The organism is Listeria immobilis (genome assembly GCF_014322845.1).
Lineage (GTDB): Bacteria > Bacillota > Bacilli > Lactobacillales > Listeriaceae > Listeria > Listeria immobilis.
In genome coordinates, this window is sequence record NZ_JAASUA010000004.1 from 1 (window position 1) to 57671 (window position 57671).

At 35.0% G+C, this 57671-nt stretch carries 48 protein-coding genes, 6 tRNA genes and 2 pseudogenes (1 of these 56 running past the window's edge); 42 read left to right on the forward strand and 14 right to left on the reverse strand.

Annotation, left to right across the window (positions count from 1 at the left end; all coding sequences use genetic code 11):
- Window positions 1-76: 76 nt before the first annotated feature.
- The 6 genes from HCJ45_RS06610 (at window position 77) to HCJ45_RS06635 (ending at window position 638) form a co-directional block, all read left to right on the forward strand.
- A tRNA-Trp gene (locus tag HCJ45_RS06610) sits at window positions 77-150 on the forward strand.
- Between the two features lie 15 nt (window positions 151-165).
- Window positions 166-238: transfer RNA gene (locus tag HCJ45_RS06615), tRNA-His, on the forward strand.
- Between the two features lie 29 nt (window positions 239-267).
- Window positions 268-339, forward strand: a tRNA-Gln gene (locus tag HCJ45_RS06620).
- A gap of 5 nt (window positions 340-344) precedes the next feature.
- Window positions 345-416: transfer RNA gene (locus tag HCJ45_RS06625), tRNA-Gly, on the forward strand.
- A gap of 19 nt (window positions 417-435) precedes the next feature.
- A tRNA-Cys gene (locus tag HCJ45_RS06630) sits at window positions 436-509 on the forward strand.
- Between the two features lie 45 nt (window positions 510-554).
- Window positions 555-638: transfer RNA gene (locus tag HCJ45_RS06635), tRNA-Leu, on the forward strand.
- 232 nt (window positions 639-870) lie between these two features.
- On the opposite strand, the gene HCJ45_RS06640 is transcribed toward HCJ45_RS06635, so the two are convergent.
- A complete protein-coding gene (locus HCJ45_RS06640) occupies window positions 871-2343 on the reverse strand; it encodes an AcpB/EbpR/MafR family transcriptional regulator (protein ID WP_187124281.1) in 1473 nt (490 codons plus the stop codon).
- Between the two features lie 573 nt (window positions 2344-2916).
- Here HCJ45_RS06640 and HCJ45_RS06645 point away from each other — a divergent pair.
- The 15 genes from HCJ45_RS06645 (at window position 2917) to HCJ45_RS06715 (ending at window position 24535) form a co-directional block, all read left to right on the forward strand.
- Entirely contained in the window at window positions 2917-3549 is a 633-nt protein-coding gene (locus HCJ45_RS06645; protein WP_187124282.1) for a cyclic nucleotide-binding domain-containing protein, read from the forward strand.
- 274 nt (window positions 3550-3823) lie between these two features.
- Complete coding sequence (locus HCJ45_RS06650) at window positions 3824-9247, forward strand: InlB B-repeat-containing protein (RefSeq protein WP_187124283.1); 5424 nt, start codon at window positions 3824-3826, stop codon at window positions 9245-9247.
- 343 nt (window positions 9248-9590) lie between these two features.
- Window positions 9591-10061 carry an Rrf2 family transcriptional regulator gene (locus HCJ45_RS06655; protein ID WP_185381105.1) on the forward strand — a complete coding sequence of 157 codons (471 nt, stop codon included), beginning with the start codon at window positions 9591-9593 and terminating at the stop codon, window positions 10059-10061.
- 34 nt (window positions 10062-10095) lie between these two features.
- A complete protein-coding gene (locus tag HCJ45_RS06660; protein WP_187124284.1) occupies window positions 10096-12879 on the forward strand; it encodes a YhgE/Pip domain-containing protein in 2784 nt (927 codons plus the stop codon).
- Window positions 12880-12993: 114 nt separating this feature from the next.
- The gene (locus HCJ45_RS06665; RefSeq protein WP_187124285.1) at window positions 12994-13839 is read left to right on the forward strand and encodes a Cof-type HAD-IIB family hydrolase; all 846 of its coding nucleotides are present in this window, start codon (window positions 12994-12996) and stop codon (window positions 13837-13839) included.
- Between the two features lie 57 nt (window positions 13840-13896).
- Window positions 13897-14628, forward strand: coding sequence for a glucosamine-6-phosphate deaminase (locus HCJ45_RS06670; RefSeq protein ID WP_187124286.1), 732 nt, complete (start codon window positions 13897-13899; stop codon window positions 14626-14628).
- A 14-nt stretch (window positions 14629-14642) separates the two neighbouring features.
- A complete protein-coding gene (locus HCJ45_RS06675; protein ID WP_185346566.1) occupies window positions 14643-15161 on the forward strand; it encodes an HdeD family acid-resistance protein in 519 nt (172 codons plus the stop codon).
- A gap of 126 nt (window positions 15162-15287) precedes the next feature.
- Complete coding sequence (locus HCJ45_RS06680) at window positions 15288-15902, forward strand: hypothetical protein (RefSeq protein ID WP_187124287.1); 615 nt, start codon at window positions 15288-15290, stop codon at window positions 15900-15902.
- 198 nt (window positions 15903-16100) lie between these two features.
- The gene (locus HCJ45_RS06685; protein WP_185346570.1) at window positions 16101-17342 is read left to right on the forward strand and encodes an MDR family MFS transporter; all 1242 of its coding nucleotides are present in this window, start codon (window positions 16101-16103) and stop codon (window positions 17340-17342) included.
- A 2-nt stretch (window positions 17343-17344) separates the two neighbouring features.
- The gene (locus HCJ45_RS06690; RefSeq protein ID WP_187124288.1) at window positions 17345-18949 is read left to right on the forward strand and encodes an amidohydrolase; all 1605 of its coding nucleotides are present in this window, start codon (window positions 17345-17347) and stop codon (window positions 18947-18949) included.
- Window positions 18950-19064: 115 nt separating this feature from the next.
- Window positions 19065-21011, forward strand: a complete 1947-nt coding sequence (locus HCJ45_RS06695) for a Na+/H+ antiporter (RefSeq protein WP_187124289.1) — start codon at window positions 19065-19067, stop codon at window positions 21009-21011.
- Window positions 21012-21153: 142 nt separating this feature from the next.
- Window positions 21154-21855, forward strand: a complete 702-nt coding sequence (locus HCJ45_RS06700) for a pseudouridine synthase (protein WP_187124290.1) — start codon at window positions 21154-21156, stop codon at window positions 21853-21855.
- Between the two features lie 131 nt (window positions 21856-21986).
- On the forward strand, window positions 21987-23105 hold the full coding sequence (locus HCJ45_RS06705; protein WP_187124291.1) for a PfkB family carbohydrate kinase: 1119 nt from the start codon (window positions 21987-21989) through the stop codon (window positions 23103-23105).
- Window positions 23102-24013 carry a pseudouridine-5'-phosphate glycosidase gene (locus HCJ45_RS06710; protein WP_185346579.1) on the forward strand — a complete coding sequence of 304 codons (912 nt, stop codon included), beginning with the start codon at window positions 23102-23104 and terminating at the stop codon, window positions 24011-24013. Before HCJ45_RS06705 ends, HCJ45_RS06710 begins: the two co-directional genes overlap by 4 nt.
- Window positions 24014-24091: 78 nt before the next feature.
- Window positions 24092-24535, forward strand: a complete 444-nt coding sequence (locus tag HCJ45_RS06715; RefSeq protein WP_185346581.1) for a 2-thiouracil desulfurase family protein — start codon at window positions 24092-24094, stop codon at window positions 24533-24535.
- On the opposite strand, the gene pepC is transcribed toward HCJ45_RS06715, so the two are convergent.
- Window positions 24528-25856: an aminopeptidase C gene (gene pepC / locus HCJ45_RS06720; protein WP_187124292.1), complete on the reverse strand. Its 1329-nt coding sequence runs from the start codon at window positions 25854-25856 to the stop codon at window positions 24528-24530. The genes HCJ45_RS06715 and pepC overlap by 8 nt on opposite strands.
- Before the next feature lie 216 nt (window positions 25857-26072).
- Between pepC and HCJ45_RS06725 the strand changes: the two genes are divergently transcribed.
- The 4 genes from HCJ45_RS06725 to HCJ45_RS06740 all read left to right on the forward strand — a co-directional run bounded on the left by HCJ45_RS06725 (window position 26073) and on the right by HCJ45_RS06740 (window position 30096).
- On the forward strand, window positions 26073-26825 hold the full coding sequence (locus tag HCJ45_RS06725) for a DeoR/GlpR family DNA-binding transcription regulator (RefSeq protein ID WP_185346752.1): 753 nt from the start codon (window positions 26073-26075) through the stop codon (window positions 26823-26825).
- On the forward strand, window positions 26822-27745 hold the full coding sequence (gene pfkB / locus HCJ45_RS06730; protein WP_187124293.1) for a 1-phosphofructokinase: 924 nt from the start codon (window positions 26822-26824) through the stop codon (window positions 27743-27745). Before HCJ45_RS06725 ends, pfkB begins: the two co-directional genes overlap by 4 nt.
- Before the next feature lies 1 nt (window position 27746).
- Entirely contained in the window at window positions 27747-29645 is a 1899-nt protein-coding gene (locus HCJ45_RS06735) for a PTS fructose transporter subunit IIABC (RefSeq protein ID WP_187124294.1), read from the forward strand.
- A 103-nt stretch (window positions 29646-29748) separates the two neighbouring features.
- On the forward strand, window positions 29749-30096 hold the full coding sequence (locus tag HCJ45_RS06740) for a helix-turn-helix domain-containing protein (RefSeq protein ID WP_185346596.1): 348 nt from the start codon (window positions 29749-29751) through the stop codon (window positions 30094-30096).
- Window positions 30097-30146: 50 nt separating this feature from the next.
- Here HCJ45_RS06740 and HCJ45_RS06745 read toward each other — a convergent pair whose 3' ends face one another.
- A complete protein-coding gene (locus HCJ45_RS06745; protein WP_185346598.1) occupies window positions 30147-30755 on the reverse strand; it encodes a competence protein ComK in 609 nt (202 codons plus the stop codon).
- A 129-nt stretch (window positions 30756-30884) separates the two neighbouring features.
- On the opposite strand from HCJ45_RS06745, the pseudogene HCJ45_RS06750 reads away from it, so the two are divergent.
- From HCJ45_RS06750 to HCJ45_RS06775, 6 genes and pseudogenes are all read left to right on the forward strand, one after another.
- Window positions 30885-31239, forward strand: a pseudogene (locus HCJ45_RS06750) (IDEAL domain-containing protein).
- 148 nt (window positions 31240-31387) lie between these two features.
- Window positions 31388-34861 carry a helicase-exonuclease AddAB subunit AddB gene (gene addB / locus HCJ45_RS06755; RefSeq protein WP_187124295.1) on the forward strand — a complete coding sequence of 1158 codons (3474 nt, stop codon included), beginning with the start codon at window positions 31388-31390 and terminating at the stop codon, window positions 34859-34861.
- Between the two features lies 1 nt (window position 34862).
- On the forward strand, window positions 34863-38573 hold the full coding sequence (gene addA, locus HCJ45_RS06760; RefSeq protein ID WP_187124296.1) for a helicase-exonuclease AddAB subunit AddA: 3711 nt from the start codon (window positions 34863-34865) through the stop codon (window positions 38571-38573).
- A complete protein-coding gene (locus HCJ45_RS06765) occupies window positions 38574-39422 on the forward strand; it encodes a fumarylacetoacetate hydrolase family protein (protein ID WP_187124297.1) in 849 nt (282 codons plus the stop codon).
- Between the two features lie 21 nt (window positions 39423-39443).
- Window positions 39444-39806, forward strand: a complete 363-nt coding sequence (locus tag HCJ45_RS06770) for a YisL family protein (protein WP_185346609.1) — start codon at window positions 39444-39446, stop codon at window positions 39804-39806.
- 83 nt (window positions 39807-39889) lie between these two features.
- Window positions 39890-40792, forward strand: a complete 903-nt coding sequence (locus tag HCJ45_RS06775) for a YitT family protein (protein WP_185346611.1) — start codon at window positions 39890-39892, stop codon at window positions 40790-40792.
- Between the two features lie 74 nt (window positions 40793-40866).
- Here the strand turns inward: HCJ45_RS06775 and HCJ45_RS06780 are convergent, their stop codons facing one another.
- Complete coding sequence (locus HCJ45_RS06780; RefSeq protein ID WP_187124298.1) at window positions 40867-41679, reverse strand: Cof-type HAD-IIB family hydrolase; 813 nt, start codon at window positions 41677-41679, stop codon at window positions 40867-40869.
- A 150-nt stretch (window positions 41680-41829) separates the two neighbouring features.
- On the opposite strand from HCJ45_RS06780, the gene yjfP reads away from it, so the two are divergent.
- From yjfP to HCJ45_RS06795, 3 genes are all read left to right on the forward strand, one after another.
- Window positions 41830-42582, forward strand: coding sequence for an esterase (gene yjfP, locus HCJ45_RS06785; protein WP_187124299.1), 753 nt, complete (start codon window positions 41830-41832; stop codon window positions 42580-42582).
- 64 nt (window positions 42583-42646) lie between these two features.
- A complete protein-coding gene (locus HCJ45_RS06790) occupies window positions 42647-42955 on the forward strand; it encodes a metal-sulfur cluster assembly factor (RefSeq protein ID WP_003720638.1) in 309 nt (102 codons plus the stop codon).
- Window positions 42956-43032: 77 nt separating this feature from the next.
- The gene (locus HCJ45_RS06795) at window positions 43033-43908 is read left to right on the forward strand and encodes a GNAT family N-acetyltransferase (RefSeq protein ID WP_187124300.1); all 876 of its coding nucleotides are present in this window, start codon (window positions 43033-43035) and stop codon (window positions 43906-43908) included.
- Here HCJ45_RS06795 and HCJ45_RS06800 read toward each other — a convergent pair.
- The gene (locus tag HCJ45_RS06800; RefSeq protein WP_185346619.1) at window positions 43899-44258 is read right to left on the reverse strand and encodes a PTS sugar transporter subunit IIA; all 360 of its coding nucleotides are present in this window, start codon (window positions 44256-44258) and stop codon (window positions 43899-43901) included. The genes HCJ45_RS06795 and HCJ45_RS06800 overlap by 10 nt on opposite strands.
- 151 nt (window positions 44259-44409) lie before the next feature.
- Between HCJ45_RS06800 and HCJ45_RS06805 the strand changes: the two genes are divergently transcribed.
- From HCJ45_RS06805 to HCJ45_RS06815, 3 genes and pseudogenes are all read left to right on the forward strand, one after another.
- Entirely contained in the window at window positions 44410-44601 is a 192-nt protein-coding gene (locus tag HCJ45_RS06805) for a hypothetical protein (protein WP_187124301.1), read from the forward strand.
- A gap of 63 nt (window positions 44602-44664) precedes the next feature.
- Window positions 44665-44928, forward strand: a pseudogene (locus HCJ45_RS06810) (hypothetical protein); the annotation flags it as partial.
- A 162-nt stretch (window positions 44929-45090) separates the two neighbouring features.
- A complete protein-coding gene (locus HCJ45_RS06815; RefSeq protein ID WP_185346623.1) occupies window positions 45091-45612 on the forward strand; it encodes a type 1 glutamine amidotransferase domain-containing protein in 522 nt (173 codons plus the stop codon).
- A gap of 43 nt (window positions 45613-45655) precedes the next feature.
- Here the strand turns inward: HCJ45_RS06815 and HCJ45_RS06820 are convergent, their stop codons facing one another.
- Together HCJ45_RS06820 and HCJ45_RS06825 are read right to left on the reverse strand one after the other, a co-directional pair.
- Window positions 45656-45922, reverse strand: a complete 267-nt coding sequence (locus tag HCJ45_RS06820) for a hypothetical protein (RefSeq protein WP_185346625.1) — start codon at window positions 45920-45922, stop codon at window positions 45656-45658.
- A 105-nt stretch (window positions 45923-46027) separates the two neighbouring features.
- Entirely contained in the window at window positions 46028-47320 is a 1293-nt protein-coding gene (locus HCJ45_RS06825) for an NCS2 family permease (protein ID WP_187124302.1), read from the reverse strand.
- Window positions 47321-47492: 172 nt separating this feature from the next.
- On the opposite strand from HCJ45_RS06825, the gene HCJ45_RS06830 reads away from it, so the two are divergent.
- Window positions 47493-48122, forward strand: coding sequence for an HAD family hydrolase (locus HCJ45_RS06830; protein ID WP_185346629.1), 630 nt, complete (start codon window positions 47493-47495; stop codon window positions 48120-48122).
- 50 nt (window positions 48123-48172) lie between these two features.
- Here the strand turns inward: HCJ45_RS06830 and HCJ45_RS06835 are convergent, their stop codons facing one another.
- The 5 genes from HCJ45_RS06835 to HCJ45_RS06855 all read right to left on the reverse strand — a co-directional run bounded on the left by HCJ45_RS06835 (window position 48173) and on the right by HCJ45_RS06855 (window position 53397).
- Complete coding sequence (locus HCJ45_RS06835; RefSeq protein WP_187124422.1) at window positions 48173-49321, reverse strand: pyridoxal phosphate-dependent aminotransferase; 1149 nt, start codon at window positions 49319-49321, stop codon at window positions 48173-48175.
- Between the two features lie 84 nt (window positions 49322-49405).
- Window positions 49406-50131 carry an ATP-binding cassette domain-containing protein gene (locus HCJ45_RS06840; RefSeq protein ID WP_187124303.1) on the reverse strand — a complete coding sequence of 242 codons (726 nt, stop codon included), beginning with the start codon at window positions 50129-50131 and terminating at the stop codon, window positions 49406-49408.
- Window positions 50124-51584, reverse strand: a complete 1461-nt coding sequence (locus HCJ45_RS06845) for an ABC transporter substrate-binding protein/permease (RefSeq protein ID WP_187124304.1) — start codon at window positions 51582-51584, stop codon at window positions 50124-50126. Before HCJ45_RS06845 ends, HCJ45_RS06840 begins: the two co-directional genes overlap by 8 nt.
- Window positions 51585-51764: 180 nt before the next feature.
- Complete coding sequence (locus HCJ45_RS06850; protein WP_187124305.1) at window positions 51765-52763, reverse strand: inorganic phosphate transporter; 999 nt, start codon at window positions 52761-52763, stop codon at window positions 51765-51767.
- A 13-nt stretch (window positions 52764-52776) separates the two neighbouring features.
- Complete coding sequence (locus HCJ45_RS06855) at window positions 52777-53397, reverse strand: DUF47 domain-containing protein (protein WP_185346637.1); 621 nt, start codon at window positions 53395-53397, stop codon at window positions 52777-52779.
- Between the two features lie 384 nt (window positions 53398-53781).
- Here HCJ45_RS06855 and HCJ45_RS06860 point away from each other — a divergent pair, with 384 nt between their 5' ends.
- The 3 genes from HCJ45_RS06860 to HCJ45_RS06870 are packed head-to-tail and all read left to right on the forward strand — an operon-like array spanning window position 53782 to window position 55713.
- Window positions 53782-54666: an aldo/keto reductase gene (locus HCJ45_RS06860; RefSeq protein WP_187124306.1), complete on the forward strand. Its 885-nt coding sequence runs from the start codon at window positions 53782-53784 to the stop codon at window positions 54664-54666.
- Entirely contained in the window at window positions 54663-55319 is a 657-nt protein-coding gene (locus tag HCJ45_RS06865; protein ID WP_185381090.1) for a DNA alkylation repair protein, read from the forward strand. Before HCJ45_RS06860 ends, HCJ45_RS06865 begins: the two co-directional genes overlap by 4 nt.
- Before the next feature lies 1 nt (window position 55320).
- Window positions 55321-55713, forward strand: a complete 393-nt coding sequence (locus tag HCJ45_RS06870; protein WP_187124307.1) for a VOC family protein — start codon at window positions 55321-55323, stop codon at window positions 55711-55713.
- A gap of 12 nt (window positions 55714-55725) precedes the next feature.
- On the opposite strand, the gene HCJ45_RS06875 is transcribed toward HCJ45_RS06870, so the two are convergent.
- Window positions 55726-56595 carry an RluA family pseudouridine synthase gene (locus HCJ45_RS06875; protein WP_187124308.1) on the reverse strand — a complete coding sequence of 290 codons (870 nt, stop codon included), beginning with the start codon at window positions 56593-56595 and terminating at the stop codon, window positions 55726-55728.
- Window positions 56596-56618: 23 nt separating this feature from the next.
- Window positions 56619-57173: an Ada metal-binding domain-containing protein gene (locus HCJ45_RS06880; RefSeq protein ID WP_187124309.1), complete on the reverse strand. Its 555-nt coding sequence runs from the start codon at window positions 57171-57173 to the stop codon at window positions 56619-56621.
- Between the two features lie 145 nt (window positions 57174-57318).
- On the opposite strand from HCJ45_RS06880, the gene HCJ45_RS06885 reads away from it, so the two are divergent.
- Window positions 57319-57671, forward strand: the 5' portion of a protein-coding gene (locus tag HCJ45_RS06885) for a methylated-DNA--[protein]-cysteine S-methyltransferase (protein WP_185346649.1). Its footprint extends 106 nt past the window's final position; the window shows 353 of its 459 coding nt (coding positions 1-353); it begins with the start codon at window positions 57319-57321; its stop codon lies off the right edge, out of view.

The window sequence follows — 57671 nt, forward strand, 5'->3', positions numbered from 1 at the left end:
AAGTGGCTAAACGCGGCGGACTGTAAATCCGCTCCTTCGGGTTCGGTGGTTCGAATCCACTCCCCTCCACCATTTTAGGGGCATAGTTTAAAGGTAGAACTGAGGTCTCCAAAACCTCCAGTGTGGGTTCGATTCCTACTGCCCCTGCCATATAATAAAATAACGGCGGATGTGGCGAAGTGGTTAACGCACCTGATTGTGGTTCAGGCATTCGTGGGTTCGATTCCCATCATCCGCCCTTTAAAGTTTTTTGTCCATTATAATTGTTGGGCCATAGCCAAGCGGTAAGGCAACGGACTTTGACTCCGTCATGCGTTGGTTCGAATCCAGCTGGCCCAGTTGATGCGGAAGTAGTTCAGTGGTAGAACATCACCTTGCCAAGGTGGGGGTCGCGGGTTCGAACCCCGTCTTCCGCTTTTTAATTTAACATTGTATGGCGCCATAGCCAAGTGGTAAGGCAGAGGTCTGCAAAACCTTTATCACCGGTTCAAATCCGGTTGGCGCCTCCATTTGTATATTTCTTGTTTTAAAGTTATAATTTTATATATTGTTACGCCGGCGTGGCGGAATTGGCAGACGCGCTGGACTCAAAATCCTGTGCCCGCAAGGGCGTGCCGGTTCGACCCCGGCCGCCGGTATACTAAAAACCCCAACATTTGTTAAAGTGTTGGGGTTTTTGATTTGCAGAAAAACAATAATACATAAATACAAATAGTAAGAAATTGGCTTTTTGCATTTATAAAATGAACATAGCAATGATTGTTGAAATTTAGTAACGAAAACTACAACAACATGTATTTATCAGAAAGTAAGAACAAACAGAAGAAGGCAGTGCGCAATTATAAGATACAAAGAATCTTTAATAAAGTATTAAAAAGTAAATGTGTGAGCAATTTTTTTAATAGTTAAGTCGTGAAGTTTCTTTTCTAATAAAGTGCAATCAAAGGGTGTTAGTTGCTGATGAAAAAAGATAAAGACTTCATTCATATTATATGCAGAAATAGCATTTGAAAGAAGTAAATCATATTCATCTAGCTGTGAAGGGTTAGAAAAATTAGAGAAGCTGCAATTATACCCAAATTCCTTAATTTGACCAATAAGCCTATTATCTAGAGCATCTATATCTGTATCTATCAAAATAGAAATTTCAGGTAGATATTTTTTGAAAGATAATGTTGTTGCTAAAATTTTAGATAGTCGCTCCGTCCAAAATGCTTCTTTCTTATACAGTAGGGGGTGTTTATTCCTTGCCTTTTCAGTAATATGAAAAATTAATTGTTTTAAATATAAATTGGTTTTATGCTGTTTTTTTGAGAAAGGAAAGAAATTATTTTTGTCTCCTTCAAAGTAAAATAAAATAAAAAAGGTACGAATAACATCCATTTTAAATGATGGATTGTTTATTTTTAAGTAATCGGATGGAGTTAAATATTGTTTTAGTATTTGTATTATGAATACTAATATTTCATAGGATATATGATTTTGATGTTGATAAAAATGATACATTTCATTTGTTACGGAAGGGTCATTACTCACAAAAGATGGTATTTCAAGGAGAGCTAAAATATAGGAGTTTTCAAATTTAGAAATAGAGGGGAGTCTTTGTGACTTGTTGAGCGATTCGAAAGAGCTCAAAATCTTAGTAAGTGGACTATTCATATTTTGAGTAATTATGTGAGAGACGAAATAGTTCATTTTACGTCTTGTCATAATAATTGCAATATCATATAAGATGCTCTCTTTCATTACCGAAGCCTGATAAGAAAGTAAGAAGGGTGTTTTTTTTTGTACTAAATCTAATAGTTCCTGGCGAGGTAGATTTACAAAGGGCCATTCTATTCCGCGATAAATGGACCAAAAAAAACACTTATATATATAGCGAATTTGTTCCTCAGCTCCACATAATCGAACTGGAGAAAGCAAAATCTGGATATTATATGATTCTAAAAAAAGATTGAGTTTTTTTATCTTTCTATAAAGTAAAACTGTGCTACAATGGCATGCCTCCGCTAGTTCAGAAATGGATAATGTCCCCTTTAAAAAGAGTTGTGACAAGATAGTAGCTGGAATAGATGTTTTGGCTAGATCTTTGTAAAAAAAAAGTAAATCGATATTTAAATTGTTTTTTATAAAAATTTGATTGGAATTACTAAAAAGTATATTGCTGTTATATTTTGGATAATGATAGTCATTGATCTCTTGGATATATGAAAATAAAGTAGGCTTACTTACATGAATGTTACTTAATAATTCATCAATAGTTATGCTCCCTTGTGTCACACAATGATAGAATATCGTTAATAGCCGTTGTTCTTTATCATCTAATAAATCAATAAAATTCAAAAATAGTACCGCCTTTTCATCGGGAATTTGCTTATTTAATTAGTATACGTACAAGTAGGAAATTTGTCTAAAATTTGACTTCATAAATATTATTTTAAAAAATAAAAGAAATAATTAATAATGAAGAGAAAAAAGATGAAATTAATCCGTTTTCAAGCGGAATATTGTTATTTTATTTGTTAAAAATCAAAAAATTCGTTTCTTCTTTTAAAGATTAAAATATATTATTCTAGGTTAGTAGTCAAGCAAGTGAGAGATTTTACGTAAAAAAGGAGAATATTTGATGATGTAATTGATGAAAAAATGGTCTATTATAATACTGTTTTGGAAAAAAGTAATTGTAAGAGGAAAACATTATTTTAAAAATTTTAAGAAGTGAAAAGGTGCATCAAATAACGGACAGAGAGTATTTTCAGTAGGGAAAACTTGATTAATTTAAAGTTTTTGTTTGTTACGGAAAAGTGACGGAAAATCTTAGCTGGACGTAAAATACGTTTATTTCCCACTATAATTGACACTTGAATTTACAGATAATACTAGTAGAAGTTAAATAAAAAAAAAGAAGGTATAGCAATGAGGTATTTGGAATTCCATGAGTGTCTAAAAAAAGATTCGATTATGTACTCTTATCTTGCAAGCAAATTCCGCAGACGAAATAAAAAAATTCCTGCTGGAGAAGTTGTTCTTGTTAGTAAAAAACATGTAGCCATTGTTGAAAAAGGGGTTTTCGTTAAAGAAAGTGTAGAGCAACGAAAGTTTTTCACGAGAAGTTACTTTCAAGAAACTATCGTTGTTCCTACTACGCAGACTATTCGGCTTAAAGCGCTTGAGGAGTCAGTGATATCATTTATTGAGGCAGATATAGTGTTTGAAAAATTAGAAGAAGAAAAACTGCTGTCTAATTTATTCTTACAAGTTGCTGAAAAATTAGAAGCCGATCTTGAACGTCAAGAAATGCTGGCAGTCGAGTTTCCTGAAAATAGGATTATTGAAACGCTATATTTTATTTCTATTTCTTACTCATCTAAAAATCTAAATCTAGAGTTGCCACACTGGCTGCGAATAAAGATTTTAGCAAAATTTGCGAATTGTTCTGTTTCTACTACTTCTTCTATTGTTCATGATCTGCATAAAGAAGGGATAATCGATATTAAAGCGTCCCCTTGGCAATTAAATGAAAAAGCATTGAAATTCAAGCCAGCTTAATTCTAAATATAAATAAATGATAATTGTTTTTATTTAGAATTTTAAATAAATTAAACCAAACATCTTTAGAAACAAAGAAGTTAAATTATCTGGATGTTTATGTTCCTTACCAAAAGGCCAGTTCCGTCATTTAGTAATTAATGCAACTAGATATACATAGAATAAAGCTTGATTATAGGAAGTAAAAAAGGAATTTTGCCAGTAGTGTTATTTTAAATGAAATATTTTTAGCAGTATGACGTAAATTCAATTAAAAAAGTATGGGGAGATAATAATGAAGATAAAAAAACAAATGATAATTGCAACAGTAATAGCGCTAATACTACAGTTTATTGTCCCACTAACAGGAACCGCAGAACAAGGATTAATGCCTTCAAGTGCAGATAAAGCTACTGTAGGGGAGCAAAAAAGTAATTCTGCTGAGGAAACTACAAAAGATAGTTCAAATGAAGCAGTGGAAGCGTCAATATCGCCTAAGAAAGAAATAGTAACCGAAGAAAAACAGTTATTGAATAGAGAAAATACAAGAGCCAATTTAAAGGGGATGGAAGAAACATCATCTCAGGCTAGTTTTAATAATCAATCACTCGTTGGCGATAATTCCGAGGCTTATAAATGGGAAAACTTTATTGGTGCAGAGAGATTTAGTAATAATTTATCCTTAGAAGCACATTTCAATCCACGTCCTATAGAAGGTAAGAAAATTACGATTGCACTTTCCAAGGAGTTTGAATATAGTTCTTTGCCAGGGTTTAAAAAGAGTGGGGGAAAACTGGTTTTTGATCGCACATCGCTTTCAAGTCAATTTGCTTCTGTAATAACTAATGCAACGATTGAATACCCACAAATATATGGAAAAAATATGACAACCTCTGGAATTGTCACATATGAATTAGCTAATACTGTTTCTACAGTGAATATGACAATTAACCTTGGTGTCAACAATCGTTTTGTTATTAATGAAAGTGGAAGAGACTACATGACTCCTATTGAAGTGAGTTATTCAGAAGCGGGAAATGAAAATTTCTATCAAGAATCATTTGAAAAAATCACTTTATCACCAGGAGCAACGATTATTCCGCGATTCTTTGCAAAGTTTTCACAAAAATATAAGCAAGTATCTCGTGATGAAACGGGAATATTTTCGACAGGTACTTTTTATTTTATGACAACGGGCGGGCAAGGTATTGAGAACGTTGGTGCTTACCTTGACTCCTATTCTTATGAAGTGAAGTACGATAAGCGTTTAGATCTAAAGGCGGCCGTTTTCCAGCATGCTGATTCTGTTTTAATTCAAGAATTACCAGAAAAAGAAGATAGCGATTATAAGTATGCGCGTATATCTGCCAAACAAATATTAGCTGCAGGTGAAGTTTACTATAAAGTAGCGTTTGCAGACGGTGTTAATCCAAGTGAAATGGAAGCCGGAACAAAGCTACATGTTGCAACAACAGGAAAGCAAACCTATAAAGCGAATAATCGAGAAGAAGTAGTTAATGGCTCACTTATTTCGCAAGTAGAGGTTGGTGCTGAGATTACTAAAGAATTTGAAAATAAATTAGTAGCATCAGATTCTACTCGTCAATTTCCAATAAATGAAGGATCGGATTACGCTTATTTAGGCAGATTTAACATAGAAAATAAACAACTTCAAGCAGTAACTAATCAAAAATTTAAAGCAAGTTTTGACACGGATAACCTGAAAGTTCAAGCAATGCGTATTGCTACTATTGGTAAAAACACGAAAAATATTAAATTAACAACTACGACAGGGCGAGTCGTGAATGTTCCAGATAACAGTTCCGCATTAAGTATAGATCAAATTGTTGACCTAGCTAACTATGAACAAGCGTCAGGTGAATTTCTCGCCACAGTTGAATGGACAGATGATGTTCCTGCAAATTATGCAGGTGTAAGTAGTGAATATTTTGGAGTAGGTGGACTACAGATTTATGGGAATTTAAAGTCTTCTGTTAAGGTTGGCGATATCATTAACAATGAGCTAAGTTATGGAGATGCTGATACATTTGCAACAGCAGCAGAAAAAACAAACCTATCCATAAAAGTCATTGGTAATGCAAGCTTTGCGGGTCTCGTGAGAAGCTCAGAAACGAATTTATTTGGTGGAGAAAGAGCAAGTATATTTAATTCCATTAATGTAAAAGGTGATGGCAGTGATGGGATGGTTTCAGCATTTAAAGGGATTAATATATATGCACGTGAAGATGGTGGGATAACCATTACACCAGATGACTTTTTGGCAGTGGACAGTATAGGTAAAGCATTTTCAGTCAAAGATGGGAATGTGACTGTTACAGAAACAATTGATAATACAGGTGCAAAAGTTTATCAGTTTTCTATCCCTGATTATGAGGTAAACCCAGCAATGACTGCTAAAAAAAGAACGGAAGATATTAAAATAGGGATTTATGCTTCTAAAACAAGTCCGACTAAAACGCATTCTTTAGCGAATTTAGTATATATGGAACCAATGGATAAGAACGTGGCTATTCGATCTACAAGTAAATTAATGGGTGTAGATAAGAACAAATATGGACTGGGAGAAAGAGCGCTAACAGATAACATTTTTACAGCATTACCGTCTGCAAGTTTGATTATTCAAGCAAACATTGATTTTAATGTTACGACAGCAGCGAATTTAGATGGGGGTCCATTTATCAATTATGATGGGACACCAAACACGATTATAGATTTAAATCCTGTTAGTCAATCGCAGTATGGGCTTAAAATTTTAAATTCATCTGGAAAAATAGTGGATGGCTATCAAACAATTATACCTATCCCTAAAAGAAATGAGACCACAGATCCGTCTTATCAATTGCAAAGTGAAAAATTTGGTTGGACAGTGAATTTAACAGAGCCTTTAGATTTATCTTCCAATAAGTATAACTATACGGTACTATATGCAACTAAATATGAATTGCAGTTCAATTCTTCAAATTGGAAAAAGTGGGATGAAATTGACGATAAAACAGAAATTCGAGCTGTTTATATTCAAACAAAAGATAAAATTAATTCGGTTGAAAAAGCAACAGTAGATAATCCCGGTGAGGACTTAATTGCTTTTAATATTGATATGGATAAGAAAACTGCAGATGAGGATGCAGGAAATGTAAATATTTATAAAGCGCTGGTTCGTAGGTCGCTAGATAGTATTGTTACAAATGTTCCGAGTGAAGCAGTTGCCATTCGATTACAAACTGGAGTAATCAAAGGACAAATTTTTCAAGATAAAAATAGAGATGGAATGCTGGATACTGACGAAGCTGGTTTAAATGGAGTAAAGGTTACTGCCTATGAAAGTGGAACAAAAAATATAGTTGCTTCTGCGACAACGAAATCAATTAATGGAAAAGCTGGTAGCTATAATTTTGCCGGCTTGGAGAAAGAAAAACGGATAGATATTGTGATAACAAATCCTATAAATGATGATAGTGAACGTTTTGTTGCGACCGATCAAGTCACAATTTCTGCAGATCAAAAAGAAGCGAAAATTAGTGAAGTTGAGCCAAGTTCGAAAAGCGCCATTAATATCAATGTAGGGATGATGACTCCGACAAAAATAAGTTACGATGCTCAAGGAGGAACGGGGCTTGGCACGGTTGAAGTATTTAAGTACCTTGGAGACGAAATTTCAACAGAACAAATTTTAAGCAAAGCAGGGTATACATTTTCGGGATGGTATACAGCAAAAACAGATGGCGAAAAAGTGGAATTTCCATATATAGTTGGAAAGCTTGATACGGTATTATATGCACATTATATTGGAATTCCTGAAACAATCACTTTTGATGTAATGGGCGGGGATGCAGCGAGTAAACCAGCTGATATAACTCTTCCAACAGGAGATAAAGTAGAATTAGATAAAATTAATGAACCGACTTGGCCAGGTTATGCTTTTACAGGCTGGTATAATGGAACAACTAAAATGCCTGATACCTTCACTATGCCGATTGGTGGTTTAAACTTAAAGGCTCATTGGAAAGCATTAGATCAAACAATCACTTTTGATGTCAATGAAGGCGAAGAAGCAAGTAAACCAAGTAATATTGTCGCGCCAACAGACAGTCAGCTGAATTTAAGTACAGTAGCTGACCCAGTTAGAGCGGGTTATGAGTTTTTAGGTTGGTATCAAGGAGAGAATAAAATCTCTGGAATTATCACTGTTCCAGCCGGTGGACTTTCACTAAAAGCAAAATGGAAAGCGCTGGATCAAACAATTACATTCGATGTTAATGAAGGAGACTTAGCATCCCAGCCAGCTAGCATTACACTACCAACTGATAGCGAGATAGATTTTAGCAAAATTCCAGATCCTATTTATTCAGGATATCAATTTGTTGGCTGGAAGAGTAAAAAAGATGGGAAATTTGTAACTGGAAAAATCAACATGCCAGCAGGAGGTTTAGATTTACAAGCAGTATGGTCGGCCTCTGAACAAATTATTTCCTTTGATACAAAAGGTGGCACAAGTGTTTCACCAATTGTCGCACCAACAGATTCAAAAGTGGATCTCGATAAAGCGATAACATCACGAAAAGGATATGAATTTTTAGGTTGGTTTGATGAAAAAGATAATCAAAAAAGTGGAACGATTGCAATACCAGTTGGTGGTTTGAAATTAGCAGCCAAATGGAAAGCACTGGATCAAACTATCACTTTTGATGTAAATGGCGGAGATGATGCGAGCAAACCAGCAGATATTATAGCTCCAACAGATAGTAGCGTTGACTTAAGTACAACAGCTGAGCCTACTCGTTCAGGCTACAAGTTTTTAGGTTGGTATATTGGAGATGAACCAATTTCTAATAAAATAAATATGCCAGCAGGTGGCGCGAAACTTGTTGCACACTGGAAGGCACTCAAACAAACAATTACTTTCGATGTAAATGGTGGAGACTTATCTACGCAACCAGTTGATTTAGTCGCAGTAACAGATAGCGAAGTAAACTTGGATACTATCGCTAAACCAACTCGTGTAGGATATACATTTGAAGGCTGGTACAATGAAAATGGAAAAGTTAGCAACTCGTTTAACATGCCAGTTGGAGGTATGAAACTTATCGCAAAATGGTCAAGGGATAGTTGGCGAATTAAGGCGACAAATATTCAGTTCAAACTAAGTGAAGTAAAAGAAGCTAAATCAGCGAATATGCTAGAAAATCTTATTCGCCAAAAAGCAAACCCAACTGTTGTTAGTGAAAAAAGCGGACAAATTATTGATGATAACACAAGTATCTTGATGGATAACAGTGCTGTAAAAGCAAAAGCTGGAAAATATCAAGTATTACTAAGTTATGAAAAAGAATTGCTTGCGGAAAACGAAGATTCGTCTAAGTTATTAGTAGCTAAAACTGGATTATCTACAGTTAAAGTGAAATTAAATGGTGTAGTGCAAGTCACTGTTGTAGATGATGAAAAACCAGTGAAAGGCTCAAACAAAGCACCAGTGAATACGAAACCGGAGCATTCTAAAAACAAGCTTACAAATTCAAAAACAAAAGCAACTCACTCAAAACAAAAAGGAGCTGATAGTCAACAGAAAATAACAATTAAAAGTCTTCCTGAAACAGGCGATCAATCAAATGCTAGTACAATTTTAATTGGTATCTTTCTTTTGCTTGTTTTTGTTACGCTAAGATATAAAAAGTATTTATCCACTAAACATAATAAATAAGCAAGCAACTAAACGCATCTCATTATAATAATAGGTTTTGAATGAAACATATCTCTTAAATACTATAGGAACGCTTGCTTTAATGCTACATTTTTTAGCGCAAAGAAAGACTAGTTAAAAATATAGAAAACAGAAATTCTTTTAGTCTCACCTATCCTTAAAGTTAGATATATTAAATGCTAATTTTAAAGGAGAATGACACAATAAGAATTTCTGTTTTTTTGCATTATTATTTATAGGAAAAAACACTTGCGTTATTAAAAAAAAGGGTGTATTGTATATAGATGTTAAATGTCTATTAAGGATATTGAAAAGCAATGATGGGGAGAGGGAGGATTTTATTATGAAGCTAAGTAAAAGTATGGACCAGGTATTTTGTATTATGACGATGTTGTACACCCAGAAGGCAGATGTTCCCATTTCTTCCGTAACAATTCATCACCGCTTACGTGATTCGTCATCTTCTTACATTAGTAAAATCTTAAGAAAACTGGTTGTTAGTGGGTTGATTAATTCGGTATCAGGAAATAACGGTGGTTTTACACTTGCCAAAGATCCAGAAGAAATCAATCTGTTAGACATTGTAGAAGCAGTGGAAGGGAAAATTGATACATATCCAGATTCAGACTTAATCCACACTGTTTTCTCTGACTATCATGAATTTGCAGAGTCCGGCATTCATACCATTACAAGCGCTTTTAGAAATGCGGATAAAGAATACGCTAATTATCTATACTCACAAAAATTATCTGTTTTAGTCGAGCAAGTTATTGGGAAAGAACGGACAACTATCATAGATTGGAACGAAGCGTAATAAATTTTGAAACAGAAAGAAGTGCAGTAATAAAATGGATATGGTAAAAAATGAGTGGAAAAAACTATTTAAAAATAAAATACTATTATTATCATTTGTAGTGATTTTATTTATTCCACTTTTATATGCAAGCTTTTTCTTAAAATCTGTTTGGGATCCATATGGTAAAGCAGGTGAATTGCCAGTAGCTGTTGTTAACAATGATGTAGCTGTGGATTACAATGGTCAAACCATGGATGTAGGCGACCAATTAATAACCAAATTAAAAAGTAACGATGAACTGGATTGGAATTTTCTTTCAGCAAAAGAAGCTGAAAAAGGTTTAAAAGATGGCAAATATTATATGATTGTCACGATTCCAAAAGATTTCTCCAAAAACGCAGCAACAGTTTTAGATAAAACCCCGAAAAAAATGGAATTATCCTATAAAACAAATGGATCGCTTAACTATTTAGGGCAAGTAGTAAGCGAACAAGGGGCAAAACAACTTAAAAGCGAGGTTTCAGCAGAAGTAACTAAATCCTACGCAGAAGCTATTTTTGATAAAATTAAAGAAACTGGTAATGGTTTTGCCCAAGCCGCTGATGGATCTAAGAAATTAAAAGATGGACTGGAAAAATCACAAGAAGGTAATAAAACCATTTCAACAAATTTAAAAACACTTGCAGACAGCTCCTTAACATTTAAAGATGGTGCTAATACTTTGGAAGTGGGACTCAAAACATATACAGACGGTGTAACAACCGCCTCTGCTGGTAGCGAAAAACTAAATGCAGGGGTATCAACACTAGCTGCTGGAGTAGGACCACTAAAAGAAGGCGTACAAGCACTAGATAATGGCGCAACAAAATTAGCAGATGGTGTTTCGACTTATACTAATGGTGTAGATACACTTGCAGGAGGAATTAATCAAGCTTATTCTGGTTCAAGCGCATTAACAAATGGTCTAAATAAAATGAACAGCAGCGTTCCAGCATTAGCAACTGGCGTAACACAACTAAATGATGGGCAAGAAAGTCTTGCGAACGGATTAGATACATTGGTAGCTGGTAGTAATAAGTTATCCGCGGGACTAAATCAACTAGATAATAATTTAACGGACAAACAAAGTAAAATCACACAACTAAAACAAGGTATAAATGACTTACAACAAGGAATTGATCAGCTAAATCAAAGTGTTAATGGAGAAGATGCAACATTAGCTAAGCAGTTAGAAGCTTTACAAAAAAGTTTAACAGATCTTCAATCAGGCCTTACTTTTATGAAAGAAAATGCAAACTTTGATGCTGAATCAATAAAGGCAAAAATTAATGCAACAGATGGTGTTAGTGATACAGATAAACAAAAAATTATCGCTTCGATTCAAGCTGACCTAGATAATGAAAGTCAAAAATCAGCTACTCAAATGGCTACGATTGATAAATTGCAAAATGGCTTATCAGGACTAGATTTAGCGGCGCTTCAAACACAGGTATCAGAACTACAAACAGGTGTTGCAAAAATTTCAGCAGGATACTCCACTGTAAATCAAGGTACAACAGATGCTTTTAATGGCATTCATCAAGCACTGAATGGATCAGGCAATCAAACACTTATCAGCGGTGCGAACCAATTAACTGCAGGATTAAAATCAGCTCAAGCTGGAAATGCTAAATTAGTAGCGGGAACCAATGCATTAAACAATCAAATCCCAACACTTTCAAATGGTGTAAATCAACTGGCTAGTGGTAGTGCTGATATGGAAGATGGCTTGAGTCAATTAAATGATGGCGGAAATCAACTTTCTACCAATTCATCAGCGCTTCAATCCGGAGCATCTCAACTAGAAAATGGAACTAATCAATTAGCAGCAAAAGTACCAACGCTTGCTGGCGGGGTAAATCAATTGCAATCTGGAACTGGTGCACTAGCTAATGGTTTAAATCAATTAGCAGTCAATTCGCCTAAACTATTAGCTGGTACCAACCAATTGGCAGATGGTTCTTCTCAAATAGCCAATGGGTCTTCCAAACTCGCAAATGGATCCTTCCAATTAGGTGATGGGTTAACAAAATTATCAGATGGTAGTAATGAATTAACAACTAAACTTTCTGATGGGGCAACACAAATCAAAGATACAAACGGGACAGATAAAACATTCAATATGATTGCCTCTCCAACAAAATTAGCGCATAACGAATACACACATGTTAGCAATTATGGTCATGCATTAGCACCATACGTATTATCATTAGCACTCTATGTTGGTGCGCTTGTATTTAACTTTATTATGCCAATTAGACGTGTATCAATGGAGGGACAGCCAGCGTACAAATGGTGGCTAAGTAAATTATCACTTGGATTTGTTGCTGCTATTGCGATGGCATTACTTGAAGGTGGTATTATGATAGCACTTGGGCTTAGACCGGACAATATGCTAGAATTCTTTGGAACAGCCATTATCACAGCACTTGCATATATGTTCTTAATTATGCTTTTGGCAATGACATTTGATAATCCAGGTCGATTTATCGCAATGGTACTTCTCATCGTACAATTAGCTGGATCGGGTGGAACATTCCCAATGCCACTTACAGGTTGGTTCTTTAATTTAATTCATCCATTCTTACCGATGACTTATTCGATTTATGCCTTTAGAGAATCACTTGCAGCGGGTATGGGAACCAATGTATTTACGATGTCTATCATAGTCTTAACAATTATTTTAATTGCTTGTATTGGCCTACTTTATCTATCAATGAGTCATTTGAAAAAACGGCACGATGCACATGAATCTGCTCTTGATGATAATCAAAAATTAATGGCATTAGAAAACTAATAAAATAACTAAAAGCAGGAACCTTCGTCATAGGTTCTTGCTTTTTATATTAGGACGTTTTATTTTCAAAGAAATGCTATAATTAAGATATTAACAAACGAAAAGAGGTATTACATGACGAAGAAAATTGTATTTGTAGATGTAGATGGCACATTAGTAAACGACGACGGTTTAGTTCCGGAGTCAGCTAGAGAAGCCATTATAAAAGCGCGTAACAAGGGACACCAAGTTTATTTATGTACAGGGCGTTCCAAACCTGAATTATACGAATCCATTCTATCCATTGGCTTTGATGGAATTATTGGTGCAGGTGGTGGTTATGTAGAAGTAGATAACCAAATTATTTACCATAAAAAAGTAGCTAATGAAGATGTTGTTCATATGGTTGATTTTTTTAATAAGAAGGAATTAGATTTTTATTTAGAATCTAATGGTGGCTTATTCGCTAGTAAAAATTTAGAGGCACATTTAAATAAATTAGTTTATGGAGATTTAGAAAATGATCCAAAAGCTCGCGAAAAACAAAAAAATAACCCCCATCCATTTATTGAAAGCTTAACTTTTGGCGAAAGTAATCTTTACCGTACAGATGTTAATAAAGCGTGTTTTTTAGAAAATAAAGCAGTCCCTTTTGAGGAAATCAAAAATGAATTTAGCGGGAAGTTTGAAGTAATGCATTGCACGGTTCCTATTTTTGGAGATGATAGTGGTGAATTAATGGTTCCTAATATTCATAAAGCGACCGCGATTGAATTATTACTTGAACACATTGGTGGAAACAAAGAAGACACAATTGGTATCGGTGACGGTATGAATGATGCCGAAATGCTCGTTTTCTGTGAAGTAGGCATTGCAATGGGAAATGCTAAAGACGACTTAAAACTATTAGCAGATGAAGTGACAAATTCAGTTAATGAAGATGGCTTATTTGCAAGTTTTCAAAAACATGGTTTGATTTAGAAAGGAATTGTTAGGGTAAGATAAAAATAGGACAGCTCAATTGGAGGAGAATATTTGATGAAACTAATTAAAACAAAAACATATGATGAAATGTCACAACATGCGCTAGAAGTTGTAAAACAAGTAATTGAAACTAATGAAAATCCAATTATTAATACAACAACGGGTGCAAGTTTTGACGGAATGTTTGAAGGGCTTGTAAAGGGAATTAATGCCGGAGAAATCCCAATCGAAAAAGTATTTTTAATGAATTTAGATGAATATGTTGCGAAACGAGATGCATCTTTTACGGTATACACTTATATGCATCAAAAATTTTATGATTTAATTACTAAAATGCCAAAAAGAGTGGAATTATTAGATGGTAGTTTAGCTGATTTTACAAATGAAATTGCTCGTTATAAACAAATTTTAAAAGAAAATCAACGTGACCTACAGATTTTAGGGTTGGGTGTAAATGGACATCTTGGTGCAAATGAGCCAGGAACCCCATTTGATGCACGATTATTTTTAGCAGATAGCGATGAATCGACCATAAAAAGCACTATCATGTACAATAATTTAACAGAAGACGAAGCACCATCACAAATGTTAACACTTGGTTTAGCTGATATGATGGATGCAAAACAAATTCTCGTAACCGCATCAGGCGAGCGTAAAGCAGAAGCGGTAAAAGGCTTGCTAGAGGGACCGATTGATGAGAGCTGCCCAGCGTCTATTTTACGTAATCATCCAAATGTTGTGTTCATAATTGATGAAGCGGCAGGATCATTACTTACAGAACATTAAAAAGGAGTGGTAGTATGAGGAAGATTTATTTATATTTTGTGTTACTTTTAGGCATAGTGATGATTGGTCTTGGTATCTATCTAATATTTAACCCAAGCACATCATTAAAAGCGCTAACTATTTTTATTGGGATTATTTTAGTCTTAAATGGTATTAATGAAGCGGTTTCTTATTTTGGTGAACGGAAATATTGGAGTATTTCTAAATGGATATTGCTTGATGGGGTACTATCCATAGCGGTTGGGGCCTTCGCAATTTTCCAATCTAACATGGCAGAACGTATTTTTATCATTATATTTGCAATTTGGATTTTAGCCTCAGCAGTATTACGAATTTTAACTGCATTTTCTGTGAAAGGTCTGCCAGGTTGGACACTATTACTTGTAATGGGGATTCTTGGATTAATCATTGCCATTGTTTCACTATTTACCAATACATTAGTAGCAATTGCGGTTGGGCTTATTTTAGGAATCTTTTTCATTTTGCAAGGTGTAACTTGTTTATCACTTTGGAAAGTAATAAGAAAAGGTTAATATAAAGTACAAAACTGAGGGAATTGTCACAAAATAGACAAAATGAGAAGAAAGAGGGTTCTTTAAGAACTTTTTTCTTCTCTTTTTTTTATTATGATATAAAAAGATTCAATAGAGGGGGAACTAATGAAAGGAGCGTTTACTATGGAGATAATGTTTTTTTTAACTGGTAATCCTATGTTTCAAGAAGTAGCAAAACTAGTTTACTGGGAAAAAGAGGAAATTATCGATTGTCCAGCAAATGGCCAATATGTATACGCAATCGATGAAGGTATTGTGATGCAGTACGCGCAAAAAAACACTTCATGGGGGAAAGGGATGGTTTTTGGCTTTACAAGAGAAGCGACAAAAATTCAACCCCTCAGCAAAACGGTTGTTTGGAAAATCCCGTTAATTTATGTGGAAGAAACTTTAAAAGATGTAAAGAACATAAGTATAGAGAGTTTGATTGAAATAGAGACAAATTCTCTAAGTAATTACCAAAAAAATGATAGTGTTCAGTGGTTTATCAATAAAATTCCGGGAAGAATTCGAGCAACAACTTGGAAAATAGAAAAAGAATCTGTTCGAAAAGATATAACAAAATCTATATCGAATGAAGTATGGCGTGAACAATTAAACAGTTTGAAGGAATTAAATATTATTAAAGAGCTAGGTTACTATCTTGAAGTGAACTTGCTGCTATTACATGCATATGTTAGGCAATTAAACTATAATTTACTTACCCAAAAAAATAATTGAACTATTTTTCTTAATTTAACAGACAAAAAGTAAGATTCATAGTAGACTTATATTAACCATGATAGGAATTTATCGCCAGTCTCTTTTTAGCCACCAGCAAAATTTGCTAGGTGGCCTTTTTAATGAAATTTTCCTTTTCGGATGGGGTTAGTTGTGATAACCTAAAAAAGTGAGTTTCAAGGAAGGGAAAGTGTAGTTATGACAAAATGGTTACCAAGGGATTTATGGATTGTTATTATTGGGATGGTGTTACTTTATACAGGGCTTTCGTTTATATGGCCTTTTAATATGATTTATATGACGCAAGAGCTAGGTATGACAACAACAGATGCATCACTAGTTTTGTTAATTAACTCAGGAGTAGGGATTGTGTCAAGTATTATTGGGGGATTAATCTTTGACCGCTTCTCTGGGTTTATTTCACTTACGATTGGAACAGTTATACTTGTACTTGCTACTGCTTCACTATGTTTTTTTCACGGCTTTCCATTTTTTATTTGGAACTTATGGGCTGTAGGAGTTGCGATGGGAATGGTTTTCTCAGGGCTTTATGCAGCAGCTGGTTTAACGCATCCAACTGGTGGGAGAACTGGTTTTAATGCCATTTATGTAGCACAAAATATCGGCGTTGCAATCGGACCGTTATTAGCAGGCATACTCGCAAAACAAGGAATGAGCCAAGTGTATATTGGGTCATTTGTTTTTGCACTAGTTTTTGCTGGTTATTTTTTCTTTTTCTTCCATAAAATTGACTGGAAATCTGAAAAAGTCGTTGTGGAAACGAAGCATCGTAAGAAAAATGCTAAGCGAGAGTTTCCGACTAAGTTAGCACTATGGTCATTTGTATTGTTATTGCTTACCTACTTGCTGTGTCAATTACCGCATGTCCAGTGGCAATCCAATTTGTCCACATATATGACAGAAATAAAAGGTGTAACAGCAAGCCAATATGGTAACTTATGGAGTTTAAATGGTGCACTTATCGTACTTGGACAATTTATCTTAATTCCAGTGGTAAATAGATTTAAAAAACACTTGTTAGCACAGATCTATATTGGGATTTCTTTATTTATTTTATCTTTTGTTGTAGCAATGAATGCTAGTGTTTATAGTGGCTTTGTGCTTGGGATGATTTTTTTAACATTTGGAGAAATGTTTGCTTGGCCAGCTATTCCAACTATTGCCTATCAACTTGCTCCAAAAGGCGCAGCAGGACTATATCAAGGGTTAGTCAACGGAATGGCGACTGCTGCTCGAATGTTGGCGCCATTTGCAGGAGCTATTGTCGTTCAAAATTTAGGTGGGATAAAAGCCTTGTTCATTGGCGCATTTATATTACTCGGCTGTGCGCTTATTAGTATCACATTACAACAAATTCTACAGAAAAAAGACCAACAAGAAAAAGCAACAATGAAAATTTCCATGAGTCAGGGGGAATAAAAATGAAATTATGGAAAAATGGTCAATTTTATCAAATGACTGCTGAAGGTGAAGTAGTTTCGGCGGTATTAACTGAAAATGGTCGGATTTTTGCAATTGGTGAAACGGCAGAATTAGAAACTAACTATCAAAATAAAATTGAAGAAACAATTGATCTTGCTGGAAAAACAATTTTTCCTGGCTTTGTCGATGCGCATATTCATTTATTATGGTATGGACAAGCATTAGAGCGACTGAATTTAAATCAAACTACGACAAAAGAAGAAGCAATATCACTTATTTCAGAACGAGTAAAGCAACTAGCAGAAGATGAATGGCTGTTTGTTGAAGGTTATGATGAAAACAAATGGTCTGATGAACAAACCTTTATTTCATTAGCAGATTTAGATGGAGTAAGTAGTACCAATCCAATATTAGTGAGACGAATTGATTATCATAGTGTATCGATTAATTCGGCTTTATTAGCACATATAAACGATTTTTCGGATAATGGCTTTGATGGCGGAGGCGAAATTGTTCAAAATAGTATGGGAGATTTTACGGGAGTATTAAGAGATAATGCAACTACACTCGCAATTGATGCTTTTCCACCAGCTACACCATCTGAATTAACAGCATGGTTAGAAATAGCTATTAAAGATTTATGGTCAAAAGGAATTACAGGCGCTCACTCAGAAGATTTACATTATTTTACAGGCTTTCAGTCAACGCTAGCTGCTTTTAGAGAAACTTTAGGCGCAGAAAAGTTACCATTTCGCGCGCAGCTTTTAATTCATCATGCAGAATGGGAGGCATTTATTTCTTCAAATGAAAGCTTTATTAATGGCGATGAATTTGTAGAACTGGGTGCGATGAAAATTTTTTATGATGGTACTGTTGGATCACGGACGGCTTTAATGAGTGCTGGTTATGCAGATAATCCAAATGAAAAAGGCTTGCAAATCCATTCAGACGCAAGTTTTGAAAATTTAGTTAAACTAGCCAGAAAAGAAGGTCTGCCAGTTGCCATTCATATTCTCGGTGACTTAGCATTTTCCAATGTGATACGTTGTTTGCGTGCCAATCCACCGAAAGCCGGACAATACGACCGCTTGATTCATACCCCATGGCTTACAAAAGAATTAGTAGTCGAGGCCGCTAAATTGCCAGTACTATTTGATATTCAACCACAATTTATGGCAAGTGATCTTCCGTGGGCAATCGATGTCCTTGGAGAAACACATCCACCATTAGCATTCGCCTGGAAATCATTGATTAAATCCGGGCTTCATTTGGCAGGGGGAAGCGATGCGCCAATTGAAGTGCCCAATCCATTTTGGGCGATTCATGCTGCTGTCACGAGAACCGCAAATGCAGATTTAAATGGAGTTAAGTATTGGCCAGAAGAAGCTTTAAGCGTATACGAAGCAATTCAGTTATATACAACAGGAGCTGCTTTTGCTAGTTATAAAACAAGTTCTCGTGGGCAAATCAAACCAGGTTATGTCGCTGATTTCACCATTTTGACTACAGATCCATTTCAAATAGAACCAGCTGCAATCCGTGATATTGCAGTAGAAATGACTGTTGTAAATGAGCGAATCGTCTATCAAAAAACTCCATACTAAGACGGATGTTTTCGAATAGCTTTTTTGCTAGCATGGGGAACGAAGCAAATACGCTAAAAGGGAATTTTTATAGCGCAGATACATCAGAGTGTGATAGAAAACGAGGGATGTAACAATGGAGATTTTTGAACTTATTTTATTAATGTTAAGTGCAGTATTTTTATCGAACGTATTAAGTCGGTTTTTGCCTAGTATTGCGGTGCCTTTAATACAAGTATTATTAGGAATTATTTTGGCAATTCCACTTGGCAACCATACGATAGATTTAAATCCAGAGTTGTTTTTATTACTCTTTATGGCACCACTACTTTTTAATGACGGGGCGAATACGGATAAAAAATCATTATGGAAAAACCGAAAAGCAATTTTGTCATTATCTATTGGATTAGTGTTTGTGACAGTTGGGATACTTGGAACATTTATTCATTATTTAATTCCAGTAATTCCTTTTGCAGCCGCATTTGCACTTGCTGCTGCACTTGCCCCAACAGACGCCGTTGCAGTAGGTGCTTTGGCAGAAAAAGTAAAAATCCCACATAAAATCATGCATATTTTAGAAGGAGAGTCTTTGATAAATGATGCTTCGGGACTAGTTTCGTTCCAATTTGCGGTGCTGGCACTTGTAACAGGTACTTTTTCATTTATGACGGCTGGAACAAGCTTTTTATTATTATCTTTAGGCGGGATTGCGCTTGGGGCTGTAATGAGTTTGCTTAAAATTATGCTAATGCGCGGTTTACGGCAAATGGGGATTGAAAATGTTACCTCCTTTATGCTGATGGAAATATTATTGCCGTTTTTAATCTTTATGGTGGCAGAAAAAGTGGGGGTTAACGGAATTTTAGCAGTTGTAAGTGGTGGTATAGTTCATTCTTTCAGCTATAAGAAAATCAATCCTGAAATTGCCCAGTTGAATTTACTCTCAAAAAGCACTTGGTCTGTTATTACTTTTAGTTTAAATGGATTGGTATTTATTTTGCTAGGAACGCAGCTGCCACAAATTATGGAGACGATTTGGTTAGATTCAGGTATTCATAAAAGTATGCTGTTTGTATATATTTTAGGAATTACCATTTTATTACTTGGTCTTCGTTTTCTTTGGATTTTGTTTTTCCGAAACTTTGAGGAGCAACCGAAAAATGATTTAATTAGCAGACTAAAAAATACTTTTCTCTATACAGTTGCTGGTGTAAGGGGAACAATCACTTTGGTCAGTGCACTTTCGCTTCCATTTGTGCTTGGTAATGGAAATGCCTTTCCAGAGCGAGACTTGCTTATTTTCATTGCGGCTGGCGTTATTATCACCACGCTTCTACTTGCCAATTTTACCTTACCACTTTTTGCCGCAAAAAAAGATGTGACGGTTACAGACCACAAAGCCGATATCACTTTATTGCGCGATGTAGTAAAGCAACTACAAACATATAAAACAGACGAAAATATTGTCGAAATGAATAAAGTCTTAAAAATGTATAATGATCGAATTTTTTCACTGATGAAGCATAAAGATTTAAATGCAACAGAAAAAGAGCTTCGACGTTTGACACAAGAATGGCAACTTGAAAATACTAGGAGACTTGTTTTTGAAAGAAAAATTGATACAGGTGTCGGATTATCTTTAATGATGCGACTTGGAAAAAGATTATACGTCCAAACACGGGAACAGAAATATCGTGCCAGAGTCCGATATCGTCAAATGTTGCATCAACGTTTTCGTAGCTTTCGTATCGTTCCTTTATCGTTTGAAGAGCGCAAAAATGAGCGCATTAAATTACAAAAGGAAAACAACGAATTTATCGTACAAAAATTATACGAGTTAGACAATACGGAATTTAGCCCAGAAATTATCTCGCAGTATTTGATGAACTTTGAACAGTCGCTTTTCGCCAAAAATGCTAGAAGAGAAAGTGACCTAGAAGAGTTGCAAATCACCATTGATCTTGCATCCCAAATTGAACGAGAAACAATTCAACGATATTTTGAAAAAGGCGAGATTACACGAAAAGAAATGAAAGTATACCGGGATAATTTACTTGCAATAGAAGCTAGTTTCCAAATGTAATACAGGGAAGAGGCATATAATAATGTGCGAGTTATATAGGAAAACCAGCTAGGCCAATTCTGCGGTCTAGCTGTATTTTTTAACAGAACTTTTTGAGAAAACACTACTTTTTTGTTACAATAAAAGAAAAAGGAGCTTGATGATGCGTTTAGATAAACTATTGTCTCACACAGGTTTTGGAAGCCGAAGAGAAGTAAAACCACTCCTGAAATCTGGTTCAGTTGTAGTAAATGGTACCATCCAAAAAGATAGCAAACGACAAGTAAATCCAGAAAAAGATCAAATTACAGTTCATGGAAACCCCGTTATCTATCAAGAATTTGTTTATTTTATGCTACATAAACCGCAAAATGTGGTTAGCGCAACAGAGGATAATCTATCGGAAACAGTCATTGATTTATTGGCACAAGAAGATACGCTAACAAATCCTTTTCCTGTAGGCAGGTTAGATAAAGATACAGAAGGACTATTAATTATTACTAACGACGGAACATTAGCACACAATTTATTATCTCCAAAGAAGCATGTCAATAAAACATATTATGCCAAAATCGAAGGCGATGTGACAGCAGCTGATGTAGAAATATTTCAAGCCGGGATTACATTAGATGACGGCTATACCTGCAAACCAGCAAAATTAGAAATTATTACGCCAAACGAAATCAACATAACGATACAAGAAGGTAAATTCCATCAAGTGAAAAGAATGTTTGCAGCAACAGGAAAAACAGTCACATATTTAAAACGAATTTCTATGGGAAATCTGAAGTTAGATGAATCACTTGACTTAGGCGAATACCGTCCGCTAACCGATGAAGAACTAGCCCTTTTACAAAATAAATAAAATAAGCGAAAATTTTCTTCTAAAGAGAAGTGGGTTTTCGTTTTTTTATTTGCAAAAGAAAGCTTTTACATATATAATAAACTTGTGTTTGAAAAAGAAACAAAAGTTTGGTGACGGAGGTGCATTATATCGTGGAGAATAATAAAGCGAAAATGAACGAAAAGGAAGAGATAATTTTCAATTCCATCCGTAAAAATCCTTACATTTCTCAACAAGAGCTTGCTGATATTCTTGATTTATCGCGACCAACAGTAGCAAACCTTATTTCCGGTCTAATTAAAAAAGGTCGTATCTTAGGTAAAGCCTATATTTTAAATGAAGCAAAGCAGATTGTTTGTATAGGCGGGGCGAATGTTGATCGAAAGTTTTATATTAAAGATAAAGCACAATTGGCTACATCCAACCCAGTGCGTTCAACGCAAAGTGCCGGCGGAGTTGCCAGAAATGTTGGTGAAAATCTAGGGCGTCTGGGAAAAGAAGTTATTTTACTCACAGCTTGTGGTACAGATTCAGATTGGGAAGCCGTCAAAAGCGCTAGTAATACATACATGAATTTAGATTATGTTGCTGCATTTCCAAGTATTGCAACAGGGTCTTATACAGCTGTACTCGAAAACAATGGAGATTTACTGGTTGCACTAGCTGACATGGATGCATACGACCACCTAACTCCTGATGTACTAACCAAAAATGAAGGTTTACTCAGTCAAGCAAGCGCAATTATTGCTGACTTGAATTGCCCGAAAGAAACATTGGAGTATTTAGGGAATTTTGCAGAAATTAATATGATTCCCTTAGTTTTGGTACCTGTATCCTCTCCTAAAATGTCTCATTTACCAGATCGGCTTGATCATGTAACTTGGCTAATTTGTAATCGAGATGAATCAGAAACACATCTAGGAATGACAATTGAGAACGAGGAAGATTGGCATTTAGCTGCAAAAAAATGGCTTGATTTAGGGGTAACAAATGTCATTATCACGAATGGTAGTAAAGGTGCAGTAGCTGCAAATGTAGAAGAAGGAATCATTTTTGAACCAGCAATAGTGGTTGAAGATATCGTTGATGTGACTGGAGCAGGTGATGCATTTTGCTCAGCAGTTATCTACGCATGGTTAGAAAGAAAATCATTGCAGGAAATTTTAAAGACAGGGAGCGTTAATGCTGCGCGAACACTGGAATCAGAATACACCGTTCGCCAAAATTTATCCACTTCCCAACTACAAAAAGATCTGGAGGAATTCAAATGAAAAATTATCTATCATTATCTGAAGAAGTTAAACAAGCAAAGGCGGAAGGAAAAGCAATTGTAGCACTTGAGTCAACGATTATTTCTCACGGCATGCCTTACCCGCAAAATGTTAAAATGGCACGCGATGTAGAACAAATCATTCGAGATAACGGTGCAGTCCCAGCAACCATCGCACTTATAGATGGTAAAATAAAAATTGGTTTATCTGATGAAGAACTAGAATTATTCGGAAAAAGCACAAATGTAGCAAAGGTTTCTCGTCGTGACATTGGTTATCTTGTTGCAACAAAACAATTAGGAGCAACAACAGTAGCGGCAACAATGATTTGTGCGGAATTAGCAGAAATTGGCATTTTTGTAACTGGTGGAATTGGTGGTGTACACCGCGGCGCTGAAACGACAATGGATATTTCGGCTGATTTAGAGGAACTAGCGAAAACAAATGTGGCAGTCATTTGTGCCGGAGCTAAATCTATTCTTGATTTAAGCTTAACTATGGAATACTTAGAAACAAAAGGCGTTCCAGTAATTGGTTATCAAACAGATGTATTACCAGCATTCTACACACGTTCAAGTGATGTGGAATTAACTCTACGCGCAGATTCACCAGAAATTATCGCAGCTTCTCTTAAAGCAAAATGGGATCTTCAAATTGAAGGTGGAGCAGTAATCACAAATCCAATCCCGGAAGAATTTGCAATGGATGAAAAAGTAATCAATGATGTTATTCAAACTGCTTTAAAAGAAGCAGAAGAAAATCACATTCACGGTAAAGATGTAACACCATTCTTACTTGGAAAAGTAAAAGAATTAACAGATGGTAAAAGTTTGGAAGCAAATATTGAACTTGTAAAACATAATGCATTAATTGGTGCTCAAATTGCCGTAGCTTACCAAAACAGCTAATCATTTGAAAGCTGTCATCTCTATAAAGATGGCGGCTTTTTATGTTAAAATAAAAGAAAGAATAAAGGAGGAATCAAAATGATTGCAGTAAGTGCCTGTCTTGCCGGAATTGCATGCAGATATGATGGACAAGATAAAGAAATTACAAAAATAAAACAAATGGTTGAGAATGGAGAAGCAATTGCATTTTGCCCTGAAATTATTGGAGGTCTTGAAATACCAAGAAACCCAGCAGAAATAGTTGGCGGAGATGGTAAAGATGTTTGGTGTGGTCGTGCAAAAGTTATGGATAACGAAGGAAATGATGTTACCGAAGAGTATAAGCGCGGTGCCACCTTAACGCTTACAAAAATGAAGCAACTTAATATCACTAAAATAATTATGAAAGAGAATAGTCCATCATGTGGTAGCTGTGCTATTTACGACGGCACCTTCTCTGGAAAAACGAAAGAAGGTACCGGCGTAGCAGCAGCGCTTTTTATAGCAAATGGGATTGAAGTTGAGTCAGAATTTGCTATTTAAAAGCAAGTGACCCCATTGGATCCCAAGGTTTTAAGACAATTGGCTCTTGTTCAAAGGCATTCAATAATTCTTTAGGTAAATATTTTTTCCGAACAACTACTTGGAATGTGTATTCATCCATCCACGAATCACTCGCAACAAAATAACCTTTATTGCCAATAGCTTCTCCCCAACTGTTTTCTACTTTCCAGCGGTTGATTTTTCCATCGGCAATATTAATTCCTGTTAGTACCATGGCATGTGTAAGCATACTATGTTTGTAATCAAGACGCTCTGCTTTAGTCATCGTAGTATTAAAACCAAAAGCTTGATTTAATAAGAAAATATTGGTATCCATAATACCACTAGTTCGTTCTGAAAGCTGGCCAACATCACAACCAAACCAAACTGTTTCGCCATCTTTTATTTGCTCTGCAGCAGCTTTTTTCAACACATCCATTTCAACATTTAGATATTTAATGGGTGTCCCACCAACAATGTTACCTAAATAATCTACGGTAAAAACTTGATTAAATGGCTTATCTTTTGTTGGGGCATTAATAAGTGGGATATAATCCTTTAAATCAATATCAATATACCGTTTGAAAAAATCTGTAGGTGAAATTTGTAAATCTTGTTTAAATTCGTTATTTTTGTCACGATATTCAAAGTCAAAAGTTTTTGGTGGTTCACCAAGCGACATCACTAAAAGTTGATAAATTTCTGCAAGCATATCTTCCTTTAATTGTGCGACAGAAGTATTCTCCCTAACTGCTTTTCTTAAAATAACGGCGTCTGTACGAAGGCGTTCATTTAATAAATGATTTAAATCAGCGGATTTGCTACTTTGAAAAGTTTCTGGCATAGCTGCTTTTGGAACAACCCCATATTTTTCAATAATAGAAACTAACATATCCCACTGACCACCATCTTGTTGCGGTGTATCAAGCAACCACGAAACTAGACGACTATCTTCATCCTCCTGTGCAGTTTCAATGATATTCTCTAAAAAATAATTTGCTTTCTCTAACTTATCCCAAAAATTAGTATAATTCTGCGACAACTCAAAATCCTTCAAACCAAGCGTTCCATTCAATTTATGACGGAATGTATTTAGTGCTGCAAACATCCAACACCGTCCACTTTGTTGTTGATTAGAAACCTTATCTGTTGTTACTTCATGAGAAAAGATAGGTTGAACAGCCACTTTTGATTCTGGGTTTTCTGTAGCAGCTTTAATCCCATTCTTCATAATACTAGCTTGGATTACCAGATTATCCGGATTTTCCCGCCATTTTTTAGAAAATTTTTCTAATTGACTCCATGTTAAATCTGTACTCATATTTATTCCTCCTATATACAAATATATCTTCCAATTAAGTATACTCCTAAAAATAAAAACTTCATAAGAAAATAAATGATTGAACTTTTATGGCGGTTTGTAAAGGTTTTTATGCTATAATATGAATGAATTTGGAAACGAATGATTGTTTTTGAATGAAAACGGTTGATTTTGAAAGAAAAAGATGATAAACTAACTTTGGATGGAGGAACAAGTATGTTAAGTGCAGAGCGAAAACAGCTTATTATGGAGCGTATTGAGCAACTTGGTGTCATTAAATTACAGGAATTAGTGGAAGGGTTAAGTACATCTGAATCAACTATTCGGCGTGATTTAATTGAACTAGAACAACAAGGTCTCATTGAGCGCGTTCATGGTGGTGCGAAGATTACTAACTCGCATAACCAAGAACCAAGTATGAATGAAAAATCATTCAAAAACATTCAAAATAAAAAAGAAATTGCAGCGTATTGCGCTAGTTTAGTCGAAGAAAATGATTGTATTTATTTAGATGCAGGATCAACTACATTAGAAATAATTAAACATTTAGCAAATCGAAATATTACTGTAGTTACAAATGGTTTAACACATATTGAAGAATTAGTTCATCAAAGTATAGATGCGTATCTTTTAGGAGGCAAAATGAAAGTGCATACAAAAGCAATAATTGGTGCGGTTGCCTTAGATAACATCAAAAACTATCATTTTGATAAAGCTTTTATTGGTACAAATGCCATGCATCCGGAACATGGCTATACTACACCTGATATGGAAGAAGCCTTTGTAAAACGTGCCGCAAAAGAACGAGCTGATCGAGTGTTTGTAGTAGCAGATCATACTAAATTTGCAGAAGTTAAATTTTCTAAAATGTTCTCTTTAGATGAAGCAACAATCATTACAGACTACATTCCTCTAGAAGTAAAAGAATCCTTTATCCAAAAGACTAAAATAATCGAGGTAGAAAAATGATTTATACAATTACTTTAAACCCATCCATTGATTATATTGTACAAATCGACCAGTTAAATCTTGGTGAATTAAATCGCATGAAACAGGATTACAAATTACCTGGTGGCAAAGGTATTAATGTCAGTCGCGTACTAAATCAATTAAATGTCCCAAGCCTAGCTACAGGATTTACTGGTGGATTTACTGGTGGATTTATTAATGATTGGCTTAAAAATGAAAGTGTGAAAACTGGATTTGTGAAAATAAAAGATGATACTCGCATTAATATTAAGTTAAAGCATGGAGAAGAAACTGAAATCAACGGCTTAGGTCCTGCCATTTCAGAAAATGAAGTCAAAGAATTTTTGGCTATGATGGATAATATAACAGCTGATGATATTGTCATTTTATCTGGCAGTGTTCCACCATCACTAGGAAATGATTTTTATAATAAAATAATACAAATCTGTCAAGATAAACAAGCTGAATTTATGATTGATACAACTGGACAAGAATTATTAGCTGCACTTCCAAATAAACCTATTTTAATTAAACCTAATCACCATGAACTGGCCGAATTATTTGATGTTCAATTGAGTGGTGTAGAAGAACTTATTCCATACGGCAAAAAATGCTTGGAGTTAGGTGCACAACATGTAATTGTATCCATGGCTGGTGACGGAGCACTTTTATTTACAGGTGAAGAAGTATTTTTTGCAGAAGCTTTAAATGGAGAGCTGAAAAACTCAGTTGGAGCAGGTGACTCCATGATTGCTGGATTTATTGGGACTTTTGATAAGACAAGAGATCCATTGAAAGCATTTGAAGCAGGTGTTGCAACGGGTGGGGCTACAGCATTCTCAACGGATTTAGCCCAAGCAGAATTAATAAATAAATTATTGCCACAAGTGAAGGTAACTAAAATAGCAGGGAGGAACTAAAATGAGAATTACGGACTTACTTAGTAAAGATGTGATGATTATGTCTTTAAAAGCAACGACAAAAGAAGCGGCGATTGACGAAATGATTGCTTCCTTAAAGAGTAAAGGGAAAATTAATGATGCAGGACTTTTTAAAGAAGAAATTATGAAACGTGAAGCGCAAAGTTCGACAGGTATTGGCGAAGGAATTGCTATGCCTCACGCAAAGACAAAGGCAGTTAATGAACCCACTGTTGTTTTTGCAAAAAGTGAAAATGGCTTAGATTATAACTCTTTAGATGGTCAACCAGCACATCTTTTCTTTATGATTGCAGCGACGGATGGTGCTAACGCAACTCATTTAGAAACTTTAGCAGCGCTTTCTAGATTGCTAGTTCACCCAACATTTGTTCAAAGTTTAAAAGATGCTAAAACGCCTGAAGAAGTAATAAGCCTCTTCAATAAAGAACAAGGAGATGCAGAAGAAGCAATTATTACTCCTAGCTCAAGTGCAGATACTGGTAAATCTGTTGTAGCTGTTACTGCGTGTCCAACAGGCATTGCGCATACGTATATGGCAGCAGAGAAATTGCAAGAAACAGCAAATAAATTAGGCGTAAAAATTAAAGTTGAAACAAATGGTTCGAGAGGTGTCGAAAATCGTTTGACTGATAAAGAAATTGCTGATGCAGATGGTGTAATTATCGCAGCGGATGTACAAGTTGATATGCCTCGCTTTAATGGAAAACATCTTATTGCTAAACCAGTGGCAGCAGGGATTCACAAACCAGAAGAGCTAATAAACGAGGCAATTTCAGGTAAAGCACCTGTTTATAAAGCAGAAGAAGGTAGTGAAACAACAAGTAGTTCTGATGGGCTTTCTATTGGACAACAAATTTATAAACATTTAATGAGTGGCGTTTCGCATATGCTACCGTTTGTTATTGGTGGAGGTATTGCAATTGCGATAGCTTTTATGTTGGATCAATTAATTGGAGTACCGCAAGATCAGCTTGCTAAATTAGGTTCATATAATGAAATCCCAGCATTGTTAAAACAAATTGGTGATGTGGCATTCGGTTTCATGCTTCCAGTATTTGCAGGTTATATTGCCTACAGTATATCGGATAGACCAGGATTAGTTGCTGGTTTTGTAGCAGGTGGAGTTGCTTCTGTTGGTGGAGCAGGATTCCTTGGTGCGTTAGTAGGTGGTTTTCTCGCAGGTTATGCTGTTGAATTAGTGAAATTAGTACTTAAGAAATTACCAAAAACATTAGATGGCATCAAAGTAGTTCTATTTTATCCAGTTTTATCTGTTTTGATTGTTGGTCTATTAATGTTGCTATTGAATGTACCAATGAGTGCTCTTAATACATGGTTAAATGATTTCTTAAATAGTTTAAGTGGAACAAATGCTGTTATTTTAGGCTTGTTACTTGGGGCGATGATGGCGGCAGACTTAGGTGGCCCAATCAATAAAGCCGCTTATATCTTTGCAACAGGAACTTTAGCTGCAAGTGTAGCAACTGGCGGAAGTGCAATTATGGCAGCTACAATGGCGGCAGGGATGGTTCCACCGCTTGCTACTTTTGTCGCAACTAGGGTCTTTAAAAATAAATTTACAGCGCAAGAACGTGATGCGGGATTGACAAACTCTATTCTAGGAGCATCATTTATTACAGAAGGTGCCATTCCTTTTGCGGCAGCAGATCCACTTCGAATGATTCCGAGTTTTATTGCTGGAAGTGCAATTACAGGCGCAATCGTTATGTTCCTAAATATTAAAGTATTAGCACCACATGGTGGAGTGTTCGTTATTTTCTTAGTGTCTCAACCATGGTTCTATATTATTGCAATTGTTATTGGAACCTTAATAAGTGCAGCCTTAATTGGATTTTTACGAAAGAAACCAACTGTATAAAATTGGGGAATCGTCTTTTGAAACAAAAAAGACGATTTCTTTTTTGTTTTCTCGAATTCTTTCCGAAAAATTGCTATAATAGAAATGAAGAGAGGTGGGCATATTGGAATTTGGAGAAAAGTTAATTCATTTACGAAAGAAAAATAGATTAACCCAAAAGCAATTGGCAGCAAAAATTGGTACAACTGCATCAACCATTAGTAAATATGAGAATGATAACCACCGACCGCCAATCTTTATTTTGGCAAAATTAGCGGAAACACTCGGAACAACAACAGATTTCTTATTAGATGATGTAGCGGGATTACGAGAAAAAAATTCAGTGAACGCCTTTCCTCTAATTGGTAATCCAGAACTAGAGAAATGGTATTTAGAGTTGCCATATACATATTCAGAAGAAGAATTATTAATGTTAAAACGAATTGCAGATGCGATTGAAAATAAGAAATAATAGAGGAAACCAGATATACAAGTAGTTTTGTATATCTGGTTTTTCTTTAATTAATTTTTAGGCTTGTCTGAGTTAGTAGGGTCATCATTTTCCAAAATCATTGTATTGTAATAACGTCTTGTTTCAGCTGCAAGCGTGGCAGGTGGGAAAAACATATTCATCGAAGGGAAATTGCTCTCCATCATACGCATTTTTTGAGAAAATTTCATATGTAGCATGGAAGTTCTAGCAATTTGATTATTAAAAGAGGCTAACGACATATCAATTTCAAAAGTTTGTTGATTAGAAAATCTAATTAAAGTGTGATTATAGCCTACTGTTTGGTATTCTTTAATATGTTGCGGGAAAATCCAAATGCACTCTGAGGTAGTAGGCGAGGCAGTTGGAAATGCATATGTGGACGTTACAGGGTCAACAATGATAGGTGGCTTATGAGTAACACCAATCAGATGCTTTGTTCCCTCCTTACGACCATCATAGCTAGAACCGAAAAAATTACAACTGGTTTTAATTAGCTCAAAAGGGGTAAATTTAGAAGTATAGTATGAATCAACTTCATAAATTTCTGAATAGACTGTACTTCCTGATTTTTTCGGAAAAATAATCATCGTGTGCGGGTTTACTTCATAAAACTGAGTACTAATTGGTTCTTTTTTCATTTCATTCAACTCTCCTATGTTTGTATTTATGTCTAAGAAGAAACCTAAAATTACCATCAAAAATAATAATTTTAAGTAACAACTAAGCATCAAAGTTAGTTATGAGTTTATTTTTTGTCATTATAGCACATGGTAATTTACAAGTCATTAGATTTTCGTAAAGTTGTATTTTCTAGCTGTTTTCTGTTTTTTCTTGCCATATTACAGTTTTTTAATTGTAATAAATATAAGTGAAGGAGTGGTAGTCGTGGAAATGCGTGATTTTTCTAATTCATTGATGAATCAGGTGGGCGTCCTTAAAGGGGAAAAAGAATTAACAAATGTATTTATTGAATGCTTCCTGACGATGCTCCTAGAAGAGAGAAAATTAGAACAACTTAGAGCTGAAATTGATAAAGCTCTCGATAATAGGAACGAAGCGAAATTCATCCAACTTACAGAAAAAATGAATAAAATCCAACAGGAAATGCTGGCTTTTGAGTAGAATATATGAAAAACTAAGATAGTAGTGCTATCTTAGTTTTTTTGAGCTGTTTTTTAAATTTTCATAGAAAAAATCCTTTGAAAAAAGTTCTGTACAGATAGCGTAAATGTGGTAAACTAAATAAAAACATATGTTCGGTGGTGAGGGTATGACATTTCAAATAATTGCAGGAAGATCAGGAACAGGTAAAACAACATATCTAATGAATGAAGTTGGAGCAAAAATAAGAAAAAATTCGAAAACATATATATTTATTGTTCCGGATCAAATGACTTTCCAAATGGAAACCAATTTTTTAAATAAAGAAAATCTCGCGGGAATGATGGGCACACAAATTTTTAGTTTCAGTAGGCTAGCATGGAAAATCCTTCAAGAAACAGGTGGATTATCTAAAACTTTTCTTAGTAAGACTGGTATTGAAATGGTTATTCGAAAAGCTGCTTTGGAAAAAAAAGAAGAGTTAAAAGTTTTCTCCAAAGCTACTTCTAGAAAAGGTTTTTATTCAGAGCTGGCCAATTTATTCAAAGAAATGAAGCAAGAAAAAATTTCAATGCATGATTTAGAAGATAGCGCAAGAACATTACCAACGAGTATAACAAATAAAGTGCATGATATTTCACTTATCTACCAAAAATATGAAGAGCTCTTAGCTGGTAAATTTCTTGAAAATGAAGATTACTTGCGCCTTTTAGCTGAAAAAATTATGGAGAGTGAGTATTTAAATAATACAGAGATAATTATTGATGGATTTAATTCATTTTCTAAGCAGGAATTGGCTGTTATAGAAAAATTAATGCAAAAATGCGATAAAGTGACTGTTTCACTTACATTGAATGTCCCTAATATTCGAGAAGGGTTGGAAGAGTATAGTATGTTTAAAGCGAGTACAGAAATGTATCTTGCTTTATTAGAAATAGCTAAATTAAATAATATTGATGTGGAAGAAGCTAAGTTGCTGAGTGAAAATAAGCGAGCTAGGACGCCTTCGCTAGAGTTTTTAGCTAATACTTGGGGTCAAAATAAATTTGCGGCTTTTGAAGGAAAAGTAACCAATTTAAACATCCATCAAGCTAATAATAGACGATCTGAATTAGAAGGAATCGCGCGTGAAATTCGGAAGCTCACCTCAAATGGTTACAGGTATAAAGATATTGCAATTTTAACCAGAAATCTAGGAGACTATGATGTTTTAGCTGAAACAGTAATGCAATCATATGATATTCCTATATTTATAGATAAGAAGCGTGTGATGGCTAAACACCCATTTATTGAGTTTATTCGCTCCAGCCTAGATGCAATCCAGTTTAATTGGAAATATGAGCCGATTTTCCAAGCAGTAAAAACAGAATTCTTCTTTGATGTTACGGAAGATGCAGCAGATATGCGCCGAAAATCAGATATTCTGGAAAACTATGTACTCGAAAATGGAATTCAAAATAAATGGAAATGGGAAAAAGAAGGTGACTGGGTTTATCGGAAAATCCGGGGTCTTTCTACCAACGTTTTGCCTCAAACAGATGAAGAGTTAAGCACACAAAATATTATTAATGAAATGCGAAATCGTATTTTAATACCACTCTCAACATTAGAAGTAAATTTAACTAAAGCGAAAACAGGACAAGAATTTGCATTAGCACTATACCATTATATAGAGCAAGTCCAAGTTGTAGAGCATTTAGAGGCATGGAGAAGAGTGGCAGAAGCTAGTGGTTATTTGGAACTTGCGCGAGAACATGAACAAGCGTGGAATTCTGTTTCATCACTTTTGGATGAGTTTGTCGAGGTTTTGGGAGAAGAATCTCTTGACTTACCAAGCTTTATAGAAATAGTTGTTACAGGACTTGATGCACTAGAATTTTCACTATTACCACCAGCACTAGATCAAGTAGTTTTATCTGATATGGAAAATGCTATGTTGCTAGATATGAAAGTTATTTTTGCGATTGGAATGAATGATGGTGTGATGCCACTTCGTCAAAAAGACAAAGGAATTCTGTCGGATCAAGATAGAGATTTTTTGAGAGAACAAAAGAGTAATTTAAAACCATCCGCTAAAAATAATATTGGGGAGGAAGATTTATTAGCTTATAAAGTAATTAGTTTGCCAAGTGATAAGTTGTTTCTTAGCTATCCGGCAGCTGACGAGGAAGGAAAAGTATTAAGCGAATCTAATTATCTTCGCAAAATAAAGGGACAACTTAAAAACTTGAGTGAAGCTGTATATTTAACAGATCCAAGTTTATTAAATGATGAAGAACAAAGCAGTTATATTCGATCAAAACAAGCCACATTAGGATTGCTTACAAGCCAACTACAAATGTATAAACGTGGCTATCCCATTTCAAATGTTTGGTGGGATGCATACAATAGTTATTTTAAGGACAAGAAGGAATCTACAACTGCAAAACAAGTATTATCAAGTTTATATTATGAAAATAAAACGGCATCATTGCAAGAAACGACTGCAAAAGGTTTATTTGGAGATAGTATCCATGCAAGTGTCTCTAGAATGGAGAAGTTTTTTAGTTGTGAATTTCAGCATTTTGCTCAATATGGCTTAAAATTAGAAGAACGAGCTCATTTCCAACTTCAAGCGGTAGATATGGGAGAAATTTTTCATGCGGCAATGGAATGGATTTCAGCTGAATTGAAACGTAATAATATGGACTGGGGAAGTTTAAAGGTAGAAGATTGTAAGCACTTGGCAAAACTTGCAATGACATTTTTAGCACCTAAAATTCAACATGAAATTTTACTTAGCTCTAAGCGAATGGAATATATCCAATACAAATTACTCCAAATAATCACAAGAGCAACAACCGTTTTAAATGAGCAGGCAAAAAGTAGTGCCTTTAGACCAGTTGGATTAGAGGTTGATTTTGGATTAAAAGGTGATATTCCACCATTAAAAATACCATTACAATCAAATAGTGAGCTACTTTTACAAGGTCGAATTGACAGGATTGATGTGGCAGAGCAAGATAATCGTACTTTTCTACGTATCATCGATTATAAATCAAGTTCACATGATTTAGCACTTACAGAAGTTTATTATGGACTGGCGTTACAGATGCTCACATATTTAGATATTGTGGTAATGAACGCACAGAAAATGCTTGGGAAAGAAGCAGAACCAGCAGGGGTGCTTTATTTCCATATGCATAATCAGTTTGTTGAATCGGACAAAGAATTAACGGAAGATCAGCTTGCTAAAGAAATACAAAAAAGTTCTAAAATGAAAGGATTAATTCTCTCTGACCCAGTTGCGGTTTCTTTAATGGATACAACGCTTGAAAAAGGAAAATCATCAACTATTATCCCAGCTGAGATTAAGCAAAACGGAGAACTTAGTGCTAGATCAAGAACTGCAACAAGAAGTGATTTTGACAAGATGCGTCAATTTGTACGCAATAAATATCAAGAAGCTGGCAATAAAATTTTGGATGGTTCAGTTTCAATCAATCCATATAAATTAAAAGAAAGAACACCTTGTCAATTTTGTGGATTTCGTTCGTTTTGTAGTTTTGACCCGTCATTAACAAGTAATCAATATAGACATTTAACAAATGAGAAGACAGAAACTATATTAAAGAAAATAGATATAGAAGGAGGAACGCAGTAGCATGAGTCTATATATACCTGACAAGCCGAATGATTCAACATGGACAGACGATCAATGGAAAGCTATTCAAGCAGATGGGCAGAACATTCTAGTAGCTGCTGCTGCGGGCTCTGGGAAAACAGCTGTCCTTGTTACAAGAATTATTGAAAAACTGATTGATGAAACAACCAACTGGAATGTGGATGAATTGTTGATAGTAACATTTACAAATGCATCCGCAGCAGAGATGAAATTTAGAATTGGTAAAGCTTTAGAAGAAGCCCTTACCCAAAATCCGGATTCAGTGCATTTGAAAAAACAAGTGGCACTACTAAATTATGCATCTATTTCAACACTTCATTCATTTTGTCTAGAAGTCATTCGAAAACATTATTTTGAAGCAGATATTGATCCTAATTTTCGTTTAATTGAACCAATTGAGAGCAGTATGATTAGAGATGAAGTGCTTGAAGACCTTTTAGAAAAAGCTTATGGTACTAAAAATAATGATGCATTCTTCCATCTAGTAGACTCGTTTACAGGAGACAGAACTGATAACGAATTGCATATGCTAATATCCAAACTGTATGATTTTTCAAGAGCTAACCCTACTCCAGATATATGGCTAGAAAAAATGGTGGAATTATATGATGCGAAAAATATCACATCTATTACCGAACTACCCTACTTCCCAATAATTAAAGAAGATATTGAGCTTCGAATTGGCCAAGCTAAAAACAACTTATTAACCGCAATAGATTATGCAAGTGAAATTGGCGGACCAGAGCCATATCTTAGCACGTTAGAAGGAGATTTAGAGCAATTTAGTATGTTGACTCAAATGAATTGGGATAGTTGGGAAAGTGTAAAAATAAGTATCGAAAATGTTGATTTTAAGAGGATACCTACCCTTAAAAATAAAAGTGATTACGATGAGGAATATGTTGAACAAACGAAAAAGTATCGGGATGCAGCAAAAAAAGAAATCAAAAATATTTTAGTTGACTGGTTTTCCAGAATGGAAGTTAATTATTTAACTGATTTAGAAAAAATGAAACCAGATATTAAAACTTTAAGTGAGTTAGTGAAAAAATTTGCACAAAACTTTTTTGAAGAAAAACAAAAACGAGGTGTCTTAGATTTTAATGATTTAGAACACTTGGCTTTAAAAATTTTACAAAAAGATGGTGTTCCATCTGAAGTTGCAAAGAGCTATCAAAAACAATTTAAAGAAGTGCTTATTGATGAATATCAAGATACAAACATGGTGCAAGAAACCATCTTAATGTTGGTGAGCACAATGAGTGGAGCACAAGGGAACTTGTTTATGGTTGGTGATGTAAAACAATCTATTTATCGCTTTCGTTTAGCAGAACCCACTTTATTTATGACAAAATATCAAGCATATCAACAAGATGGATCAGGTGGAGGAATACGGATAGATTTATCCCGTAATTTCAGAAGTAGAAAAGAAGTGTTAGATGTTACGAACTTTATTTTCCATCAGTTAATGGACAAAAAAGTAGCGGAAATTGATTATGATAATGCTGCCGAATTAACATTAGGTGCCCATTTTCCAGAGTCTAAAGATATGGCGACAGAGCTGTTGTTAATTGATATGAAAGCAGAAGAAAAAGAAGTGGAAGATGACGCATTATCACCACAAGAACTCCAGAAAAATCAAGTAGAAGCCAGAGCAATTGCGCTGAAAGTAAGAGAAATGATAGATAATAAGTTCCCGATTTATGATAAAAAAATGCAACAAAATAGACCGATTCAATATCGAGATATTGTTATTTTAGCACGAGCAATGACTAGTGCGCCGGATATTGAGGAAGCAATGAAGATTCAAGACATTCCATTTTACGCAAATAATAATTCTGGTTATTTTGAAACAACAGAAGTGGCTACAATGATTGCGCTTTTGAAAGTTATTGATAATCCTTACCAAGATATTCCGCTAGCGGCCGTATTAAGGTCACCGATTATTGGCTTAACAGAAGAAGAACTAGGACAAATTCGGATGGCAAAGAAAAAAGGTTATTTCTTTGATGCAATGTTAGCTTTTAAAGATACTGTTATTTCGGAAGCAGCAGATAAAATTAGTGCGTTTATTAATCAATTAAATAACTGGCGTGAACTATCTATTCGTGAGAATCTGACTTCATTAATTTGGCAAATCTATCAAGAAACCAATTTTTATGAATTTGTTGGTGGTTTACCAGGTGGTAAGCAACGTCAAGCGAATTTAAGAGCTTTATATGATAGAGCTAATCAGTATGAAAAAACTTCATTCCGAGGTCTATTTCGATTTGTCCGATTTGTAGAGCGTTTAGAAATTCGTGGCGATGATCTTGGTACTGCTAAAACTTTAGGCGAAAAAGAAGATGTTGTTAGAATGATGACAATTCATGCAAGCAAGGGACTAGAATTTCCTGTGGTAATAGTTTCAGGCTTAAGTAGAAAATTTAATATGCGAGATATTTATAGTAAAACATTATTAGATAAAGATTATGGCTTTGCATCTGCCTACAGAGATGTAGAAAAAATGATTGTATATCCAACTATTATGCAGCAAGCAATGAAACAAAAGAAAATGCGTGAAATGATTGCAGAAGAAATGCGTGTTTTATATGTAGCGCTCACTCGTGCAGAAGAAAAACTAATTTTAACTGCTACGGTTCCTGATTTTGAAAAAACAAGCAAGCTATGGTTGCAAGTTGGAAAAGAAAAAAAGACCATTTTACCTGCAGCGATAAGGGCTAAAGCAAAATGCTATTTAGATTGGATTGGACACACATTAATTCGCCACCCTAGTTTTAAAGAGCTATTATGCGAAGAAATCATTGAACCTCTTCCAACTAATATGTTGCTCCAAATAGAAATTAAGATGAAAGACATGTTTTTATCCAGTGAAATAACAGAAAGTAAACAAGGCAATTGGCTCGAAAATGTGAGGTCTCATCAACCAGTACCAGTTCAAAGCCCGTATAAGGACGAAATTGAGCGTTTTATGAACTATCGGTATAAAGACGAAGCCGCAACTGAAATTCGCGCCAAACAATCTGTGACGGAACTAAAACGACAATTTACTTTGCAAGACAGTTGGAGTGATACGACTCTTTTAAAAGACTTCCAAAAAGTATCACTAGATCGACCTAAATTTTTACAACAAAACAAATTATCCGCAACCGAAATAGGCACAGCCATGCATACATTAATGCAGGCAGTCTCCTTAGAAGTTAAACCTAGTGAGGAAGATGTGAAACGCCTTTTACAATCAATGAGAGAAAAAGATATTCTGACAGAAGCGCAAGTCAAGGCTATCAATATAGAACAAATTATTGGTTTCTTTGAATCAGAATTAGGTGAAAAAGTACTTAAGGAAAAAGATTATGTGAAGCGTGAAGTTCCTTTTAGTTATTTGTTACCTGTAGTTAAACTATACAAAGAAGCGAATATTGATGAACATGTTCTTATCCAAGGTGTTGTTGATAGTATGATTGAACAAGAGGATTCAATCATCTTAATCGATTATAAAACAGATAAAATAACAGGAAGATATGCTAACTGGGAAGTGGCTGAAAAAGTAATGAAAGAACGCTATCAAATACAAATCAAACTTTATGCAGAAGCTATCCAAGCAATAAGTGGAAAACAAGTATCTCAAGCATATTTATACTTTTTTGATGGACAACATATGTGCCAAATAAACACAAAGGAAGGTTTTTAAATGAAATGGATAAGCTATCATTATAAGGGGCAAGCTAATTATGGCGTTTTAACAGATGAAAATGAAATTGTTCCAGTACAAGCTATTTTGGTAAATCCTCCTAAAACGTTACTTGATTTTATAAAAAAAAGACCAGCTATTCAGGATATAAATGCTACTAAAGAAAGGATTTCCATCGAGCAAGTAGAAATTCAAATTCCGTTATTACCACCAAACAATATAATGGCAGTTGGCAAAAACTATTATAAACATGTATTAGAAATGGGGACAAAAGAAGATGTTCCAGATGATATATTAGTATTTACAAAAAGTAAAAATAGTTTATTACCCCATAATGGCGAGATAGAATTACATCAAAATATAACGAGTCAACTTGATTATGAAGGAGAGCTTGCCGTAATAATTGGCAAAGAAATCAGAGATGTATCAGAAGAAGAAGCTTTATCTGCCATCTTTGGATTTACAATCATTAATGATATTACCGCTAGAGATATTCAGAAGAGACATAAACAATTTTATCTAGGGAAAAGTTTAGATGCAAGCTGTCCTATGGGTCCTTGTGTATTAGCTTATGATACGAAAGAAGATATAACTTTCCATATTGAAACAAAAGTAAATGATGAAATAAGGCAATCTGATTCTACGGAGAAATTTATTTTTAGTTTAGCCGAAATTATTTCTAGTTTATCAAAAGGACATACGCTGCTTCCCGGTGATATAATAGCAACTGGAACGCCAAGTGGTGTTGGAAGTGGTATGAAGCCTCCTAGTTTTCTAAAAGAAGGAGATATGGTTGAAATCACAATTAATCGAATTGGTACATTGCGAAATAAAGTAAGAAAATCTTAAAGGAGAGAGGCGGAGATTCAGATGTGGGGATATATTCATTTAATTTCTTGGGTAGCAATTGTAATACTGACGATAGTGGCTTTGGTCATCTATCCAAAATCAACCAAAAGCTTTACAATCATACAAATGATTAATCGAGTTTTTTATATTTTAGTTATTTTAAGTGGGATTATGATGGTTCAATACAGCATTGAACAAAGTTGGATTTTAGCGATATTTAAAATTTTAATGGGAATTATTGTTATTGGGGTTGTCGAGATGTTACTTAGTTATCGAAAACAACAAAAGCCAACAGGAATGTTTTTAATGATTTTTGTTATCGTAGTTGTTCTTACAGTATCATTAGGGTTCTATTTATCAGGTGGTTATCCATTATTTAATTAAAAATAAAAAAATTAAACAAAAAGACTTCTCTTTTCTCCAGAAAGTTGGTATGTTATGTGAGGGCAAAAAAAGGAGAGAAGAAAATGAGTTCAAATATAGTATATAAAGAGTATGCTAAAAAAACTGCTATAGCCATCATAGCAGCACTTTTAAATGCGATTGGCATGAACTTCTTTTTAATACCAGCACAAGTATATGCGGCTGGATTAAATGGGGTTGCGCAATTAGGTTCGGATATGTTGCGAGATTCAATGAATATTTCTATATCAACAGGACTACTTGTTCTATTGTTAAATATTCCAGTTGCAATTTTAGGCTGGTTAAAAGTAGGGAAATCATTTACGGTTTTTAGTTTTTTAACAGTTGCATTTATGTCTTTTTTCTTAATTGTTATACCAGAAGTACAGGTGTCAAATGATATTTTGCTTAACGCAATTTTTGGAGCATTAATAGCATCTGTCGGAATTGGTTTAGCATTGAAGTTTGGTATTTCTACAGGTGGCCTGGATATTGTTGCGATGTACATTACGATTAAGACTGGGCGCTCATTTGGAAAGTATTTTTTGCTGCTAAATGGTGTAATTATTATTGTAGCAGGTTTTGCCTATGATTGGACATTTGCACTTTATACGCTTATCTCTTTATACGTTCAAAGTAGAGTCATTGATATTATTCATACAAGACATCAAAAACTGACGGTAATGATTATGACACAACATGCTGACACTGTTATTCAAGCAATCCATGATAATATGGTACGTGGTATAACGGTTGTAGATGCGATGGGTGGTTATTCTAAAGAAGATGTATCAATGTTAATCATGGTCATTACTCGATATGAATTGTATGATATCACGCATATTGTTGGGGAGTTTGATTCGAAGGCATTTATTAATGTAATGGAAACGTCAAGTGTGTTTGGAGATTTTCGTTCAGAAGCTGACCAAAAACTAGCGATGGCGATGTACAAGAATAAAATGATGTAAAAAAACTACAAAAAAATGGCGTCACAAAAAATTAGAGTTTCTAACTTTTGTAACGCCATTTTTGAAAACTTCCATTATAAATTTAAGTTTTCTTCCAAATATACGGCTATCCCATCATCTTGATTGGATGCTGTAATAACATTAGCCACATTTTTGACAGAATCAGTCGCATTTCCCATTGCGACACCAACGCCTGCATAATCTAGCATTTGTAAGTCGTTATTTTCATCGCCAAATGCAATGATGTCTTTTTGGTCGAATCCAAGTGTTTTCGCGGCGGCTTTTATGCCAATTGCTTTATGAATTCCGAATTTGATGATTTCGACTGCTGGCCATTGGGATGCACCCCAGGTATGATGTGAGATAACATCGGCAAGTGACTCATCTAAATGTTTGCTAATTAAGCCAAGTTGGTCTAGCTTACCGAAAAACAATAATGAAGTAGCATCTGATTGAATGGTATCGCGAATATTTCCAAAAACCACATTTTCAGTACCTAAATGGAATGTCTCAGGAATGCTATTATTTCGTTCTTTTAAAAAGACACTATCCTGCACTTCTGCTGCAATATTATCAAGCGAAAAATCATTGGTGAAATCAAGTAATTCTCGTACAACTTGTAGATCAATTGCATGATGATAGCCATCAGCAAATGTTGTTAGCTTTGGGTGATGATAAACAGCGCCATTAAAGTTTACTATAGGTGTAGTTAGTTCGAGTTCTTCATAATATAAATTGCTAATTCGGTATGGTCGTCCTGTAGCAATCATTACTTCATGACCTGCCATCCGAGCTTTTTCTAGAGTTTTTTTCGTATGGGAAGAGATGGTTGAGTCATCTCTAAGAGTTGTGCCATCGAGGTCTAGTACGATTAATTTTTTAGACATAGTTTGCTCCTTTAATTCATATGTTTAGTTCAAAACTGCCCTTCATGCTAAAATAAGGGCACAAGTCAATGATAGACGTTTACTGTTGTTTTGTAAATGATTCTGTCCTTTACCAAGTCTTAATAATTCTTATAGAAACGAGGCGCTACAATGATTCATGTTGAAAGTGAACAAATTGCGAATATTCCAGTATTACATATTAGTAACAGTGAAAATACACATGAAATATTGCCGACTATTATTTTTTATCATGGTTTTACTTCTCAAAAAGAGTTGTATCTGCATTATGGATATTTACTAGCACAACGAGGATTTCGAGTGATTTTGCCAGATGCTAAATTACATGGAGAGCGGCTTTTGGATGCGAATCCAGAAGATCAAGCAACTTATTTTTGGGATGTTATTGAAGCAAATATCAATGAATTTCCGCTGATTACGAAAGAATTAATAAACGCTGGGAAAACAGATGCTAGTCGTATTGGTGTTGGTGGTGTTTCGATGGGGGCTATTACATCGCTTGGCCTTCTAGGTAAGTACGATGAAATAAAAGTGGCAGTTAGTTTGATGGGAAGTGCCTACTATGTCGATTTTGCAAAAGAATTATCAAAGTATGCTACAGCACAAGGAATGGCTTTTCCGTATGATGTGAATGAACGAATACTTGCTTTGCAAAAATACGATTTAACGCGAAATCTCACAAAAATTAATAATCGTCCGCTACTATTGTGGCATGGTAAAAAGGACGATGTGGTGCCTTTTGCGTATAGTGAAAAACTTTATCAAACACTTGTAGAAGAGAGTTTGGCAGATAATGTTAAATTTGTGATTGATGACAATGCGAAACATAAAGTATCGGTAGAAGGGATGGTTGAAGGAGTTAGTTTTTTCGAGAAATTCTTATAATGAAAATCATTCTCATATATGATACAATGAATGTACAAAATGGCAAAAAGGAGGCATGTACTTCATGGATGAGCAACTAAAAGAAAATCTTATGGGCGCACTGGAACAAGTGATTGATCCAGAGCTTGGTATTGATATTGTTAACATTGGTCTTGTGTACGATGTTGAATTGGATGATGATGGACTTTGCACCGTTTCAATGACACTTACAACGATGGGTTGTCCACTTGCTGGAATTTTAACTGAGCAAGTACAAATGGCATTAAGTGATATCCCGGAAGTGAAGGATACAAATGTTAACCTTGTTTGGAACCCACCTTGGACAAAGGATCGTATGTCACGCTACGCAAAAATAGCACTTGGCATTCGTTAAAATTAAATAAAAGTAAACAGGTAGGACATTTTTAGTCATACCTGTTATTTTTATAGGACAGAATAGAGGATAACGTGATGGATTACCAATTGATAAGTGATTATAAAGACAATGATAAATATCGAGCAAGTTTTAACCGTCTAGCAGAAAGTACATTTGATATTAATCTGGAAGAATGGTATCAACAAGGTTTCTGGAACGACAAATATATGTGCTATTCTTATTTGCATAATGAGAATGTTATCGCGAATGTTTCGATTAACAAAATGGAACTAAAATATCAGGGGAAAGAATACCAAGCTATACAGATAGGGACTGTTATGACCCATCCCAATTATAGAAAACAAGGACTAGCGACTAAGTTAATCAATCAAGTAATAAGCAAATATGAAGACCAATATGATTTTTTCTATCTTTTTGCGAATGACTCGGTACTTGATTTTTATCCGAAGTTTGGATTTGAACGAGTGGATGAAAGTAGTTTTACCATAGATGCAACTAGCTTGAAAAAACAATTTTCAAAAGTAAAAAAGCTGAATCCAAAAAATAAAATGGATTTTCAGCTTATAAATCGAATTGTTTCCAATAGAATGCCATTGTCTACAGTTTTGGATGTAAAAAATAACGAAGATTTACTGATGTTTTATTTGTTAAATGCTTTAAAGGATGCTACATACTATGTGGAGGAACTAGATGCAATTGTCCTTTTTGAGCAGGAGGAGACGGATTTATATGTATTGGATATTATTAGTACAAAAAAACTAGATGTAGTGGATGTTTTAAGATATTTAGTAACCAAAGAAATTGAGACTATTCATTTATCTTTTACACCGGAAAAAGATAAACTTATTGATGCTGCATATATCATCGAGACAGAAGATATGTTATTTATGCGTCCGAATGTATTTGTAGAAAATCCTTATTTTTTATTTCCATCTACTTCTCATGCTTGAGTGGGTTGTTGCTCTATTTTGGCTAAGCGTTCTTCTAATCGCTGTTGATGCTTATATTGCTTTACAATTCTTTTAGCTAATTGTAGTTCAGCTTGAGCAGTCATTAAGTGATCTTGTCCATGAATTAGTAAAAAAGATGGATGCGCTACAGATTCTGTATCACGAATAGACACTAATTTTGTTTGCCAAACATGACCTTCTTGAAATTGCTCTTGAGCGGATTGTAAATGTTTATCTGCCTCATCAAATTGGTATTTTTCAGCGTAATCAATTGCTTCATATGCTTCTTTACGTGTATTTCCACCATGCAAAATAAGTTTCACAACAGCTTCCTCTACTTGAATTTCCATTTTTCCACCCCAACAGTTGATAGTTTATTTCTTTTATTGTAGCAAAAGCTAGAAGGATATGACAATAAATTAGCAATAAATCAGCCTATGGAAGGATGTTTTTCATTTTTTCTCACGTATAATTAAGAAGAAAAGTGTGGAGGGATAAAAAGTGGAAGAACGTTTATATGAACTTGAAGATAAAGTACAAGATTTAGAACTAGAAGTACATGATTTACGTGGAAGAATTCAGCTATTAGAAGATAAACCAAACGCTCGTCCTAGTTTACTTGGTCATAATGTATGGGTATTAATTCCGCTAGTTGCTATTCTTTCTTGGATGATTGTAGAAATTATGGATTAAAAAGGAACCTTTATTGGTTTCTTTTTAATCTATTTTATATACAAATAGCGCAGAACGGAGACTTTTGAGTTGTTTTTGAAGTTGTCACAAAAAATCTATATTTATTTACTTGCTTTTTTCAAGAACAATAGTAAAATAAGTTATAGGAAAAGGTTTTATCTCGATGAAAGTTACCTTTAAAAAAATGTGATTTTCATGGGGATAAGACCCTATCATGGTTATAATGACTTTTGGTGTATCCATCTTCCAATAGAGTAACAACTGGTCAGACATCTGTTTAGACACCAAAATCATTATTTGTTTTCATTCATCTCATTAGCCGTGTAGTTTATGTTTATGCCTCATCCCGTTATGCATAGACGACCGAACATGATGGCAACGCTGGAAATGTTTATTTTCAGCGTATTTTTTTGTCTTCTTTTAAGCGGAATGATTTTAATAAGCCTATAGTTACTGGTATACTGTAGTAGAGAATAGGAGGAGATTCAGATGACTTTGAAAGGCAAAAAAATAATTGCATTAGTAAGCGATGACTTTGAGGATTTAGAACTTTGGTATCCGGTGCTTAGACTGCGAGAAGAAGGCGCTTCTGTACATTTAGTAGCAGAAGAAGCGAAGAAAGTTTATCACGGAAAATATGGTGTTCCTGTCACTTCTGATTATGATTTTGATTCTGTACGTGCAGAAGATTATGACGGAATTATCGTACCAGGTGGTTGGTCTCCAGACAAGTTACGCCGATTTGATAGTGTCTTAAATTTGATTCGTTCGTTTGATACAGCCAAAAAACCAATTGGTCAAATTTGTCATGCTGGTTGGGTACTTATTTCGGCAGGGATTTTGGAAGGTATCAATGTTACTAGTACTCCAGGAATTAAAGACGATATGATGAACGCTGGTGCAATCTGGCATAATCAACCAGTTGTAACGGATGGTCATATTATTTCAAGTCGTCGGCCACCAGATTTACCTGAGTATCTCCCAGCACTTATTGCCGCTTTTGAAAAATAATAAAAGAAGCATTCTCCAGTCAATCGGGGAATGCTTCTTCTATTTAAAAGTAAAATGTGACGATAAAACCAATAAAACTAGGAATTGCTACAACTAAAAGCAGGATACTCCAACGCAATTGGCTCTTTCGACTAGGATTTCCACTACGACCTCCAAAAGAAACGAAAGCCGATAAGATGATGGATGCAAAAACAAGGATGGTTGTCACAATGGAAAATAAGCTGGATAAGGTATAATTTGACGTTAGAAAGCTTGCTAGAAAAACAACGATAGCAAGACCTATCCCAGCTAAAAAAGATTTTAAAAACACAACAAGTTCAACTCATTTCTAAATAGTTTCTCTCTTCTTTATAGCAAAAGAGTTGTTTTTTGTCCAATTAAAAGCGCCTGCCAGAATGGAGCAGACGCTTGTTTGTTAATGAGGTAAAAAGGCGACAAGGATAAAGAATAAAATCGCGATAACAATTAAGAACCAGTTAAGTTCACGCCATTTACCAGTGAAAACTTTTAATACTGGGTAAGAGATAAATCCAAATGCTAGTCCGATTGCAATACTTGAAGTAAGTGGCATAGCTAGAATAACTAAGAAAGCAGGGAAAGCTTCGTCTAATGTATCCCAATCAATTTCTTTTACAGCACCAATCATCATGCTACCAACAATAATAAGCGCAGGGGCAGTAATGGCTGAAATCCCTGATACCGCACCAACTAGTGGAGCAAAGAAAGCGGAAACCATAAATAAAATTGCGACAGTCAGTGTTGTAAGCCCGGTACGACCACCAGTTGCAACTCCGGCAGATGATTCAATATAAGCACTTGTTGGTGTAGTACCAAACATCGAACCAACACTAGTTGCAACAGCATCCGCCATTAGAGCTTGTTTAGCATTTGGCAAAGATTCGCCCTTCATTAGACCAGCTTTTTTTGCAACACCGATCATTGTACCAGTTGTATCAAAAATAGTTATAAGTAGGAAAGATAGGACAACCGCGTATAGACCGTAACTGATCACATCACCAAAAGCGTGAAGCGGATTAGTGAAAACGAATTCTGGCATTGGCGGCATTTTAACAATTCCATCTGTAAATTTAAGTTCGCCAGTAAAGAATGCAATAATACCTGTTGCAATCATTCCGATAAATAAAGCACCTTTTACGTTTAAAGCTAGCAGTATTAAAGTAATCAGCAACCCAACAATTGCAAGAAGCGCTTCTTGAGAATGTAAATCACCTAAGCCTACTAAATTAGAATCATTAGAAACGATAATACCAGTCATTCTAAAACCTAAGAAAGCAATAAATAGACCAATACCAGCTGTGATACCAGCTTTTAAATTATGCGGGATAGCTTCAATGATTTTTTCACGAAGCGGTGTTAAGGAAAGTAATAAGAAAATAATACCTGCTACAAAGACCGCAGCAAATGCGACCGAATAATCTAGTTTTTGTGTTGTAACCACTGTGACAAAGTAAGCGTTCATTCCAAGTCCTGGTGCAATAGCGATAGGATAATTAGCGAAAATCGCCATCCATAATGTACCAATAACTGCGGAAATAATAGTTGCCATGAAGACAGTGTTGAAAGGCACACCAGCTGCAGAAAGGATTGCTGGGTTAACTACAACGATATATACCATCGTTAAGAATGTAGTAAAACCAGAGATAACTTCAGTTTTAACATCTGTACCGTTTGCTTTTAATTGAAACATGCGTGTGTTTCACTCCTTTTTTTAAATCTTACTAAATGGTAAATAACGAACATTAAAAACCACAACTTCAATATTATTCGTTTTTTACTAAAAAAGCAACCCCTTTTGAAAGATTTGTTAAATAGTTTTTCTATGTTAAAATAAAACTATCATTTATACTAGGAGGATGCTTATGAAGGCAGTAGTTTTTGATTTTGATGGCACTATGCTGGATACAGAGAATTTATGGTATAGCGAAACAATGAATTATATAAAGAAAAATTATCAAATTGATTTACCAGACGAAATTTATCAACAAATTATTGGAACGAGTGAAGAACCGATTATTACATATATGATGGAAGCGACAAATGGAACTTTTGATAAAGAAGCATTTTTGACTACCGTTGCGGAAGCTTGTCATACTGGACAAGAGTTGCTTGGTTTTAGAGCTGGATTTGAAGCTTTTTTCCAAGAAGTTAAAGCAAAAGGATACAAGATTGGACTTGCTACGAGTTCTGGTTATCAATGGATTGAATCAACGTTAGAACGATTGGGGATTTTAGACGACTTTGAAACAATTCAAACCGCAGATCATGTGGAGGAAATTAAGCCACATCCGGCCCTTTATATGCAAGCGGTAGAAGCTTTAGGAGTTAAACCAGAAGAAGCAATCGCGATTGAAGACTCAAATAATGGTGCTTTATCGGCAATAGAAGCTGGTTTAAAAGTCTATATTGTTCCTAATGAAGCTACAAAAACAATTGCATTTCCAAAAGAAGCTACAGTTGTTTCTTCTTTTGCTGAAATTAATTTATCATAAAAAGAGTAAACTTGGAGGCAAATTGCTTTTTCTCTAAGTTTACTCTTTTTTTAGAATGTTAATTTAGCTAGGCGGTTAAAGGCTTCTTCTAATATGCTAATATCTTGTGTTGCAGCAAGGCGTACATAATTATCGCCTGATTCGCCAAATGCTAGTCCAGGAATAACAAGTACTTGTGTTTCTTTTAAAACATATTCTGTAAATGAAACGGAATTCATTCCTGAGCCAGTAATATTAATAAAAGCATAAATAGAACCTTTTAATGGATGAAGAGAGAGATACGGAATTTCTTCCACTCGTTTTGAGATGTATTCTAGCCGTTTTTGGAAGGTTTCTGTTACTAAAGGAATAAGTTCTTCTGAATGATTCAACGCGTAAATAGCTGCCCTTTGAGACGGTGTAGGAGCTGAATAAGTAATTCCTTCGTTAATTATCTTCGCAGCTTCGTTTAAATAAGTTGGTGCAATCATATAACCCAATCGCCAACCAGTCATTGCAAAGTTTTTAGACATACTTCCAAAAGTAATTGTGTGATCTGGTGCAAATTTTGCCATAGGAATAAAAGGTTCATAAAAACTAAAACCATCATATACTTCATCAGATAATATAAAGAAATCGTATTTTTTGGCTAGATGTGCTATTTTTTCAAATGTTTCCGGCGAGAAAACGGCACCAGTTGGATTGTTTGGTGAATTGAGTATTAATGCTTTGGTTTTATCTGTAATGGCTGCTTCTAAAATATCTACATTGATAGCAAAACCATCTTTTTCGTAGGTAGGAATGATGATAGGTGTACCACCAGAATTTAAGACTTGATCTTTGTAAGGAGAAAAGTAGGGTTCATGAATAATGACTTCATCGCCTGGATCAAGGATTGTTTGAAGTGTTAAAAACATACCATGAAGCGCTCCGACAGTTGCTCGAATTTGAGAGCGTTCAAAAGCTAAGTCATAATTCCGGCTGAAATAGCTACGAATGGCATCGATAAGTTCCACATCTCCGCCAGATTCGGTATATTTTGTATGTCCCGCACGAACATCATCAAATGCCGCATTAATAATGGATTCATCTGTAATTAAATCAGGATCTCCAATAGATAAATCAAGGATATCTGGCATAGTTTTTGCGAGTGTTCCTATGTCAGCGAGGATATTAACTGGCATTTGTTGATGTTTTTTGGCGATTTTTGAATTATTCATCATATTTAGTAGTCTCCTTTTTTGTTCATTTTCTATAAGTGCAGATAAACGCCTCACCAAAAGCTGGCAAGACGCAAATATGCTTTATGCTAATACTTTTCCTAAAAAATCTTTGGTACGATCATTTTGCGGATTGCCAAAAATTTCTTCTGGAGTCCCTTGTTCTTGAATAACTCCTGCGTCCATAAACACAACACGGTCAGCCACTTCTCTTGCAAAGCCCATTTCGTGTGTTACGACTACCATCGTCATTCCTTCTTTAGCTAATGATTTCATAACATTAAGAACTTCGCCAACCATTTCCGGATCAAGAGCAGAAGTTGGTTCATCAAAAAGCATAACATCTGGATTCATTGCAAGCGCACGAGCAATAGCAACCCGTTGTTGTTGACCACCAGATAATTGGGAAGGATAGCTGGTTGCTTTATTAGCTAAGCCAACTTTTTCAAGTAATGCGAGTGCATGTTTTTTGGCAGCAGCGGTATTTTCATTTTTCACCTTCATTGGTGCAAGCATTAAATTTTCAATGACATTTTTATGTGGAAAAAGGTTGAAGTTTTGAAAAACCATGCCCATTTTTTGACGAAGCTGGTTTACATTCGTTTGTTTTGCCATTAAATCATTATTTTCAAATAAAATATTTCCAGCTGTTGGTTGTTCTAATAAGTTAAGGCAACGTAAGAAAGTACTTTTTCCACTTCCGGAAGGTCCGATAACTACAACAACTTCACCAGAAGAGATTTCAAGATCAATTCCTTTTAAAACTTCCAATTTGCCAAAATGTTTGTGTAAATTTTTAATATTAATCACTTGTTCTCATTCTCCTTTCAGCAACACCTAGTAGTCTGGACAAGCTAAATGTTAGTACAAAGTATATTAATGAAGTGATGACAAGCGGGATAAACGGTTTGAAGCTAGCACCTTGAACCACACCAGTCATAAACATTAATTCTGTCACACCGATAACGGAAACGATGGAAGATTCTTTGATAACAGTAACGAATTCATTTCCAAGTGCCGGAAGAATATTTTTAACAGCTTGCGGTAAAATAATGTAACGCATACTAGCTGATTGTGTCATTCCAAGCGAACGTGCTGCTTCCATTTGGCCTTTGTTTACAGCAGAAATACCTGCACGAATAATTTCAGCAACATACGCTGCACTATTTAGCGATAAGGCAATACAGCCAGAAACGAACGCTGATACATCAAGTCCAATAATTTGAGTCCCAAAAAAGACAATGAAAATTTGAATAAGAAGTGGTGTCCCGCGAACAAATTCAATATAGCAAGATGCTGGCCAGCGTAACCATCTTGTTTTCGCTAGTTTCATTAGTGCTAGTAACGAGCCGAATATAGCCCCGCAAAGTACACCAATAGCAGCAAGAGCAATCGTGATTAAAGTACCTTTAACAAAATAGTTACCGTATTTTTCATAGAAGCTACCGTCTTGGAACATTAGTTTATTTGCTTCTTTTTGATAGCCTTTTAGTAATCCATCGTCTTGAATTTCTTTAATAGAAGTATTCACTTTTTCTTGTAGAGCAATGGAACCTTTTGGCATTGCAATCGCAGTTTCCTTGCTACCATTCGCAAATTTAACATCTGCTAAAGCAAGTGATTTATCTTGACTCAGATATGCTTCTGCAACAGGACCTTCTAGGACAAGCGCACTTACCTTATTACTTTTTAAATTAAGAATTAAATCAGGTACTTTTTGAAGTGAAACAACATCAGAACCGATTAATTCATTTTTTGCTAATTCTTCTTGAGTAGTTTGTTTTTGCGCACCAACCTTCACGCCGTTAAAATCATTTACGCTAGTATATTTTTCTTTATCTGCTTTTCTTACAACTACTCGCTGTTGAACAAACATGTAAGAATCAGAGAAATCGACTTCTTTTTGACGTTCTGGTGTTGGGGACATTCCAGAAATAATCATATCAATTTTACCAGTTTTCAGTGAGCCGAGTAAACTATCAAAGTTCATTTCTTTAATATCTAATTTAACATCTAAATCTTTAGCAATTTTTTTGGCAATACTTACATCAAAACCAACAATTTCATCTTTTCCGTCAATGGTTTGATGAAATTCATATGGCGGATAGTCAGCAGAAAGACCAACTGTTAATACACCTTTTTCTTGGATTTTGGTCAATGTTTCATCTTGTTTATCAGCAGCAAATGCTGTAGTAAAGCCAGAAAATACAAATATAAAAATTAGTGCGATAGCTATGAGCTTTTGTAATAAATTTTTCTGCATGGATACAACTCCCTTTAGTCTATGATAAATAAACGGTTATTATCGATGCTTATTATAATACATGAAAATGATTAAATATGCAATATGTTTTTAAATAATTCTCTTTTTATGCTGAAATTTGTTTGTTTATTCAAAAATATGCATAAAAAAGGAACCCGCCTAAGCAAGGTTCCTAGTTGTTTATAAGAAAAAGTTAAGTACATAGAAGATAAGTGCAGCAATTGTTGCAGAAATAGGTAAAGTGATTACCCATGTAATAATCATCCGCTGCGCAGTATCCCATTTTACACCTTTAACACGGTGAGCTGTACCAACACCAAGAATAGAAGAACTAATTACGTGTGTTGTACTTACTGGTAAGTGGATAAATGTTGCGCCAAAAATAATGATAACAGAACTTAAGTCAGCTGCTACACCATTAACAGGCTTGATTTTCATAATTTTACCACCGACTGTTTTGATGATTTTCCAACCACCAATACTTGTACCAACTGCCATTGCAATCGCACAAGCTACTTGAACCCACAATTGAACATCGTCTGTTTTTTGAAAACCGCCGGCGATTAAAGCCATGGTGATAATACCCATTGATTTTTGTGCATCATTTGTACCATGTGTATAAGATTGTAAAGCAGCAGTTCCGACTTGAAGCATTCTAAATCTTCTATTCGTCGTCGCTAAATTCAAGTTCTTTAAGAAAATCTTAAAGAGAGAATAAATGGTATATCCGACAACGAAAGCAAGAACTGGAGAAACGAGTAAACCGATAATGATTTTTGAAAATCCGCCATATTCGAGAGCTGCAAAACCAGCAGAGGCAATAGCTGCTCCAGCGATAGAACCAATTAGTGCATGAGAGGAACTACTCGGAATTCCAAAGTACCAAGTGATTAAATTCCACGCAATAGCAGATAATAGTGCTGCCAAAATGACAAGCTCTCCGTGGTCCAAGCTAAAGGGATCAACAATATCTTTTGTAATAGTTTTAGCTACGCCAGTAAATGATACGGCACCAACAAAGTTCATAACTGCAGCAAGAATGATTGCATGTCTTGGCTTTAAGGCTTTTGTAGAAACACTAGTCGCGATTGCATTTGCTGTATCATGAAACCCATTAATTAGGTCAAATGCCAGAGCTGCAAGAACGATGACGAGGGTGATAAGAAACATTCCTTCCATCTATCTAGGCCCCTTACGCATTTTTCATGACAATTGATTCAAGTGTATTAGCCACACTTTGACAACTATCAGCAATGTCTTCTAATTTTTCATAAACTTCTTTTAAACGAATAAGTTTAATTGGATCTTTTTCGTTTTGGAAAAGTTGGATAAGTGATTCGCGGTAAACATCATCACATTGAGATTCATAATCTTTAATTTGAATAGCAAGTTTACGAACATCTTTTAATTTTTTATCAAAAACAAGGTCTACTGCTTTTTCGATCTCTACAGTGCTTGCTTGAATTGCTTGGATAAATTTAGTCATATATTCATCGTAATGGGTGATTTGGCAGATTTCTAGTGAAAAAGCTGTTTCATCGAGTGCATCCATTACGTCATCTAGGCGGTTGGTAAGTTCTAACATATCCTCACGCTCGATTGGTGTAATGAAAGCGTCGTTTAATTCCAAAATCATTTTGTGAACCATGGAGTCTCCAGCAGTCTCATATTCTTTGATTTTATTCGAGAAAGTATGTAAATCCTCTACCGAATTGATGTTATACGTTGCAAAGAAATTTGCACCTTCATGTAAATTTACTGCAATGTCATGTAACAACGAAGCAAAACGGTCTTTTTTATTTTTAAAAGCCATTTCCTTAATTCCCCCGATCATTTTTGGTCATTAATAATCAGCTCGCTTTTACTTAGAAAAGGGAGCTTTCTTCTTAACGATAAGTTAACAAAAAGAAATAAAAATATGATTGATTTTTACCACAAATTAATACTAACATAGGATGGGAATAAATAGGAAACTTTTTTTTAATAGCTAGTAAAATAATTGTCCTGATAGCGTTTCCAATGGCTGTTTTTAGGTATTTAAGAAAATGAATAAAAAAAGTTGGTTTTTTATGACTTTTTATTAGGAGAGTAAGGCTCATTTCGGTATACTGGTTTTAAAATATAAATTTGTAAAAATAGTGTATAATTCATTTAAGAGAAAAAGTTCACAAATGATTTTCGTGAGGAGGTTTTTGGTTTGACAAAAACATTACAAGATAGAATGATTCTACCTGGAAATGTATCAATTCCTTATATCGGACTTGGTGTGTTTCAAGTTACAGAGCAAGAATTTATCGCGGGTGCTGTAGAAAAGGCAATTGAAGTTGGTTATCGGTTATTTGATACAGCACAAGTTTATAATAATGAAACAATTGTAGGACAAGCTATTGTGGATAGTGCTATTTCGCGGGAAGAGTTATTTATTAGTTCGAAAGTTTGGAACGGTGACCTCGGCTATGATGAAACGCTATTTGCTTTTGAACGAACACTGAAAAATTTGAAGTTGGAGTATTTGGATTTATATTTAATTCATTGGCCGGTTGCGGGTAAGTACCGTGATTCTTGGCGAGCGATGGAACGATTGCATGATGAAAAATTAATTAAATCCATTGGGGTGGCTAACTTTAAGCAACATCATTTAAGTGATTTATTAGTTGCTGCAAATCATAAACCAGTCCTTAATCAGGTAGAAACACATCCGCTTTTACCACAAAATGACTTAAGAAAATATCTTGAAGAACAAAATATTGCGCATGCCGCTTGGTCCCCGCTTGCGAAAGGCATATTAATGCAAAACCCAGTAATTAATGCCATTGCGAAAAAACATGGGGCATTTGTTGACCAAGTTATTCTACAGTGGCATTTGAATCGGAATACAATTATTTTTCCAAAATCAATTACTTCTAGCCGAATTGAAGAAAACTCAAGATTGTCTTATTTCCGTTTAGATGAAAGTGATATGGAAAAAATCGATCGTTTAGCAACTGGCAAACGGGTTGGACCAGATCCAGATGACTTAGAGTACTTTTTAAGTAGCATTGAACGAGAACGGGCGTATTTAACTGATGGTAAAACAGAATGACAGAAATACAAGTTGTTTTTCGCACAAATCGTTCTACTGCGGATGCTCCCCAAATGGAAGCATATATGAAAAATCAATTCCCTTTTTTAGGGATTAGAGCAGACAAACGAAAAAAACTCCTAACTACTTTTTTAAAAGAACAAGGAGAGCCTAATGATTTGTTACGGCTTGTTATCGAATTATTTAATGAAGAAGAGCGTGAATTCCAATATATCGCGATTGATTTATTAAGTCGTTATGGAAAAAAGCAGTCAAGTGAAGCTATTCAAATATACGAGAAATTAGTTATAACGAAATCTTGGTGGGATACGGTGGATGGACTAGCTGGCACAGTAATAAGCACACATTTTAACCTTTACCCTGAACTTATTCCGCACTATAATGCACAATGGATTAATGGCGATAATATTTGGTTAGCGCGAACAGCGATATTATTTCAACTCAAATATAAAGAAAAGACGGATTCGGAACTATTATTTTCCAATTGCGAAAAATGGTTAGAATCCAAAGAATTCTTTATTCAAAAGGCTATTGGATGGGCACTTCGTCAGTACGCAAAAGTAAACCCAGAAGAAGTTCGGGAGTTTATCAATAGCCATACACTTGCGCCACTTAGTCGTAGGGAAGCAATAAAGCATATCGGGGAGGGGTAAAATGTTACATCATGTGGAATTCAATGTAACAGATATAGAAAAAAGTCGCCTATTTTGGTCAGAATTGCTAGAATTACTTTCTTATGAGTTATACCAGACTTGGAATGAAGGATTTAGTTATAAAAACGAAGATACTTATTTAGTTTTTGTGCAAACGGAGGAAGTTTTTTTGAAAGAAGGTTATCATCGCAAGCGAATTGGTCTTAATCACTTGGCTTTTCACGGAGGATCCAAGGAACGGATAGATTTTTTTCGAGATAAGTTAAAAGCAGAAGGGGTAAAGCTTCTTTATGAAGATCGTTACCCCTTTGCTGGCGGCGAAAATCACTACGCCGTCTTTTTTGAAGATCCAGACAAAATAAAAGTAGAAATTTGTATAGAAGTCACGACATAATGTTGTGGCTTTTTAATATGTCCAATCATCTCCAGCTGGTGCAGAAAAGTTCATTTCTTTGCCTTTAAACGGATGATTTAAATGTAATTTTTCAGCATGTAACATAATTCGATTAGCACGAGGGGAGCCACCATAAAGCGTATCGCCAATAATCGGATGACCAATACCACTTAAATGAACGCGAATTTGATGGGTACGTCCCGTTTCAATTTGGCATTCAACAAGGGAGGTATTTTTTTCTGTATCATTTTCTAAAACGGTGACATGAGTGACTGCGGGTTGACCATATGGACTGATTTGACGTCTAGAACCATGATGTCGATCCTCGCCAATAGGTTTATTAATAGTTTGCATCACAAGCCCCCAAGTACCATCAACTGCTGCAAGATACGTTCGGTGAATTGCTCTGTTTTCCATTTGCCAAGAAAGGCCAGCGATAGCTAGTTTGTTTTTAGCAAAAAGCACTAATCCAGAAGTTGTTTGATCCAAGCGATGAACGGCAAGTGCATTTGCTTCTTGGTTCGTTTTCTCTAAATAATATTGTACCGCATTTGCGCAAGTATCCGTTTCATAAGCATCATTGGGATGTGTTTTCATGCCCACTGGTTTATTAACTACTAGTAAAAAATCATCTTCATAAATAATCTCTAAATCATATGCAAAAGTAGCAATTTTCTCATGTAAAATAATTGGCAAAGATAAACTAGCGCCAACAAAAAGTGGTGTGTTCCAATCATCTAGTGGTTTATTGTTAAGTAAAACATCATGAGACATTCTAATTTCATGGCGTGCTTTTTTTCCTAAGTGGAATTTTTCTTGCAAAATATTGGTAAGTGTTAAGCCTTCCCAGTCTTCGATAATTGGTAACGTTATATGAGTCATATAAATTTCATCCATTCTATAGTTTATTGATAAGTTTTTCGGAAATGAGACGGTGATAAACCGGTGTGCCTTTTAAATGTTGTTGAAAAATGAGCGGGGTTTGGAAAGCCAGATAGTTTTCCAATTTTTTCAATTGATTGGATAGAGTGAGATAATAGTTTTTTTGCATAAGCAATCCGGATATTTTCTAAATAAGTAATTGGAGTAACTTGAGTGATTCGTTTAAATGTCCGGTGTAGGTGATAAGGGCTACCGTGACAATCCTCAGCAATTATTTGTAGTGTTAAAGGTTTTGCAAAGTTATCTTTAATATAAGCTTGGATATTTTCGACCCATTCTGTATCTGGAAGTGTTGCGCCGCCTGATTTACATCTTTTACAAGCCCGGTATCCCTGTGAAATAGCTTCTTCCGCATTTTTAAAAATAACGATATTTTCTTTTTTTGGTAAACGGGATTTACAAGATGGATAGCAAAATATTTTAGTGGAAGTTACTCCATAAAAAAATCTACCATCTGCAGTTTTATCATTGTTAGTAATCGCTAACCAACGTTTTTGGGTTAAGTAATAATCCGACACTGTTATCACCTCAACTTCTTATTAATCATAAACGTTCTTGGTGGAAATTGCGAGAGAAACTTTTCTAATCTTGCTTTTTTAACAATAACAAATAGGAAATCAACATTATTTGACGTATAATTAATGATAGAAAGAGGTGGAGATAATGGAGAAAAGATATTATGACTCGATGTTGTTTATGGATGTAGAATTATATCTTGTTGCCACAGATAAGGGGATTATTTATGTTGGTACTGATAAAAAATGGCTGGCTGACGCAGTATTTAATAGTAACAAATTGACCAAATATAAAGATGCGCTTGTTGCTTATGGAAACAAAGAATTGAAAGTTTTCGATTTTCCAATTGAACTAACAGGCAGTGAATTACAAATAGCAGTTTATAAAGCATTAAAAACGATACCATATGGAGAAACAAGAACCTATACAGAAATTGCTGAACAAATAAATCGTCCAAAAGCAGTCCGAGCTATTGGGACAGCGATTGGCAAAAATCCATT

Excerpts from the sequence above, each read along its gene's own strand:
- HCJ45_RS06725 (WP_185346752.1), top strand. The coding sequence starts at position 26,073 with ATGTTAAGTGCAGAGCGAAAACAGCTTATTATGGAGCGTATTGAGCAA.
- HCJ45_RS06675 (WP_185346566.1), top strand. The coding sequence starts at position 14,643 with ATGAGGAAGATTTATTTATATTTTGTGTTACTTTTAGGCATAGTGATG.
- HCJ45_RS06795 (WP_187124300.1), top strand. The coding sequence starts at position 43,033 with ATGGATTACCAATTGATAAGTGATTATAAAGACAATGATAAATATCGA.
- yjfP (WP_187124299.1), top strand. The coding sequence starts at position 41,830 with ATGATTCATGTTGAAAGTGAACAAATTGCGAATATTCCAGTATTACAT.
- HCJ45_RS06845 (WP_187124304.1), bottom strand. The coding sequence starts at position 51,584 with ATGCAGAAAAATTTATTACAAAAGCTCATAGCTATCGCACTAATTTTT.
- HCJ45_RS06815 (WP_185346623.1), top strand. The coding sequence starts at position 45,091 with ATGACTTTGAAAGGCAAAAAAATAATTGCATTAGTAAGCGATGACTTT.
- HCJ45_RS06855 (WP_185346637.1), bottom strand. The coding sequence starts at position 53,397 with ATGGCTTTTAAAAATAAAAAAGACCGTTTTGCTTCGTTGTTACATGAC.
- addB (WP_187124295.1), top strand. The coding sequence starts at position 31,388 with ATGACATTTCAAATAATTGCAGGAAGATCAGGAACAGGTAAAACAACA.
- HCJ45_RS06835 (WP_187124422.1), bottom strand. The coding sequence starts at position 49,321 with ATGAATAATTCAAAAATCGCCAAAAAACATCAACAAATGCCAGTTAAT.
- HCJ45_RS06655 (WP_185381105.1), top strand. The coding sequence starts at position 9,591 with ATGAAGCTAAGTAAAAGTATGGACCAGGTATTTTGTATTATGACGATG.
- HCJ45_RS06865 (WP_185381090.1), top strand. The coding sequence starts at position 54,663 with ATGACAGAAATACAAGTTGTTTTTCGCACAAATCGTTCTACTGCGGAT.
- HCJ45_RS06680 (WP_187124287.1), top strand. The coding sequence starts at position 15,288 with ATGAAAGGAGCGTTTACTATGGAGATAATGTTTTTTTTAACTGGTAAT.
- HCJ45_RS06735 (WP_187124294.1), top strand. The coding sequence starts at position 27,747 with ATGAGAATTACGGACTTACTTAGTAAAGATGTGATGATTATGTCTTTA.
- HCJ45_RS06700 (WP_187124290.1), top strand. The coding sequence starts at position 21,154 with ATGCGTTTAGATAAACTATTGTCTCACACAGGTTTTGGAAGCCGAAGA.
- HCJ45_RS06650 (WP_187124283.1), top strand. The coding sequence starts at position 3,824 with ATGAAGATAAAAAAACAAATGATAATTGCAACAGTAATAGCGCTAATA.
- HCJ45_RS06775 (WP_185346611.1), top strand. The coding sequence starts at position 39,890 with ATGAGTTCAAATATAGTATATAAAGAGTATGCTAAAAAAACTGCTATA.
- HCJ45_RS06800 (WP_185346619.1), bottom strand. The coding sequence starts at position 44,258 with ATGGAAATTCAAGTAGAGGAAGCTGTTGTGAAACTTATTTTGCATGGT.
- HCJ45_RS06670 (WP_187124286.1), top strand. The coding sequence starts at position 13,897 with ATGAAACTAATTAAAACAAAAACATATGATGAAATGTCACAACATGCG.
- addA (WP_187124296.1), top strand. The coding sequence starts at position 34,863 with ATGAGTCTATATATACCTGACAAGCCGAATGATTCAACATGGACAGAC.
- HCJ45_RS06830 (WP_185346629.1), top strand. The coding sequence starts at position 47,493 with ATGAAGGCAGTAGTTTTTGATTTTGATGGCACTATGCTGGATACAGAG.
- HCJ45_RS06665 (WP_187124285.1), top strand. The coding sequence starts at position 12,994 with ATGACGAAGAAAATTGTATTTGTAGATGTAGATGGCACATTAGTAAAC.
- HCJ45_RS06770 (WP_185346609.1), top strand. The coding sequence starts at position 39,444 with ATGTGGGGATATATTCATTTAATTTCTTGGGTAGCAATTGTAATACTG.
- HCJ45_RS06745 (WP_185346598.1), bottom strand. The coding sequence starts at position 30,755 with ATGAAAAAAGAACCAATTAGTACTCAGTTTTATGAAGTAAACCCGCAC.
- pfkB (WP_187124293.1), top strand. The coding sequence starts at position 26,822 with ATGATTTATACAATTACTTTAAACCCATCCATTGATTATATTGTACAA.
- HCJ45_RS06690 (WP_187124288.1), top strand. The coding sequence starts at position 17,345 with ATGAAATTATGGAAAAATGGTCAATTTTATCAAATGACTGCTGAAGGT.
- HCJ45_RS06780 (WP_187124298.1), bottom strand. The coding sequence starts at position 41,679 with ATGTCTAAAAAATTAATCGTACTAGACCTCGATGGCACAACTCTTAGA.
- HCJ45_RS06695 (WP_187124289.1), top strand. The coding sequence starts at position 19,065 with ATGGAGATTTTTGAACTTATTTTATTAATGTTAAGTGCAGTATTTTTA.
- HCJ45_RS06685 (WP_185346570.1), top strand. The coding sequence starts at position 16,101 with ATGACAAAATGGTTACCAAGGGATTTATGGATTGTTATTATTGGGATG.
- HCJ45_RS06765 (WP_187124297.1), top strand. The coding sequence starts at position 38,574 with ATGAAATGGATAAGCTATCATTATAAGGGGCAAGCTAATTATGGCGTT.
- HCJ45_RS06790 (WP_003720638.1), top strand. The coding sequence starts at position 42,647 with ATGGATGAGCAACTAAAAGAAAATCTTATGGGCGCACTGGAACAAGTG.
- HCJ45_RS06850 (WP_187124305.1), bottom strand. The coding sequence starts at position 52,763 with ATGGAAGGAATGTTTCTTATCACCCTCGTCATCGTTCTTGCAGCTCTG.
- HCJ45_RS06870 (WP_187124307.1), top strand. The coding sequence starts at position 55,321 with ATGTTACATCATGTGGAATTCAATGTAACAGATATAGAAAAAAGTCGC.
- HCJ45_RS06825 (WP_187124302.1), bottom strand. The coding sequence starts at position 47,320 with ATGTTTCAATTAAAAGCAAACGGTACAGATGTTAAAACTGAAGTTATC.
- HCJ45_RS06715 (WP_185346581.1), top strand. The coding sequence starts at position 24,092 with ATGATTGCAGTAAGTGCCTGTCTTGCCGGAATTGCATGCAGATATGAT.
- HCJ45_RS06875 (WP_187124308.1), bottom strand. The coding sequence starts at position 56,595 with ATGACTCATATAACGTTACCAATTATCGAAGACTGGGAAGGCTTAACA.
- HCJ45_RS06710 (WP_185346579.1), top strand. The coding sequence starts at position 23,102 with ATGAAAAATTATCTATCATTATCTGAAGAAGTTAAACAAGCAAAGGCG.
- HCJ45_RS06660 (WP_187124284.1), top strand. The coding sequence starts at position 10,096 with ATGGATATGGTAAAAAATGAGTGGAAAAAACTATTTAAAAATAAAATA.
- pepC (WP_187124292.1), bottom strand. The coding sequence starts at position 25,856 with ATGAGTACAGATTTAACATGGAGTCAATTAGAAAAATTTTCTAAAAAA.
- HCJ45_RS06645 (WP_187124282.1), top strand. The coding sequence starts at position 2,917 with ATGAGGTATTTGGAATTCCATGAGTGTCTAAAAAAAGATTCGATTATG.